Annotated in this window: 50 protein-coding genes (2 of these 50 only partly in view); 21 read left to right on the top strand and 29 right to left on the bottom strand. The window is 56.4% G+C overall.

All coding sequences use genetic code 11. The annotated features are described in order from the left end of the window. From WG219_04695 to WG219_04670, 6 genes are all read left to right on the top strand, one after another. A protein-coding gene (locus tag WG219_04695) for a zinc ribbon domain-containing protein YjdM (protein ID WXL26784.1) crosses the window boundary here: on the top strand, nt 1-87 show its final stretch. It extends 255 nt beyond the left edge of the window; 87 of the gene's 342 nt are visible here — the last part of the coding sequence; its start codon lies off the left edge, out of view; it ends in the stop codon at nt 85-87. A gap of 266 nt (nt 88-353) precedes the next feature. Continuing rightward, nucleotides 354-878: a molybdopterin-dependent oxidoreductase gene (locus WG219_04690; GenBank protein ID WXL26783.1), complete on the top strand. Its 525-nt coding sequence runs from the start codon at nt 354-356 to the stop codon at nt 876-878. Beyond that, nucleotides 859-2,451, top strand: coding sequence for a GGDEF domain-containing protein (locus tag WG219_04685; GenBank protein WXL26782.1), 1,593 nt, complete (start codon nt 859-861; stop codon nt 2,449-2,451). The genes WG219_04690 and WG219_04685 overlap by 20 nt, the downstream gene beginning before the upstream one ends. A 5-nt stretch (nt 2,452-2,456) precedes the next feature. Next, the gene (locus tag WG219_04680) at nt 2,457-2,819 is read left to right on the top strand and encodes a response regulator (GenBank protein ID WXL26781.1); all 363 of its coding nucleotides are present in this window, start codon (nt 2,457-2,459) and stop codon (nt 2,817-2,819) included. 1 nt (nt 2,820) lies between these two features. Next, a complete protein-coding gene (locus WG219_04675) occupies nt 2,821-3,423 on the top strand; it encodes a chemotaxis protein CheC (protein ID WXL26780.1) in 603 nt (200 codons plus the stop codon). Nucleotides 3,424-3,606: 183 nt separating this feature from the next. Next, nucleotides 3,607-4,314, top strand: coding sequence for a transporter substrate-binding domain-containing protein (locus tag WG219_04670; protein WXL26779.1), 708 nt, complete (start codon nt 3,607-3,609; stop codon nt 4,312-4,314). 20 nt (nt 4,315-4,334) lie between these two features. Here the strand turns inward: WG219_04670 and WG219_04665 are convergent, their stop codons facing one another. Then, nucleotides 4,335-5,060 carry a hypothetical protein gene (locus tag WG219_04665; protein ID WXL27936.1) on the bottom strand — a complete coding sequence of 242 codons (726 nt, stop codon included), beginning with the start codon at nt 5,058-5,060 and terminating at the stop codon, nt 4,335-4,337. A gap of 347 nt (nt 5,061-5,407) precedes the next feature. On the opposite strand from WG219_04665, the gene WG219_04660 reads away from it, so the two are divergent. Then, entirely contained in the window at nt 5,408-6,118 is a 711-nt protein-coding gene (locus tag WG219_04660) for an endonuclease (GenBank protein WXL26778.1), read from the top strand. Between the two features lie 70 nt (nt 6,119-6,188). On the opposite strand, the gene WG219_04655 is transcribed toward WG219_04660, so the two are convergent. The 4 genes from WG219_04655 to WG219_04640 form a co-directional block, all read right to left on the bottom strand. Beyond that, nucleotides 6,189-7,568: an efflux transporter outer membrane subunit gene (locus tag WG219_04655; GenBank protein WXL26777.1), complete on the bottom strand. Its 1,380-nt coding sequence runs from the start codon at nt 7,566-7,568 to the stop codon at nt 6,189-6,191. A 5-nt stretch (nt 7,569-7,573) separates the two neighbouring features. Next, on the bottom strand, nt 7,574-9,514 hold the full coding sequence (locus tag WG219_04650) for a MacB family efflux pump subunit (protein WXL26776.1): 1,941 nt from the start codon (nt 9,512-9,514) through the stop codon (nt 7,574-7,576). A 10-nt stretch (nt 9,515-9,524) separates the two neighbouring features. Then, on the bottom strand, nt 9,525-10,784 hold the full coding sequence (locus tag WG219_04645) for an efflux RND transporter periplasmic adaptor subunit (GenBank protein WXL26775.1): 1,260 nt from the start codon (nt 10,782-10,784) through the stop codon (nt 9,525-9,527). A 260-nt stretch (nt 10,785-11,044) separates the two neighbouring features. Then, a complete protein-coding gene (locus WG219_04640; GenBank protein ID WXL26774.1) occupies nt 11,045-11,434 on the bottom strand; it encodes a hypothetical protein in 390 nt (129 codons plus the stop codon). Nucleotides 11,435-11,684: 250 nt separating this feature from the next. On the opposite strand from WG219_04640, the gene WG219_04635 reads away from it, so the two are divergent. After that, nucleotides 11,685-12,941, top strand: coding sequence for a hypothetical protein (locus tag WG219_04635; GenBank protein WXL26773.1), 1,257 nt, complete (start codon nt 11,685-11,687; stop codon nt 12,939-12,941). A gap of 477 nt (nt 12,942-13,418) precedes the next feature. On the opposite strand, the gene WG219_04630 is transcribed toward WG219_04635, so the two are convergent. From WG219_04630 to WG219_04615, 4 genes are all read right to left on the bottom strand, one after another. Further along, nucleotides 13,419-14,201 carry a gamma-glutamyl-gamma-aminobutyrate hydrolase family protein gene (locus tag WG219_04630; protein ID WXL26772.1) on the bottom strand — a complete coding sequence of 261 codons (783 nt, stop codon included), beginning with the start codon at nt 14,199-14,201 and terminating at the stop codon, nt 13,419-13,421. A 388-nt stretch (nt 14,202-14,589) separates the two neighbouring features. Beyond that, nucleotides 14,590-16,086 (bottom strand): CoA-acylating methylmalonate-semialdehyde dehydrogenase, encoded by a 1,497-nt coding sequence (locus WG219_04625; GenBank protein ID WXL26771.1) that lies wholly within the window; start codon nt 16,084-16,086, stop codon nt 14,590-14,592. 55 nt (nt 16,087-16,141) lie between these two features. Next, nucleotides 16,142-16,429 (bottom strand): cupin domain-containing protein, encoded by a 288-nt coding sequence (locus WG219_04620; GenBank protein ID WXL26770.1) that lies wholly within the window; start codon nt 16,427-16,429, stop codon nt 16,142-16,144. After that, nucleotides 16,429-17,775 (bottom strand): aspartate aminotransferase family protein, encoded by a 1,347-nt coding sequence (locus tag WG219_04615; GenBank protein WXL26769.1) that lies wholly within the window; start codon nt 17,773-17,775, stop codon nt 16,429-16,431. Before WG219_04615 ends, WG219_04620 begins: the two co-directional genes overlap by 1 nt. Before the next feature lie 121 nt (nt 17,776-17,896). Between WG219_04615 and WG219_04610 the strand changes: the two genes are divergently transcribed. The 5 genes from WG219_04610 (at nt 17,897) to WG219_04590 (ending at nt 23,571) form a co-directional block, all read left to right on the top strand. Beyond that, a complete protein-coding gene (locus tag WG219_04610; GenBank protein WXL26768.1) occupies nt 17,897-18,808 on the top strand; it encodes a LysR family transcriptional regulator in 912 nt (303 codons plus the stop codon). 169 nt (nt 18,809-18,977) lie between these two features. Then, nucleotides 18,978-20,978: a methyl-accepting chemotaxis protein gene (locus tag WG219_04605; GenBank protein WXL26767.1), complete on the top strand. Its 2,001-nt coding sequence runs from the start codon at nt 18,978-18,980 to the stop codon at nt 20,976-20,978. 208 nt (nt 20,979-21,186) lie between these two features. Continuing rightward, nucleotides 21,187-21,867 (top strand): TetR/AcrR family transcriptional regulator, encoded by a 681-nt coding sequence (locus tag WG219_04600; GenBank protein WXL26766.1) that lies wholly within the window; start codon nt 21,187-21,189, stop codon nt 21,865-21,867. Beyond that, on the top strand, nt 21,848-22,432 hold the full coding sequence (locus tag WG219_04595) for a YigZ family protein (GenBank protein WXL26765.1): 585 nt from the start codon (nt 21,848-21,850) through the stop codon (nt 22,430-22,432). The genes WG219_04600 and WG219_04595 overlap by 20 nt, the downstream gene beginning before the upstream one ends. Before the next feature lie 191 nt (nt 22,433-22,623). Further along, nucleotides 22,624-23,571 carry an adenosine deaminase gene (locus WG219_04590; protein WXL26764.1) on the top strand — a complete coding sequence of 316 codons (948 nt, stop codon included), beginning with the start codon at nt 22,624-22,626 and terminating at the stop codon, nt 23,569-23,571. Nucleotides 23,572-23,707: 136 nt separating this feature from the next. Here WG219_04590 and WG219_04585 read toward each other — a convergent pair whose 3' ends face one another. The 4 genes from WG219_04585 to WG219_04570 form a co-directional block, all read right to left on the bottom strand. Next, on the bottom strand, nt 23,708-25,825 hold the full coding sequence (locus WG219_04585; protein ID WXL26763.1) for a TonB-dependent copper receptor: 2,118 nt from the start codon (nt 25,823-25,825) through the stop codon (nt 23,708-23,710). Between the two features lie 79 nt (nt 25,826-25,904). After that, a complete protein-coding gene (locus WG219_04580; protein ID WXL26762.1) occupies nt 25,905-26,270 on the bottom strand; it encodes a DUF2946 family protein in 366 nt (121 codons plus the stop codon). A 22-nt stretch (nt 26,271-26,292) separates the two neighbouring features. After that, a complete protein-coding gene (locus WG219_04575) occupies nt 26,293-26,778 on the bottom strand; it encodes a copper chaperone PCu(A)C (GenBank protein WXL26761.1) in 486 nt (161 codons plus the stop codon). A 151-nt stretch (nt 26,779-26,929) separates the two neighbouring features. Then, nucleotides 26,930-27,313: a DUF2946 domain-containing protein gene (locus WG219_04570; GenBank protein ID WXL26760.1), complete on the bottom strand. Its 384-nt coding sequence runs from the start codon at nt 27,311-27,313 to the stop codon at nt 26,930-26,932. A 298-nt stretch (nt 27,314-27,611) separates the two neighbouring features. Between WG219_04570 and WG219_04565 the strand changes: the two genes are divergently transcribed. Together WG219_04565 and WG219_04560 are read left to right on the top strand one after the other, a co-directional pair. Next, nucleotides 27,612-29,375, top strand: a complete 1,764-nt coding sequence (locus WG219_04565) for a PAS domain S-box protein (protein ID WXL26759.1) — start codon at nt 27,612-27,614, stop codon at nt 29,373-29,375. 126 nt (nt 29,376-29,501) lie between these two features. Beyond that, nucleotides 29,502-29,690, top strand: a complete 189-nt coding sequence (locus tag WG219_04560; protein ID WXL26758.1) for a hypothetical protein — start codon at nt 29,502-29,504, stop codon at nt 29,688-29,690. Here WG219_04560 and WG219_04555 read toward each other — a convergent pair. From WG219_04555 to WG219_04545, 3 genes are all read right to left on the bottom strand, one after another. Then, nucleotides 29,674-30,864, bottom strand: coding sequence for a Bcr/CflA family multidrug efflux MFS transporter (locus WG219_04555; GenBank protein WXL26757.1), 1,191 nt, complete (start codon nt 30,862-30,864; stop codon nt 29,674-29,676). The two genes, WG219_04560 and WG219_04555, sit on opposite strands and share 17 nt — an antisense overlap. A gap of 104 nt (nt 30,865-30,968) precedes the next feature. Beyond that, nucleotides 30,969-34,103 (bottom strand): efflux RND transporter permease subunit, encoded by a 3,135-nt coding sequence (locus tag WG219_04550; GenBank protein ID WXL26756.1) that lies wholly within the window; start codon nt 34,101-34,103, stop codon nt 30,969-30,971. A gap of 12 nt (nt 34,104-34,115) precedes the next feature. Next, a complete protein-coding gene (locus WG219_04545; GenBank protein WXL26755.1) occupies nt 34,116-35,255 on the bottom strand; it encodes an efflux RND transporter periplasmic adaptor subunit in 1,140 nt (379 codons plus the stop codon). 123 nt (nt 35,256-35,378) lie between these two features. On the opposite strand from WG219_04545, the gene WG219_04540 reads away from it, so the two are divergent. Beyond that, nucleotides 35,379-36,035, top strand: coding sequence for a TetR family transcriptional regulator (locus tag WG219_04540; GenBank protein WXL26754.1), 657 nt, complete (start codon nt 35,379-35,381; stop codon nt 36,033-36,035). Here WG219_04540 and WG219_04535 read toward each other — a convergent pair. Further along, the gene (locus tag WG219_04535) at nt 36,014-36,226 is read right to left on the bottom strand and encodes a cation transporter (GenBank protein WXL26753.1); all 213 of its coding nucleotides are present in this window, start codon (nt 36,224-36,226) and stop codon (nt 36,014-36,016) included. The two genes, WG219_04540 and WG219_04535, sit on opposite strands and share 22 nt — an antisense overlap. A gap of 142 nt (nt 36,227-36,368) precedes the next feature. Between WG219_04535 and WG219_04530 the strand changes: the two genes are divergently transcribed. Further along, the gene (locus tag WG219_04530) at nt 36,369-38,756 is read left to right on the top strand and encodes a heavy metal translocating P-type ATPase (GenBank protein ID WXL26752.1); all 2,388 of its coding nucleotides are present in this window, start codon (nt 36,369-36,371) and stop codon (nt 38,754-38,756) included. Between the two features lie 18 nt (nt 38,757-38,774). Beyond that, the gene (gene cueR / locus WG219_04525; protein ID WXL26751.1) at nt 38,775-39,176 is read left to right on the top strand and encodes a Cu(I)-responsive transcriptional regulator; all 402 of its coding nucleotides are present in this window, start codon (nt 38,775-38,777) and stop codon (nt 39,174-39,176) included. 3 nt (nt 39,177-39,179) lie between these two features. On the opposite strand, the gene WG219_04520 is transcribed toward cueR, so the two are convergent. Together WG219_04520 and tesB are read right to left on the bottom strand one after the other, a co-directional pair. Next, a complete protein-coding gene (locus WG219_04520) occupies nt 39,180-39,767 on the bottom strand; it encodes an HAD family hydrolase (protein ID WXL26750.1) in 588 nt (195 codons plus the stop codon). Continuing rightward, a complete protein-coding gene (tesB, locus tag WG219_04515; GenBank protein WXL26749.1) occupies nt 39,764-40,633 on the bottom strand; it encodes an acyl-CoA thioesterase II in 870 nt (289 codons plus the stop codon). Before tesB ends, WG219_04520 begins: the two co-directional genes overlap by 4 nt. Before the next feature lie 197 nt (nt 40,634-40,830). Here tesB and WG219_04510 point away from each other — a divergent pair, with 197 nt between their 5' ends. Further along, nucleotides 40,831-41,751, top strand: a complete 921-nt coding sequence (locus WG219_04510) for a histone deacetylase (GenBank protein ID WXL26748.1) — start codon at nt 40,831-40,833, stop codon at nt 41,749-41,751. Between the two features lie 8 nt (nt 41,752-41,759). Here the strand turns inward: WG219_04510 and WG219_04505 are convergent, their stop codons facing one another. From WG219_04505 to WG219_04460, 10 genes are all read right to left on the bottom strand, one after another. Further along, nucleotides 41,760-42,806, bottom strand: coding sequence for an oxidoreductase (locus tag WG219_04505; GenBank protein ID WXL26747.1), 1,047 nt, complete (start codon nt 42,804-42,806; stop codon nt 41,760-41,762). 50 nt (nt 42,807-42,856) lie between these two features. Continuing rightward, entirely contained in the window at nt 42,857-44,185 is a 1,329-nt protein-coding gene (locus tag WG219_04500; protein WXL26746.1) for a lycopene cyclase family protein, read from the bottom strand. Then, nucleotides 44,182-46,320, bottom strand: a complete 2,139-nt coding sequence (gene ccsA, locus WG219_04495) for a cytochrome c biogenesis protein CcsA (GenBank protein WXL26745.1) — start codon at nt 46,318-46,320, stop codon at nt 44,182-44,184. Before ccsA ends, WG219_04500 begins: the two co-directional genes overlap by 4 nt. After that, the gene (locus tag WG219_04490; GenBank protein WXL26744.1) at nt 46,317-46,982 is read right to left on the bottom strand and encodes a S8/S53 family peptidase; all 666 of its coding nucleotides are present in this window, start codon (nt 46,980-46,982) and stop codon (nt 46,317-46,319) included. The genes ccsA and WG219_04490 overlap by 4 nt, the downstream gene beginning before the upstream one ends. Next, nucleotides 46,979-48,709, bottom strand: coding sequence for an ABC transporter ATP-binding protein (locus tag WG219_04485; GenBank protein WXL26743.1), 1,731 nt, complete (start codon nt 48,707-48,709; stop codon nt 46,979-46,981). The genes WG219_04490 and WG219_04485 overlap by 4 nt, the downstream gene beginning before the upstream one ends. Before the next feature lie 10 nt (nt 48,710-48,719). After that, nucleotides 48,720-49,823, bottom strand: a complete 1,104-nt coding sequence (gene peaD / locus WG219_04480; protein ID WXL26742.1) for a quinohemoprotein amine dehydrogenase subunit beta — start codon at nt 49,821-49,823, stop codon at nt 48,720-48,722. Nucleotides 49,824-49,881: 58 nt separating this feature from the next. Beyond that, a complete protein-coding gene (gene qhpC, locus WG219_04475) occupies nt 49,882-50,199 on the bottom strand; it encodes a quinohemoprotein amine dehydrogenase subunit gamma (GenBank protein WXL26741.1) in 318 nt (105 codons plus the stop codon). Continuing rightward, entirely contained in the window at nt 50,196-51,629 is a 1,434-nt protein-coding gene (peaB, locus tag WG219_04470) for a quinohemoprotein amine dehydrogenase maturation protein (GenBank protein ID WXL26740.1), read from the bottom strand. The genes qhpC and peaB overlap by 4 nt, the downstream gene beginning before the upstream one ends. 19 nt (nt 51,630-51,648) lie before the next feature. Next, nucleotides 51,649-53,262 (bottom strand): quinohemoprotein amine dehydrogenase subunit alpha, encoded by a 1,614-nt coding sequence (gene peaA / locus WG219_04465; GenBank protein ID WXL26739.1) that lies wholly within the window; start codon nt 53,260-53,262, stop codon nt 51,649-51,651. Between the two features lie 465 nt (nt 53,263-53,727). Beyond that, complete coding sequence (locus WG219_04460) at nt 53,728-55,248, bottom strand: aldehyde dehydrogenase family protein (protein ID WXL26738.1); 1,521 nt, start codon at nt 55,246-55,248, stop codon at nt 53,728-53,730. Nucleotides 55,249-55,926: 678 nt separating this feature from the next. Between WG219_04460 and WG219_04455 the strand changes: the two genes are divergently transcribed. Both WG219_04455 and WG219_04450 read left to right on the top strand, forming a co-directional pair. After that, on the top strand, nt 55,927-56,637 hold the full coding sequence (locus tag WG219_04455; GenBank protein WXL26737.1) for a helix-turn-helix domain-containing protein: 711 nt from the start codon (nt 55,927-55,929) through the stop codon (nt 56,635-56,637). 530 nt (nt 56,638-57,167) lie between these two features. Continuing rightward, on the top strand, nt 57,168-57,671 hold the 5' portion of the coding sequence (locus WG219_04450; protein ID WXL26736.1) for a transporter substrate-binding domain-containing protein. 3,030 nt of this gene lie beyond the right edge of the window; 504 of the gene's 3,534 nt are visible here — the first part of the coding sequence; the start codon lies at nt 57,168-57,170; the stop codon falls past the right edge of the window.

Below are 57,671 nucleotides of genomic sequence, written 5' to 3'. Positions count from 1 at the left end.
CTGGTAGACGGTGACCACGACATTGATTGCAAAATTGACGGCATTGGCGCAATGAAACTCAAATCCGAGTTTGTGCGTAAGGTCTGATCCGCTTCAGTTCCTTAAACCCCGCTACGGCGGGGTTTTTTGTTCCATTACAAAAAGCTTCCAATATCCATTTGCCATTAAAAAATACTCAACAGACTTTACCCTCTGCCTGACTAGCGGCCATCTATTTCTGCGCTAACCTTCAAATGAAGTCTCTCGGAACGATGTATCCAAACACCGGTTACACCTGACCGGGAGGGACAATCTACATAAGAACATTCAGGTCCCTGCATGAACCGGCGCGACTATAAGAGGCAGCATCAACCATGAGCCCCTGTGCCCTTGCCCGCTTTTTGGGTATTTCAATTCTCCTAAGCCTGTTTAACACCACTTCAGCCACTGAAAGCCCTACAACCACAGCTCGCCCTAAAACACTGCTAACGCTGGTGTGGCACGACACCCAAGGCATCGTAAATAAAAACAAATTGGTTCTCTCGCAACTGGACGCGTTGCCACAAATAAAAAGAACACAGCAGCTGCCCTCCCCTTTGGGGATACCAGGCCGTCATGAATGGCAAGGTGTCAGCCTGCACGAGTTGCTGAAGCTCAGTGGAGGTACGGCCAAATCAATACGGGTCATGGCCTTAAATGGTTATTTCGCTTCGATACCACTCTCCGATGTACAGCAGTTCGATCCGCTACTGGCCTACCGGCGTGACGGACAAAACCTGACGATCAGAGACAAAGGTCCTTTCATTTTGGTTTACCCATTTGACGACTTTAACGAGCTGAACCAACAACTTTATATAAACAGGTCGGTCTGGCAGATACATGAAATCCATTTTGAATAAGTATCCGCCTCTACGCAGGCTTAAACGTGTCATTAGGGGGAGCTGGCTGGCAGAGGGCTTACTGCTGTCTGTCATTCTGATGATCGTCATCACGTTGGTAGCACTGCGCATTGCCCAGCTGGAGATGAATGCCCTCTCTCGCCCACACCAAAGCACGGATCGTTGGAAGATCACCAACATCGCCTTGGAGCTGCACCACCTCGACCACCTGGCCCTGGAGGCCGTAAAAGCCCCAACGACAGATGCATTGGATGAAATCACCATGCGCCTGGAGGTACTCAGCAGCCTGCTGATGGAAGAAGAGGCCGAAAAAAACGCCCCGCAAAGCCTGCTGTTCTCGCTGACAGAATCAAGAAGCGTACTGGAAAAGCTCAGGACCCAGATTGATCAATGGGGCTACATAATCGCCAATACAGCAGATACCCATGCAACAGTCAGGGAGATAGCAGAGAACGTCTGTGACTTGGCAGAAGAAATGCGCGCAGCTGTTATGGCTGTACACGTTGCCAGCTCAATGGAACAGGACAAAGTTCGAGTCAATCAGTACAACCGGCTGGCCATGCTGAACTGGATTCTGATCCTATTGTTGATCGGTATCGCAGCTCTAGTCATCAAGTTGATCTTGGACAGGCAAGCCGCGAAACGCATGTCCAACCACCTCGCATTAGTCAATAGACGTCTCGAATTCCGGGTCAATCGGCGCACTCGACAGCTGGCAGAAAGTAAAGAACTGCTACGTTTCATTCTCGATGCCAGCCCTAGTGAAGCGGCCTTAGTGAGTGCCGACACTGGTGAAGTGTTGTTTATCAACAAGACCTTGCTTGATCGAATGGACCTGAGCACGCCGCCGGAAAAGCTCTTTTTGAAATCCCTCTTGGTGGACCGCCTGCAAGGGCAACAGTTTATTGATGAACTGGAGCAATACGGGCGGGTGGACGATCTGCAAACCCAGATAATGCCAGGCAAACCGTACTGGAGTTCGCTGTCAGCGAAACTGGTGGAAATAGAAGGCAAACTGGCCCATTTGCTCTGGGCCTTTGATGTCACTGAACACCGTAAATTGCTGGAGATGCTCGAATCCCAGGCCAACACAGACTCCATGACACAACTCTACAACCGTCGAGCGTTCTATCGAGCGGGCGAGAAAATCATCGACAGCTGCAAACGCTATAACCACTCCTGCTGCTTGCTGATGTTGGATATCGACCACTTCAAACGGATCAATGACACCTACGGCCATGCTTCAGGTGATTTAGCCATTCGCGCCGTCAGCGACGTCTTACGTAGCAACCTACGCGATGCTGATGTGATCGGCCGCATAGGTGGAGAAGAGTTTGCCGTGCTGCTGCCCCATACCGACCCTCAGCAAGCTGAAGACAGTGCCGAACGTATTCGTGCGGCCATCAAGGCACAGGCGTTGGGCGACGGACCACGGCCTTTCAACATCACCATATCTATTGGTGTCGCCGTATTCGACCCGGTCGAGACTGAAACCCTTGAACTATTACTGATCAGGGCAGACAAGGCACTTTACAAAGCCAAGCAATCCGGCCGCAATCGCGTGGAGACCTAATCACCATGTCCAAGAACTTCCTAATCGTTGACGACAGCATGGTTTCTCGCATGATGACCAAGAGCATCATCAGCAACCTGCACCCGAGCTGGAAAATCTTTGAAGCGTCCAACGGCGAAGGCGCTATCGAGACCTGTCGGCAGCAAGCCATTGACCTCATCAGCATGGACTTGAACATGCCCGGCATCAGTGGCTTAGACGCAGCCACCACAATTTTGGAGGAAAATCCAAACGTCAAAATTGTGATGCTCACCGCCAACATTCAATCTGCCATTCAAACCAAAATACAAGAACGTGGGCTGACCTTCCTGGCTAAGCCCATCACTGCAGACAAGGGGCCAGCACTGCTGCGCGCACTGGGGCATTAAGATGCACAAACTATCGACACTACAGACGGACGTGCTCTGCGAGATGTTCAACATCGGCATCGGCCATGCCGCTGCTGTCATGAGTGAGATGCTGCAAGACGAAGTCCTGCTCAGCGTGCCTGAAATCCACTTTATTACCGTCAGTGAAGTGACTGACCATCTGGGCCGTAAAAGCAAATCCATGTATTGCATCCGCCAACCTTTTACTGGCCGTTTCTCCGGCAATGCCCTGCTGATATTCCCGGAGGACAAAAGCCTCGAAATGGTCAAAAGCATTATTGGAGAAATCCCCCCCGGCACCGAGCTGGAACAATTTCAGCGCGATGCCCTGATGGAGGTCGGTAATGTGGTCCTCAACGCCTGCCTGGCCTCATTGTCCGAAATCACCCGCACCCCATTTGAATGCAGCATGGCCTCAGTCGATTCCGGTGATACCCGAAAAGTGTTGGGCTCGCGCGTACAGAATCATGTGGTACTGCTGATTCATATCAGCTTCCATCTGACCAAACAGGACATCGAAGGCTTTGTCGTGTTCGTCATGAACTCCACGTCCTACGAAGACATGATCGGAGCGGTAGATCGCTTTATAGCCAACCTCGGCTAAGTAATACGCATGCAGCAAGTGGCTCCAACTGGTGCATGTTATGAGCCGGACAAAAAGCCATACCTTTGCCATTACACTCAACACTAAGGTGTGATAAAAAAGCGTAGCAACCCCTTCACGCGCCTCACCTTTTGCCTGCTCATTTCCTACTTTTTATCTAGGAGTTGTATGTGTAGAGCGGTATTGTTTCTACTGCTTTGGATTTCCTTCGGAGCCTGTGCCGAAGATTGGCGAATATTGGGGGATGAAAAATTCGCCCCCTACAGTTACTTAGGCCAAGACGGCCGCACCCCACAAGGCCACGACGTCGAACTGGTAAAAGCCGTACTAGACGAAGCCAACATTAACTACCAATTACAACTCTACCCCTGGCAACGACTCATCAGCTTGCTGAGTAAGGATGCCGCCACCGCCGCCTTTCCCTTTGTCGACAGCCCAGAACGGCGCAGCCAGTTCGAACTGGTCGGCCCCATCCGTTACGGGCGTACTGCGTTTATCGTCTCGTGCAATGTCAATTTGACCGACTGGAAGAGCTTTAATGACTTAGCACCCTTCACTATCGGCCAAGTTCGCGGTTACGCCTATGAAGGCAATTTCGACAAGGCGCCTCTGTCACGCAATACCCAAGCCAACAACCCACGCCAACTGGTTTCGATGTTATTGGCCGGACGTATTGACGTGATTGTGGGGGATCAAGCGCAGCTGATGTACTGGATCAAACTGGAAAACGCGCAGCATCAAGTACGGGTGTTACCCACACCGCTGGTGATCATGCCGCGCTATGTGGGCTTCAGTAAAAAAAACGCTGACAGCGCTCGAATTTTTGCCGAGGCTTTGGAGCGTCTGCGCCAAAACGGCACGCTTGAACAACTGCACATGGAATTGCAATAAGCCGTCGGGCGGTCACTGCCTCACTGCACCGGCAGGAAGTTCATAAACAGCAAACTCTGCGCATAGCTCACACCCAACCGGCGGTAACGCTCATCCAGTACATCGGTGAGCAGATCAAGCCGCGCTACAATCTTCCCGAACTCCACCGCATAACTCAGGTTACGCCCGTCCGCCGATATCTCGTTGGAGAGCAGCCAAGGCTTGCCTTCAGCGTCCGTACGCTGGGCCAACATCCAACTGGCTACTTCAATATTACGTGCGGCGTTGTGCACAAACTTCGGGTCAATGGTATCGCTCATGTAGTACTCAGTACGGCCACCGTGAGCGGTAATCAGCATACTGGCCAAGGAGTAAATAAAGGCCCCTACCCGGTCCCCTTGGTATTCGGCGCTCAAGGTATAGCTCAATGCTGCAATATCCTTGCGCCCGCCCAATTGCGGCAGGGGCTCATCATTTTCAATCGCCCGATGCACCGCAGCCTTGGCCGACTCGGCATCAGGCAAGCCGGTTTTACGCCACTCACGGGGGTTACGCAGATACAGCTTGTCCATCAGCCGATAAAGGCTGTTCAAGTTATTACGCATACCCAGTGTTGCCATACGGTCAGCATGCGATTGGAAGAACTCGCTGGCCTTGGCAGGGCTGCTATTGCTGACAATGGTTTTGTGATCCTGTCGCGTTGAGCAGCCGCTCAAGACCAGCAAAATCAAAACGCTAAGAAGGGAAAAACAGCGCCACTGCGCCATCCCGGTAGTGCCATTTGGCCTTCCGGTGCGATCTTTCGTCCGTTCAAATCGCTGCACAGTACTCATCAGTGGAGGTCATCCGCTGCGGTGTTGTGAGGTAAAGCTAGCAAAAAGAAAGCTACATTGACCAACTTTTAAACAAAAATATGTCAATAAATCCCAACAACTTACCGCCAACTGTTAAATCTCATTGGTAGATGGCAGACAGCAAGACGGCGCAAAAGTTGAAAAAAACCTTTCACCCAATAAGAACGAACTGAAAATAACTCCAATAGAAACAGACTCACACCCTATAAGTGAGCCCAATCACAGTATGATGGTCGGCCTTTTTCGTACCAGACAGCGCAATGCCCTCCGCACTACTCCTGACAACACTCCTGATCGGTCAAAACCTGCTGGCTGATCCTCCCCAAACGCTTACAACCGCCAAACAGATCGCCCGACAGATCTACGCTGCTCAGCCAACTACGTTTTATTGTGGCTGCCGTTTCAACGGAAACCGGGTTGATTTAGCCAGTTGCGGCTACCAACCACGCAAACAGGCCGAACGTGCCCGCCGCCTGGAATGGGAGCATGTGGTCCCGGCCTGGGTGATCGGCCACCAACGCAAGTGCTGGCAAAACGGCGGCCGCAATAATTGCTCGCGCAATGACACAACCTATCAGGCCGCAGAAGCCGATCTGCACAATTTAGTGCCCAGCATTGGCGAGGTGAACAGCGACCGTTCCAACTTTGCCCTCGGCATGCTCAGCCAAAAGCCTAGCCAATACGGTGCCTGCAAGATGGTGGTGGATTTCTCAGCGAAAACCGCCATGCCACCAGAACAGGCTCGCGGCCCGGCGGCACGCATCTATTTATATATGGCGGATCAGTATCGCCTGCGCCTGTCCAACCGCGACCGCCGCACCTACGAGGCGTGGAACCGCCAGTACCCGGTCAGTGAATGGGAGCGCTGGCGTAATCAGCAAGTTGGCTGCGTGATGGGCCACGGCAACCCCTATGTTGGCGAGGTGGATGCCGTACAGTGTTTGTTGCAGCGAGTGCTCAGCACACGCTAATTGCCGCGCCTCAGTCTTCGCGATTCAGGAAGGGGCTACCGCAAGGCAGCCCCCCATCTCCCACTCAGACTCAACCGCCGTAACCACCGCCCAGCACCTTGTACAGCTGCACCTGATTTTGCAGCTGCGAGGACTGGTTCTGCAGCAGGCTGTCACGGGCTGAGAAGAAGTTCTGCTGGGCGCTGAGCACGGTCAGGATATCGGCCGAACCCTGACGGTATTGCAGCTCGGCCAGACGGAACGCTTTCTCCGCATAGGCTACGACCTGCTGCTGGCTTTGGTATTGCAGTTGGCCTTCACGCAGGGCGATCAGCGCGTCTTCCACTTCCTGCAAAGCGGTAATCACGGTCTTGCGATAGCCGTCCGCCAGTTCAACATAGCGTTCTTGCGACAGCTCTACGGCACCACGCAGAGCACCGCCACGGAAGATCGGTTGCAGCACCGAAGCGCCGAGGCTGCTGGCCAGATTGGCGCCGTTAAACAGGTTGCTGAACACATCCGCACTGTAGCCGCTGGAGCCGGTCAGGCTGAGGCTGGGGAACAGCGCGGCACGGGCTGCGCCGATATCTGCATTGGCAGCCCGCAGGCGCGCTTCCTGCGCCTGAATATCCGGGCGACGCAGCAGCAATTCGGAAGGCAACCCTGCCACCGTGCTCTGGGGCAGCATCAGCTCACCGAGGCTGTCTGCTTTAACCTGTGCAGCAAAGCCCTGAGGCATTTCACCGATCAGGATAGCCAGCGCATTTTCAGCCGTCTGGCGTTGCTGGCGAATACCCGGAATGGAGGCGCGGCGCTGCTCCACCATGGTCTGCTGCTGGACCAAATCCAGCTCACTACTGGCGCCCAGACGGGTCTTGGCCTCGGCCACTTTCAGCACTTCTTCAGCGTTGGCCAGGTTATCCAGGGCGATGCGTTCGCGCTCGCGCAGCTCTAACACTTTGAGGTAACTGCTGGCGGTGGATGCAGCCACCGTTAAGGCTACCGTGTCGCGCTCAAAGGCAGTCGCTCGGGCACCTTGAAGGCTGCCTTCAAGGTTGTTGCGGTTCTTGCCCCAAACATCCAGCTCGTAACTGATCGACAAGCCTGCGGAGAACGACTCACGCACACCGCCACCGGCGTTGTCCGCCGCAAAATTACGGCTGCCGCCGACATTACCGCTCACCGATGGCAACAACGGCGCACCGGCGATGCGGGCCTGAATATCTGCCTGACGCACACGGCTCATGGCAGTGGACAAATCCAGGTTGCCGCTGGCCGCGCGCTCAACCAGGGTGGTCAGTTCATCACTGCCAAATACCCGCCACCATTGGGGATCAACCACCGTACTGCCCTGTCCTTGCTCGTATTGTTCCGGCAGCGGCAATTCAGGCGTTTCGTATACAGGCGCCAGATTGCAGCCCGCCAACATTAATGCGCACACCAGAGGCAGCGGTTTAAACATCGCTTTCATCACCATTAATCCGAAGCCAGAGCTTGAACAGGGTCGAGATGGGCCGCCTTGCGGGCAGGCATCAGACCGAAGATAAGACCGGTCGCAAAGGCACAACCGAATGCCAACAGCACCGGTGCCAGGGTGAACTCCACCGAGGTACCAAACATGCGCAGCAGCCACGCAACGCCCAGCCCCAGCAACACACCCAGCACCCCACCGATGGCAGACACCACCAGTGCTTCAGTGATGAATTGCTGAAGGATATTGCCCGTGCGCGCCCCCGTGGCCATGCGGATACCAATCTCGCGGGTACGCTCCGTGACGTTCACCAGCATGATGTTCATCACGCCGATGCCGCCCACCAGCAGCGAGATCGCCGCAATCGAACCGAGCAGAATAGTCAGGGTGTCCTGAGTCGCCGTCACTGCATCCAGTAGCGATGCAGTGTTACGAATCTGGAAGTCCTCCACACCGTTATGGCGCTTAAGCAACTCCTGCCGGATCACCTCTTCCGTTTCAGTAATGCGCTCAATGTCGTCGATGTAGGCCGTAATGCTCTGCACATAACGCTGACCAAACAGACGCAAGCTGCCGGTGGAGAACGGCACCAGGGCTACGTCATCCTGATCCTGCCCCCATGGTGTTGCGCCCTTGGCACTCATCACACCAATGACCTGGAACGGCACGTTCTGGATCAGCACGTACTGCCCCACCGGGTTTTGCTCCGGGAACAGGTTTTGCGCCACGGTCTGGCCCAGCACAGTGACCGTCGCGTAGGCACGCTCATCCGCCTCGCTGAAAAATGCCCCCTGAGCCACCGGCCACTCACGGACCTCCGTCATGCTCGCGTTGGTCGCAGTAATGCTGGTTTTGTAGTCGATATTGCCTGCACGCAGCGTCGCGCTGCCTTGCTGCTCACCCAGCGCATCCCGAACATTGGGCAGCTGCGCAATGGCTTTGCCATCCTCAGCGGTCAGCGTGGCCGTCACACCATCGGCTGAGCGCGGCATGTTCGGCGCGCCGGGGCGGATCGACAGGAGATTGGTCCCCATCGCACTGATGCGATCCACCACGCTCTGCCGCGCCCCGTTGCCCACCGCCAGCATCGCCACCACCGAGGCCACACCGATCACAATGCCAAGCAATGTCAGCACCGTGCGGAACAAATTAGCCTTAAGCGCACGGCCGGCCATGCGTACAGCCTCGCTAACATCCGCAGCGCCCGCACCGGCGGGTGTGGTGTTCAGAGCAAAGTCCACAGGTGCTGCGCCCTCAGACTTTTTCGCGCCACTGTCGGCCACGATCAAACCATCACGGATCTCGATCTGGCGGTCAGCGTGGGCAGCCACTTCGCGGTCGTGGGTGATGATGATCACCGTCTTACCCTGGGCCGACAGCTCCTTGAGCAGGGCCAACACTTCCTGCCCGGATTTACTGTCCAGCGCGCCGGTGGGCTCGTCCGCCAGAATCACCTCGGCATCGTTCATCAGCGCACGAGCAATCGACACCCGCTGCTGCTGGCCACCGGAAAGCTGGCTAGGGCGGTTGCGCAAACGCTCCCCCAGGCCCAGGCGCTTGAGTAAATCAGTCGCCCGCACATGCCGCTCGGCAGCGGGAGTGCCCGCGTAAATCGCTGGAATCTCGACGTTCTCCAGCGCATTGGCGGAAGAGATCAGGTTGTAGCTCTGGAACACAAAACCGAAGGCTTCACGGCGCAGCGCCGCCAACCCGTCGGTGTCCAGCTCCGCCACCGGATGCCCGGCAAACAGGTACTCGCCACCGCTGGGTTTATCCAGGCAGCCGAGGATGTTCATCAGGGTGCTTTTGCCTGAGCCGGATGCCCCCATGATGGCGACAAACTCACCGCGCGCGATCTCAAGGTCGATGCCGTGCAGCACCTTCACCTCGATTGCGCCCGTGTTGAAGCTGCGGGTGATGTTCCGCAAGGAGATTAATGCACTCATGATCTAAGCCTTAGAAACGTGGACCACCGCCCGGAGGGCCCATACGACGGCCGCCACCGGCGCCCTGACCTTCAGCCCCGGCCGGGCGTGGCGCCATAGCGGGTTGCGTAGCAGCCAACTGCTCACCCTCGACAATGCCCTCCAGCACCTGCGCATTAACCCGGTCACGCAGGCCGATCTTGACCATGCGCTCCACTGGCTTGCCCTTCTCCATCACCTGCAAGCGGTACACCGTCGCCCCATCCGGCAGCGGGCGGCCACGGCGGTTCTGCAACGCCGACACGGGAATGGTCAGCACGTTGTCTGCCTTGGCATTGATAAAAAACACCTGGGCGCTCATCTGCGTCATCAACTTGCGCTCGGGGTTATCCACATCGAACTGAGCGTTGTAGAGCACCACGTTATTGGTCACCGTCGGCGTCGGCAGAATCTGCCGAAGCGTGGCCTCCCAGCGCTGCTCACTGCCAAGGGTGGTGAAGTACACCGGCATGCCTTCCTTGAGCTTGCTGATATCGGCCTCGGACACTTGCGTGTCCACCGTCATACGCGACAGGTTGGCGATCTGCACAATCACCGGCGCCTGCTGGTTGGCGTTGAGGGTCTGGCCCTGTTTGGCCGATTGCGACACCACGGTGCCGTCCATGGGCGCGAAGATTTTGGTGTATTCGAGGTTGGTGCGATCTTCTTCCAGCCCCGCTTCAGTTTGGGCAATTTGCGCCTGCAAGGCTTCGATCTGCGCGGACTTCACCTTCACATCCGCCTGCGCGGTTTGCAGCAGTTCCTGGCTGGTTGCTTTCTCCGCAAACAACGCCTGCTGGCGCTTGAGTTGAATCTGCGCAAGCTCCAGCTGCGCCTGAGTCTGCTTAAGCTGAGCACGCTGATTGGTCAGCTGCGCCTGTGTCGCCACCACCTTGGCCTGCATCAGGCGCGGGTCGATCTCAGCCAGCAACTGCCCCTGCTTCACCTCATCCCCCAGTGCCACGTGCAGCTTCATCAACTGCCCGGAAACCTGCGCGCCCACATCCACATAATCCAGCGGCTGCAAGGTGCCCAACGCGGTGGTGGTGTCCTCGATATTGCCCTTGGTGGCGGTGATCAGCGGTGCCTTGGCGGCAGCGTTGGCGTCATCTTTCATAAACCACCAACCCGCACCTGTGGCGGCAACCAACGCGACAGCAATCAGCAAACTGCGGGGCGAAAAAAGGTTTGAGCGTAACGACATGGCGACTGCATCCAATTGATTAAGCGGTGTTTCCACAATGATGGCCATGCTAGCCAACACCCCCGACCAACGGAACGCAGTAAAGGGTAAAGGATGGGTAAAGCTGGGCTGACAAAGAGCTGAAATACAGATTTTCAGGGTGCTCGGACGCTGGGGCGAACCCTTTAACTCGCGCGCTGGAGGCTAAAAACACCAAACCCTAGGGTGGATGGACAAAGCCATCCACCATTGGCCAGTGCGGACACAGCCTAAACCGGAGTTGTAGTCGGGAATTTGGTGGATGAAAAAAGCGTCATCCACCCTACTTGCTAAGGCTTCAAATGCTTCAGCACTGGAAGAGCCACGGCAATCCATACGATTCCAAGAGCCAGCAGGCCAGAAGACCACCAAGCGCGAGCGCGCATACCGATCGGAACCATGGCCATCTCTTTCGGATCCAGTTCACCTCGTTTCACGTAATAACGCTCCAAGCAGATGGCCCCGCAGATCGCGTTCAACTGCATGTACCTGGCGATAAACCCTGCGCCTGACCACATCCCCAGCTGATTTCGTATAAACCGGCTGTTCGGGAACAAGCTGCGGACACGTTCGAGGTCGTGGTAAACCATATACACAGTTAAGGCCTGGCCGATTAGGACGATCACGAAAGGCGTGGCCATAACAATGAATGGCCACCACGAACCCCAGAACCAACTCATTGGATTACCTCGTAAAGCAGTTCGCCGGTGAAGGCGACGTCGTCGGGGGACTTCTTTGCGCTCGCGGTGGTCGAGGCGGCCAGGGACATTGAGTCTTGTACGCCACGGCAGATGCCGATAAATACGAACACTGCAATTAACCAGTAACCTGAAAACTTAGAACAAACCACACGTTGAACTTCTTGGATTTTGTCAAGCCTGCCTTTTTTCGTAGACTCATGCCAGAGCAAAGGTATACAGGGAGTTTTTCATGGCCACGGACAATAAGACGGGCTCATCGTACACATTTGATCAGGAATGGAATGCTGACTCTTCCTGGAAAACCGATGGCAGTGGTAATCGTGATTTAAGCTGGAAGCCAAGCCAAAGCTGGACCGAGACCGCCTCAAATAGGGTAAAGCCTGGAAACGGGGGAGCTTCGTTTGCAGCGTGGAATCCGCAGACACCGGCTACCGAGATGCTTGTATCCCCACAGGCAGAGCAAGTGCGAACACCAGCTCCACTTTCCCCAGGTTTTTACCTGATACCCCGCAGTATGAGTGGCGATCAGGTCCTAGCAATACTTTTTATAGAAAAGCCTGATGCAAATCTTGTCAGTCGCATTAAGTCCCTGAACCCTACATTTGATCAAGGCTTTAAGGCTGGCGAAATGTTTGTACTGGGCAACCTCGTTAATCCCACTGCTTGTTTGCGTGAGGAAGCGGATCTCATGAATGCCGCCGCTCAAGTGCGCACGGCTTTAGAGCCGTTGAGCGAGCCTGAAGCTGACTTCATGACTAAACATCAGGCAGAAATAGCCTTAATGCTCAGTGGCGGGAGTGATTCGTTAGGGGTATCCAAAGACGTCTTCGACAAAGGACTGAAGATTGTTGAGGGTACTTTGCATGATATTGAGTACCTCCATCAGCGTGAATTCGCTACGCACGGGCACCTACAAAGTCCCGAGTTCTTTCAAACGCGGAAGAAACTGTTGAGCCTCCTTGATAAGCAATTAAAGCTCACCCTTCTAGGTAAACAACTTGGTTTAGGCAGTTACCACACGTTACGTCGAGACTTAGGTATTTCTACACGCAGTGTTGTCCATCATTGGAGCCGAAGCGGAGCCCCGAACCAGATACCTGGTTATGCAACACACATGAGGGAGATAGCAAAAGCCGCAAAAATCCTCAAAGGCGGTGGACACATTGGAATGGCCCTCAGCGTTACCGCTTCAGGTGTAAAAATTAAGGAAGTATGTGAGGCGGGCAGTGCCACAGCATGCGAAAAGGTCAAATACACTGAGGCAGGCAGCTTGGCAGGAGGACTTGTTATCGGCACAGCATCTATGGCCATTGCAAGTTCATCCGCTGGCTCGCTTTGCGCCTTTATTGGTCTAGGTACTGGAGGTGTGGGAGGTGTGATCTGCGGCTTGGGAGTGATCGGAACCGTTTCATTTTTCGGCGGGAAAGTGGGAAGTGAAATTGGCGAGAATATCGGTGGAAGAATTTACGAGGAAATTCCCCAGTGAGTACCTGGATAAACGCATTGCCTCCGATTGCAGCCATTACGCTCTTGTTGCTGCCATTTGTTATCGCACTCGCAGGCATTTTGCTTTTTCTATACCAAGCCTATCGGGAGATGGATGTAATCCTTGCGACCTTTCCTAATAGCACCTATGTCAGAAACCGGTGTCGCTTGTGGGGCGGTAAAGGAATTGTCTCTCGCTTTATTCTAATCAGCAGCTTGGCGGCAGTTGCGCTCCGGCCCGGTGGGTATATACGCAGAGGCGAGCTTGACCCTACCGAATTGGAAAACTTGCCCCCCACAATCAGAATTCGTTTGCGAGTAGCGTGGTGGCTTTGTGTTATCGGCGTTGGGACTCTTGTCATTTTGTATGCCTTCATCTGATGTAATCAGTTGAAGGCAAATAGATACAACCTCCAGACATTCAAAGTAAAAACGCCCGCCAAATTGGCGGGCGCTTTTATCTAACTATCAACACCGATCAAGCCACTTCCACAGCCACCTTCTTCTGCTTCTTCTTAGCCTGATACTCACTGCACGCATCATGGAATGCTTGCAGCAGTGCGTTGTAGTCGCTCTTCTCCCAATAGCGATACTCAGGGTGCCATTGCACACCGACGGCGAAGTTTTTCGCGCCGATTACGCTGACGGCTTCGATCTGACCGTCTTCGGCGACGGCTTCAATTTGCAGGCCTTCGCCCAGGCGGTCGATGCCTTGGCCGTGGAGGGAGTTGACCTTCACGGTACGTTCGCCAATCAGGTTATGCAGCACGCCGCCTTCGGTGAGGGTGACGTCGTGCATGGGGCCGTAAGCGACGTCATCCGGGACTTCTTTGCGCTCGCGGTGGTCGAGGCGGCCGGGGACGTTGTGCACTTCGCGGTGCAGGGTGCCGCCGTGCAGGACGTTCAGCTCCTGTACACCACGGCAGATGCCGATAAAGGGGATGCCGCGATCAATGCAGGCGCGCATCAGGCGCAGCACGGTGGCGTCGCGGGGTTTGTCGGCAAGGCCGAGGCCGGGGTGGTCATCGCCATACCAGCTTGGGTGAACGTTCGACAGGGAGCCGCCGAACATGATGCCGTCTACATTGTCGAGCACGGTTTCCATGTCGAGATCATCCCCATAAGCGGGAATCATCAGGGGAAACGCACCATAACCGGTCACTGACTGTATGTACTTCTCGCCAACCAGATGAAACCAGCCGATATCTCGGTCGGTCAGCTGCCAGCGACACAGTGGAAGGCCAATCATTGGTTTACTCATTTCAAGGGTGTCCTCTTCTAAGAACCGTAGCGGTGGCCGGAGGCCTCCCGTGGCGGGTTCTGTTGATTGAAGTGGGCTGCCCTTGAGGGAGCGGTCTCATAAGCGTGACGGGCACACTAAGAGCCCGTTCCCGCAAGGGGTGCAGAGGCGTTTAGCCTCTGTACCAGCGCCGCGCCCGCGCGGCTGTTTTTGTTATCGGTGTTGCAAAATCTAAAGCAAAAAAAGGGCCGGTCGTGTGACCAGCCCTTTTGTTAAATCCTGTGTGCAAAGCGTTCCAGCGCAGCGAACGCGTTCGTACTCGTGCGCGCAGCCAGCAACCGGGCCGTGTGGCCCGATTGTGTGTGGCAGTGCTGAGCCGAAATGCGGTGCTGCATCTGGAACATAGGCCTTAACCGTTGCTCGGGAAGGCGAATTGCGCAGCCTCGTGGCTGGCGCGCTGCGGCCAACGCTGAGTGACGGCTTTTTTCTTGGTGTAGAAACGAACGCCGTCCGGACCGTAAGCGTGCAGGTCGCCGAACAGGGAGCGCTTCCAGCCGCCGAAGCTGTGGTAGCTAACCGGTACTGGCAACGGCACGTTAACGCCGACCATGCCCACTTCGATCTCGTCAACGAACAGGCGAGCCGCTTCACCGTCACGGGTGAAGATGCAGGTGCCGTTGCCGTATTCGTGATCGTTGATCAGCTTCATGGCTTGTTCCAAGCTGCCAACACGCACGATGCACAGAACCGGGCCGAAGATTTCGTCGGTGTAGATGGTCATTTCCGGGGTGACTTTGTCGAACAGCGTACCGCCGACGAAGAAGCCGTTTTCGTGACCGTCAACCACCAGGCTGCGGCCGTCTACAACCAGCTCAGCGCCCTGCTCTACACCAGCGTCGATGTAGCCTTTAACTTTGTCACGGGCAGCGGCAGTAACCAGCGGGCCCATGTCCAGACCGCAGGAAGTACCCGCACCCACTTTCAGCGCTTTGATCTGCGGAACCAGTTTCTGTACCAGTGCATCAGCGATCTGATCGCCTACGCATACCGCTACGGAGATGGCCATGCAGCGCTCGCCGCAGGAGCCGTAGGCAGCGCCCATCAGTGCGCTTACGGCGTTGTCCAGGTCGGCATCTGGCATCAGCACGGCGTGGTTTTTCGCGCCGCCCAGAGCCTGTACGCGCTTACCGCGCTTGGTGCCTTCGCTGTAGATGTATTCGGCAATCGGAGTCGAACCAACGAAGCTCAGGGCTTTGACTTCCGGGGCTTCGATCAGCGCGTCTACCGCTTCTTTGTCGCCGTTGATGACGGTCATTACGCCCTTCGGCAGACCGGCTTCCAGCAGCAGTTGAGCAATGAACAGGGTGGAGCTTGGGTCACGTTCAGACGGCTTGAGGATGAAGCAGTTACCGCAAACGATGGCCAGCGGGTACATCCACAGCGGCACCATCGCCGGGAAGTTGAACGGGGTGATACCCGCTACAACGCCAACCGGTTGCAGGTCAGTCCACGCGTCGATGTTCGGGCCGACGTTACGGCTGTAGTCGCCTTTGAGGATTTCCGGCGCGCCACAGGCGAACTCGACGTTTTCGATACCGCGCTTCAGCTCACCGGCAGCATCTTCGAGGGTTTTGCCGTGCTCTTCGCTGATCAGCTGGGAGATTTTGTCTTCGTTCTGCTCCAGCAGTTGCTTGAAGCGGTACATGATTTGCGCGCGCTTGGCAGGCGGAGTGTTACGCCAGGCCGGGAAGGCGGCCTTGGCCACGTCGATGGCCTGCTGGATGGTAGCGCGGTCGGCCAGTGCGACTTTCTTGGTCACAGCGCCGGTGGATGGGTTGTATACGTCAACGCTGCGGCCAGTACCCTGAACCACTTCGCCGTTAATCAAATGGCCAACAATGCTCATGCAAACCTCACTTACTTGTTCTTGAATCGGGCTGCCCGCTGGCAGCCCGTGAAGATCACTTGATCTCGGTTTCGACAAAGACCACTTCATGGTCGGTGTCGTTAATTACGTTGTGGCATACCCCGGCCTTGCGGAAGTAAGCCTGCCCGGCCACCAGCGGAGCGCGCTTGTCGCCCTCTGGGGTTTCCAGCAGCAGGGTGCCATTGGTCATCGGCACCACCACATAGTCATAACCGTGGCGGTGGTGGCCAGTTTCGGCCCCCGGTGCAAAGCGCCATTCGGTGACGATGACTTCGTCGTTGTCGACTTGTACGGTCGGTACTGCTTGTGGGCGCTGGCTCATTAGTCAAGCACCGCCAGTATGTCGCCCACGGCGTTGAACAGGGTGTCCAGCTGCTCAGGTGTGGTGTTGAAGGTTGGGCCAAACTGCAGGGTGTCGCCACCGAAGCGGACGTAGAAGCCTGCGTTCCACAGTTTGATACCGGCTTCGAACGGACGGATCACTGCATCGCCATCACGCGGGGCAATCTGAATTGCACCGGCCAGGCCACAGTTACGGATGTCGACGACGTTCTTGGTGCCTTTGAGCGAGTGCAGTTTCTCTTCGAATACCGGCGCCAGGGCAGCGGATTGTTCGATGAGGTTGTCGCGCTTGAGCAGCTCCAGAGTCGCCAGGCCTGCCGCCATGGCAACCGGGTGACCCGAATAGGTGTAACCGTGGCCGAACTCAACCATGTGCTCTGGGGTCGGCTGGTTCATAAAGGTGTTGTAGATCTCGCCGGTGGCGATCACAGCGCCCAGCGGAATCGCACCGTTGGTGACCTGCTTGGCGGTGTTCATGATGTCTGGGGTAACGCCGAAGTATTCAGCACCAGTCCACTTGCCCATACGGCCGTAAGCGGTGATCACTTCGTCGAAGATGAGCAGGATGTTGTGCTGGGTGCAGATTTCACGCAGACGTTGCAGGTAGCCAACCGGCGGCACGATGGCACCGGCAGAACCGGACATCGGCTCAACGATCACCGCAGCAATGTTGGAGGCGTCGTGCAGTTCGATCAGTTTCAGCAGCTCGTTAGCCAGTTCCACACCACCGGTTTGCGCCATGCCTTTGGTGAAGGCCATGTTCGGTTGCAGGGTGTGCGGCAGGTGGTCAGCGTCCATCATCTGGCCGAACATTTTGCGGTTACCGCCAATGCCGCCCAGGCTGGTACCGGCGATGTTCACGCCGTGGTAGCCGCGAGCACGGCCAATGAATTTAGTTTTGCTTGGCTGGCCTTTCAGGCGCCAGTAGGCACGGGCCATTTTCACCGAGGTGTCGGCACACTCGGAGCCTGAGCCGGTGTAGAACACGTGGTCCAGACCTGCTGGCATGATCTCAGCGATCTTCTCAGCCAGTTGGAAGGACAGCGGATGGCCGTACTGGAAGCCTGGAGCGTAATCCAGGGTGCTCAGTTGCTTGGCCACGGCTTGCTGGATTTCAGCGCGGTTGTGACCAGCGCCGCAGGTCCACAGACCGGACAGGCTGTCGAATACGCGACGGCCTTTGTCATCAATGAAGTAGTTGCCATCGGCAGCCACGATCATGCGCGGGTCACGCTTGAACTGACGATTAGCGGAGAACGGCATCCAGTGAGCGTCGAGATTCAACTCGCTGGTTACGGATGGCATAGCAGTCTGCGGCATGTTCATGTGTGGCCTCGCAAGGACAGACGGTGTTTTTGTAAGAGAAGCAGTTGCAGTCAAAGGTGCCAGAGGCTTAGAGTCAGGAAAACATGACTCTTTATATCTTTAGTTAAGCAGCCACTAAACTATGAGCACACGCCGCCCGGAACCTCTTGCCCAAGTCAGCGACTTTGACATCCGCCTGATCAAACTCTTTCGCACCGTGGTTGAGTGCGGCGGTTTCTCCGCCGCTGAAAGCGCGCTGGGGATTGGCCGCTCGGCCATCAGCCAACAGATGAGCGACTTGGAACAGCGCCTGGGCCTACGCTTGTGCCAGCGCGGCCGGGCAGGCTTTGCCCTGACGGAGGAAGGCCGCGAGGTGTACCAGAGTTCGATGCAACTGTTAGCGGCGCTTGAAAGCTTCCGTACGGAGGTAAACGGCCTGCACCAGCACTTGCGCGGCGAGCTGAACATCGGCCTGACCGATAACCTGGTGACCATCCCGCACATGCTGATCACCAACGCCCTCTCCCGCCTTAAGGAGCGTGGCCCGGATGTACGCATCAACATCCGTATGACGACACCGTCAGAGGTTGAGCAAGGGATTCTCGATGGCCGCCTGCACATTGGCGTAGTGCCGCAGGTGGGCGCGCTGTCTGGCTTGGAATACCAGAGCCTGTATGAAGAACGCTCACTGTTGTATTGCGCCGTGGGCCATCCGTTGTTTTATGTGGATGACAACCAGCTGGAAGATGAACGCCTCAACACGCAGGAAGCGATCGCGCCGACCTTCCGCCTGCCGCCAGATGTGCAGAGCCATTATCAGGTGCTCAACTGCACGGCCAGCGCCTCTGACCGTGAAGGTGTGGCCTTCCTGTTACTGACCGGGCGTTATATAGGTTACCTACCGGATCACTACGCGCAGGTCTGGGTGCGAGAGGGTCGATTGCGCGCACTCAAACCCGCCACTCGCTATTACGACATCAGCCTCGGAGCCGTGACCCGTAAAGGCCGCAGAGCACATTTAGTGCTGGAAAGCTTCTTGAACGAGCTGGCCTGAACGGCCTAGAGCGGCGCAAATTTTGTCAACGTCTCAACGGCAGTTAAATGACGGCAAGATTCTTGCTATCAAAACGCCACAAGACGAGGCAGCCCGATAACGCATCAACGAATGCCCCGTTCCTTAAGTAGCTTGCCGATAAAACTAAATAATTAGAGAGCGACGGACGATGCACTTCTTCACACCGGTTCTGGCCCTCATGAACCGCGCGCGTTATGCCCATAAGTTCATGCTGATTTTCGCCTTGTTCATGCTGCCCTACTGCGGCCTGTCAATCAGCAAACTTGCAGATTTGAATGCCGTACTTGAGCAATCGCGCTTAGAAATGCAGGGCCTCCAAGCTATTGAGAAGTATCTCCCGGTCTACCACCACGCCTACGAGCTAAGTGGCCTGCACGTTGTCAGTTATGCGCGTAACAAAGATGACGTCAGCAAAATGCTCAATGAGCACAGCCAAACCTTTACCCAAAACGCCAAGGCGTTGAATGAGCAGTTGCACGATCCGATCTTTGAGAACTTGCTAAGCCCAACCGAAGACCCGGGCCTTGAAGTCGACAAAAAGAAGCTGGGCACCCAAGGCCTCAGCGCGCAAATGATCGCCCATGGCCGCTATCTGTACACCTTTAGCGGCAATATCAGCGAGATTGCCGCCGCAACCAAACTGAGCCAGGACAGCGACCCGCGTATCTACCGCAACGTCAATCTGCTGCTCACACAACTGATGCCGCTGTACGAGGTGATGAATAACACCCGCACCTTCTCGGCTTATCTGTCGGCCTATGGCTATCTCGAATCCACCACGCGCCCAACTATCGTCAATCAACTGCCTGCGCTAGAGCTGTACGCGAACAGAACCGCCAGTAAAGGCAACCCAGATGCCATCAACCTGATGACTGAAGCAGCCAAACAAGCCGCTGAGGCGTACAAACGCAACGTCGTCGATGTGTACACCAAAAGCGGCTATTTCGATCTGGAAGGTCAGGAGCGCTGGAAGACCCGCTACGACGATGCGTTGCCGCAGGTCGACATGCTCAACCAAGCTAAAGACATTCTACTCAGCGAAACCTCCAGCCTGTTGCAGGCGCGCATCAACGAAAACCTACGCGCGCTGGTGTTTTGGGCCGTGACACTGGGGTTGGTTGTCCTGTTGCTGGTGTACTTGTTTATCGGTTTTTATCTGTCCGTGCGCCAAGCCATCCGTGACATCACCACGGCAACCCGGCGCATGGCCGAAGGCGATCTGATGCAGTCCCTGCGCACTCAGGCCCGAGATGAGTTGGGCGATCTGGCCAATGACTTCAACGAGATGCAAAGTCGCGTCAGCCAACTGATCCGCGAAGTGGCCACCTTCTCTGAGTCGACCCGCAGCAAGGCGCAGAACGTCAGCGATATATCCTCCACCAGCCAAAACAGCATCCAACAGCAAGCCCGCGAACTGGAGCTGATTGCCACCTCCATGAGCGAACTGGTGAGCAACGTGCAGGAAGTAAGCCGTAACTCCCACGTAACCGCCGAGAAAGCCAATATGGCTGGCGACAAATGCCGCGAGGGACGCACGCAGGTTGGGCACGCTGTTCAGCGCATCAACCAGCTCTTCTCTGAGATGGACGACTCCATCCGTGCGATTACCTCGGTAGAGCTTGAAAGCCAAGAGATCGCCAAAGCCGTTGACCTGATCAAAAGCGTTGCCGAACAAACCAACCTGTTGGCCCTGAATGCAGCTATTGAAGCGGCTCGCGCAGGCGAACAGGGGCGCGGTTTTGCGGTGGTGGCAGATGAGGTCCGCAGCCTCGCCATCCGCTCACATCAGCTGACAGGAGAGATTGACCAGACCATCGAGCGCTTGCGCGTGCAGGTCAGCGATGCAGTGAAAACCATCCGCGGCAGCCACCACAGTGCGGCGCAGAGCGTGGAACAGATCAACCTGACAGCCAGCATCTTTGAACAGATTACCGGCAGCATGGACCAGATCATTGACCACAACATTCAGATCGCCTCGGCCGCTGAACAGCAAGCCACAGTGGTACAGGGTGTTGAGCAGAACACGCTGGAAATCAAAAAGCTCAGCGACAGCAATGCCATTGAGGCGCAAAGCACCGTGAACATCAGTGACGAACTGGCCGGCATGACCCGCGACCTGCACAAGCTGATCGCGGCCTTCAAAGTCTGAGCATCAGGCGGCGCCAACGTTGTTGGCGCCGCTTTTTACTGCCGTATTGCACCAACAGCGTGCAAGCCCCCCATAACTCGCACCACACGCATGCCTAACTACCTGAAACTTGTGAACTTTCAATATCGTCAGGCACTAAACCTTGTCATTCATGTGGTACTGGGGTATCAGTGCACCTATTCAGCCCTAATAGCCTCTAACAACTACTATGAACGCTGCCGCACCAACCCCTATTTCTGTTGAAAAACCTGTTGGCCGAATCCGACAGAAAAATAAAGAAGCCATTATCAAGGCCGCCGAAGAGGAATTCGCGCGCCATGGCTTCAAGGGCACCAGCATGAATACCATTGCCCAGAATGTCGGCTTGCCCAAGGCAAATCTGCATTACTACTTTGGCAACAAGCTGGACCTGTACAAAGCTGTCTTGCTCAACATCCTTAAGCTGTGGGACACCTCCTTCGACAGCGTCACCGCTGAGGATGACCCGTACGAAGCGCTCTCCACCTACATTTGCGCAAAAATGGAACACGCCCGCCGTCACCCCAAAGCCTCGCGTATCTATGCGATGGAAGTGATCAGCGGCGGCGAAATCCTCGCCACCATGCTAGGCCAGGATTACCGCAACTGGTTCCAAGGCCGGGTTGCAGTGTTCGAAGCCTGGCAAAAAGCCGGAAAGATGGACCCGATCGACCCGACCCATCTTATTTTCATGCTGTGGAGCAGCACCCAGCACTACGCAGACTTCGCCTCACAGATCGGCCGTGTAACCGGTCACGCCCGTATGACCAAAGCGAACTTCGAGCAGGCATCTGATAATCTGGTGCACATCATTCTTAAAGGCTGTGGCATTAAGCTGCCTGAACATACCGATGCCCTTCACCCTGCTTGAACCCTGCGAATACCGCGAAGAAATCCGTAAAAGCCGCTTTATCGCTCTCGCCGCCCCAGCCACCAGTGCGGAGGCGGCCATGGCGTTTATTGCAGCCAACAGTGACCCAGCTGCCACCCACAATTGCTGGGCCTGGAAAGTCGGTAATCAATACCGTTTCAATGACGACGGCGAACCCGGCGGCACCGCTGGGCGCCCAATTCTGGCTGCCATCGAAGGGCAGGATTGCGACCAGGTCGCTGTACTGGTGATCCGCTGGTACGGCGGCATTCAACTCGGCACCGGCGGCCTCGCTCGCGCCTACGGCGGCAGTGCCAATAAATGCCTACAAGCGGCGCAACGCCAAGAGTTGGTTGCCCGTACCCACTACCGCTGCCACTGCCTGTTCGCTGAACTGCCGGTATTAAAAGCCCGCCTTGGCGATCTCGACTGTCTGCTGGTCAGCGAAACCTACGACGCCAGCGGCGCTGAGCTGGAACTCGCCCTGCCCCCGCAGCGCACCGAAGCCCTGCAACGCGTGCTGGCTGATATCAGCCGCGGGCGCAGCCTGTTGAAACCGCTGTAGAACACCTGTCGTCCACTTTCCCTCAGTACTCGGCTACGCCACGCTAACCTTGAAGTTGTTCTCCTGCTTGTCTAAAGCGATCAGGATGCTGATCACCGCCCTGAATAATCAGACCGACACCCGCAGGAAAGACAGGAAAAACCTGACCAAGCGGTTAGAATATCCGGCTTTTCTTATGATTTGAGGTTGCCATGTACGACTGGCTCAACGCCTTGCCCAAGGCTGAACTCCATTTGCATCTGGAAGGTTCTCTTGAGCCTGAACTGCTGTTTGCCTTGGCCGAGCGCAATAGAATCGCCCTACCCTGGAATGATGTCGAAAGCTTGCGTGCCGCGTATGCCTTCAACAATTTGCAGGAGTTTCTCGATCTTTATTACCAGGGCGCCAACGTGCTGCGCACCGAACAGGACTTTTACGACCTGACCTGGGCTTACCTGCTCAAATGCAAAGAGCAGAACGTGATTCACACCGAACCGTTCTTCGATCCGCAAACCCACACCGACCGTGGCATTCCTTTTGAAGTGGTGGTGCGCGGGATTACTCAGGCGCTGAAAGATGGCGAGCAACAGTTAGGCATTACTCACGGCCTGATCCTCAGCTTCCTGCGTCACCTCAGCGAAGAAGAAGCCTTCAAAACCTTGGAACAGGCCATGCCGTTCCGCGACGCCTTTGTCGCCGTTGGTTTGGACAGCTCAGAGCTAGGCCATCCGCCCAGCAAGTTTGAGCGCGTATTTGCCAAAGCCCGCAGTGAGGGGCTGGTCGCGGTGGCCCACGCTGGTGAGGAAGGCCCGCCCGAGTACATCTGGGAAGCGCTGGATCTGCTCAAGATCAAACGCATCGACCACGGCGTACGCGCCATCGAAGACGAGCGCCTGATGCAGCGCATCATCGACGAACAAATCCCGCTGACCGTATGCCCGCTTTCCAACACCAAGCTCTGCGTTTTCGACGACATGAGCCAGCACAACATCCTGCAAATGCTGGAACGCGGTGTGAAAGTCACGGTGAACTCAGATGACCCGGCCTACTTCGGCGGCTACGTAGGCGAAAACTTCGCCGCGCTGTACGACAGCCTGAACATGACCAAAGAGCAAGCCCAACGCCTGGCACAGAACAGCCTGGATGCACGGTTAGTCTGATCCCCAGATACCGAAGTATGGGTAAATCACTGCAAGGCTTTACCCACCCTCCATAACGTTTATTCGCGACTGAAGCTGTTCCTACAGCGCATTCTTGTAGGGGCGGCTTCAGCCGCGAAGTGTTATCGCACGCAGATCAGAAGCTGAAATCAACCTTAGTCCACAGGGTGCGCCCTGGCTCATTGAAGCCTTGCGGGTCATCCTGAATAAAGCCAAAACCAGCATTACCTGCAAGGTTCAGGTGCTCGCTGTATGTCTTGTCGAAGAGGTTATCCACCCCGGCGCTGACTTTGACTTCCGGGCTAATGCGGTAGGCAGCATTAAGTGAGAACACGCCGAAACCGCTGCTCTTTTCCAGGTCTTTGCCGACAACGTTGCCCTTGTTGATATCGACCCTATTCTGGCTGTCGACTACTCGCCACAGCGCTGCCGCACTCCAGCTTTCGCGTTCATAGCCCAGACCAAAGCGCGCCTCCAGCGGTGGGGTTTGTGACAGTGGCCGGCCATCCGAGCTGTTCTTACCCCAGGCGTAGGCGATACTGGCATCGGCCTTCCAGTTGTCTGTCAGGCGATAGCTGGCGCCCATTTCGCCACCCATGATGCGGGCATCAACATTGCTGGCTTCGGAACGGGTGTGGCCCGGCATCATGCCGGGTGAATAACTGAACAGGATGTAATCGCGCACCTGCCCGGCGTAGGCAGAAACCCAGGCTTCCAGTTTCTCGGTCTTATAGTTGAGGCCGAGATCCAGCTGGGTGGTTTTCTCCGGCTTCAGGCTTTCCATCGGCTGCACGAACCCCACCGGGCCGGGGCTGGCGGAGAACAGCTCCCAGTAATCCGGGAAGCGCTGGGTGTGACCAAGCCCCGCGTACCAAGTGGCCGGTATGGCTTGCAGATCTTGCTCGTAACGAACGAAGCCGCTGGGCAGCGTGTCGCTGCGGGTGTCATCGTAGGTCGGGTTGTCACGCAGGGTCATGCCGCTGCCAATGGTTTTGCGGAAGTCTTTAACGGAAGCCCGGTCTACCCTTGCCCCAGCGATCCAGCGCTGATCGCTGCTGAGGTGCCAAGTCAGCTCGCCAAACACACCGTAGTTATGGAATTCAGCATCCTTATCCCAGGGCTGCTCATCAAAGTCATGGTAGGTGCGGGTCATCATGTCGTAGCTGGAGCCGCGTTTGCGGTGTTCGTTGCGCTGGGCATCCACACCGCCTTTAAGCTCAAAGTCGTCCCATGCCCAGGTGCCGACCAGACGTGCGCCCAAGGTACGACGGTCGACATTACTGGCCATCGGATTCCCCATCATGCCGGTGCCGCTGGGCGTGCGCAGGCTGAAGTTATCCATCACATGATCGGCATAGTTGTAATACACACGCCCTTCCAGACTACGAAATACGTCGCCCAAGTTATCCAGTCGCACCTTAAGACCGAGGGTTTCACGCAAGAACTGGCTGCCGTCCATGCCACGACCGGCATAGCGGGCTTCACCGTCACCGCGACCGGCGCTCAGCTCGATCAGGGTGTCTTCATTGGGCGTCCAACCAAGCAGCACATCGCTGTTCCACTTTTCCCAACGCGACGGCACGGTGTCGCCATTGCCATCTTCGTAGTCATCTGCCTGGGCAGAGTTGGCCAGCAGGCGGATGTAGCCTTCGCTGCCACCGACTGCTGCATCCAGGCGGCGGTCAAAGCGGCCGTTGGAGCCGGCCAACACACTGCCATTCACGCGCCCGCCGAGTTCTTGAAAACGCTCAGTGTCGCGCTCGAAGAGGACCGTCGCGGCAGATCCGCCCGGCCCCCACAGCACGGTTTGAGGGCCTTTAATGACGGTGAGCTGATCGAAGTTTTCAGGGGACAAGTATGAAGTCGGCGCGTCCATGCGGTTCGGGCAAGCGCCGAGCAGTTGACCGCCATCGGTGAGGATATTCAAACGTGAGCCGAACTGGCCACGAAACACCGGGTCACCATTACTGCCGCCACTGCGAATCGCGCTGAAACCCGGAATAGTCTTCAGATAATCCGCCCCATCGGCTGCCGGGACTGGCTGGCGCGGCTGTTTGGGGTCAGTCACCACCGTTACCGGCGATTGTTGGGCCACGCCTGTCACTACCACAGGAGCCAGATGGATATGGGCATCCGCAGCAGTTTCAGCAGCCGTGGCCTGATTGGCAGACAGCAGGCCGAGACACAGCGGCGCCAACGTAAAAGGGATCCCATAGGATGAAACGGTGCGGCAGACTTTCTTATAAGCAGACATAAACATTCCCAAATCGAAATAAAAGTACGCCTTCCGCACACGTGACAGCGGTGCGGAGTAAGCGGCAATCAGTGATCGTTCAGGCGTGTTTTGGAGGGGCGCGGCTTCGTGCGCCGGGGAAAATCGCCGTACTGCTCAGCCCCAACGCCAGTGGGGCTGCTAATTGTTGAGGAGCCGCTGGCGGAAGGCTGAGTCGTGGCGTTGCGGCACCAGTGGCTGGGCTATGAAGCAACAACGTGCAATAGCCGCATTTGGCCCACAGTTCGTTATGGCCCTTATGCTCGCTGTGCTGGGAGGGATGCTCCCCGCAGGCCATTTCACTCACCCACGCAGGCTCGGCTGGCTGTAACAGCTGTGAGACCAACGGCCCCAGGCTGATCAGCAGCATGGCCAACAGCCCCAAGCAGAGGCTGCTGTAGACAGGTGAAAGGCGTTTAGCCTGCACGGGGTTTACTCAACAGGCCACGTTAGTGCCCATTGTGCTGGTGGCTGTGGTCGTCCCCTTCAGAAGGCGCCTCATCTTGTACAGCCACCTCCACGTCCACCTTTCCAGCCTTCTCGAAAACCAACGTCAGCGGGAATTTTTCCCCGGATGCCGCCTGTTTTTTCAGACCGAACAACATGACGTGATAGCCCATGGGCCCGAACTTAACCTCCCCTCCAGCAGGTAATGACACATCCTGCACCTGCTGCATTTTCATAACGCCACCGGCGTGAACATGCTCATGCAATTCTGCTTTGGCAGCAACCGGAGTGCTGGCGCCGATCAGCCGATCGGCCTGATCCCCCTTGTTATGGATAACAAAATAGGCGGCAGCAGTAGATGCAACCGGTGGCATGGCCCGCGACCAGGGATGGTCAATATGCAAGGTACCCGCGTCATACTCGTGGGCTTGAACAAACAGGCTCGGCATCAGTAATGCCACGATTAACAGGGTCTTTTTCAACAACATGACGGCTCTCCTTGAGAAGATCATCTGGACAAACAGCATTTGTCGCGCGGGACAACATCAAAGCGCTGCACACCGCCGCATAGGCTTGATGCAACAACCGCTTAAATATTTAAGACAGACGTATTCGTAGGGTGATTGCCTACGACATCGACTAAGACAGGGCGGGTGAAGCCCGGGGGTTGGCCGAGGGCCAGAGATAGCGCACCGCTGTTAGCGGGCTAAGCCAGTGGCTAAGACGGGGGGAGCGGGCTCGTGGGAGCAATCCCAGCAAGCCAAACAAGCTAATCAGCAGTACGGCTGAGAAACTGGAGCTCAGTGCGCAACCGGAACCCGCCAAGTCAGCAGCCATGCCGGGGCCACTCAGGTCAGCCCCAGCACCGACATTGCTGTCAGTGGAGCAGTATTGGCCGTCAAGCCCGCTCAGTTGCAAGCCAGCCATTTGACCATGACCTAAGCTACAGACAAGCGCACTGAACAGGACGCTGAAGTACAGCATCCAGGCGAGTAGCCGACGGTCAGACTGACGTAGTTTCATGGGAGCGAACTCTATCACCTCTTACTGTTTAGCTTAGCTACTGAATGGCTGTGGTGTATTGACGCAACCCAAGTAAAAACGCCAATGGCGACGTGCTCATTAATCTGCACCTGTGACAATATCAATTTGGCATAATCGTGCACCTATACTGAACAGCAAACCCTGTGTTCAGCAATTGGGTAACTATCGCCCCTATTTCTCGGCATTTAGGCTTATGCACTCAGATCTTCGAGGCGCGCTCCGCCTAGCGGGCGTCTACATCCTGCTTAGCTCATTCTGGATATATGGCAGCGATCGAGTGCTGTCTTTACTTGTCAATGACGCAGACGTGTTGCAACAACTGCAAACGCTCAAAGGCCTCGTCTTCGCTCTGGCCAGTGCAGCGCTGGTCTTTTTCACCTGCTACAAAGGACTTAATTCCCGTCGTCGCCAATTACATCGGCTTGGACAAAGTGAGCAGATGCTCTACCTGGTGCAAAGTCACTGCACAATGGGCACCTGGGAGTACCGGGAAGATTTTTTCTGGAACCCTGCTGCATTGAAGATTCTCGGTCGCGACAGCAATGACGAGCAAGCGAGTCTTGCCCACCTGCTGACGTGGTTACATCCCTCAGAGCGCGGAGCCGTTCAGCGGGCCGTACAGGCACTTATAGACAGCCAGATCGAGCTGAATGTTTGTGCACGATTATCCCAACCAGCACAACAGCAACCGGTGTGGATTCTGCTGCATGGCGAAGTCAGCGCCGACGGAAGAATTCTTGGCACAGTGCAAGACATTAGCGAACAAAAACATGCCGAAAGTGCGCTGCACGAAAGTGAAATGCGCTTTCGCCAATTGTTCGAACAAACGCCCCGTATTGCCGTTCAAGGTTACGACCGGGACAACCGGGTGATTTTCTGGAACGAGGCCAGCGCTCAGTTGTATGGCTACAACATCAACGAAGTACTGGGCCGCCGTATGGAAGAGCTGATAATCCCTCCTTTGCAACGCAGCAAAATGAGCTCAGCCAGCCACTTGTGGCAGCGCAACGGCTCGGCTGTCAGCACCGGTGAAATCCAACTACAGCGCAAGGACGGCAGCATGGTTTGGGTCCACTCCAGCCAACTGGTTATCCGCAACCGTCTGGACCAGTTGGAGAAATATCACATTGATATCGACCTGACCGAACAGAAGAAAATGCATCAGGAGCTTCTAGTCAGCGAAAGCCGTTATCGCGCTCTGGTGAATCACCTAGCAGATGCAATCTTCATCATCGACAGCAACAACCATTTGAGCTTCCTCAACCCTGCGTGGGAGCAAATCAGCGGTCACAATATCAATGAGAGTCTAGGCAGCCCGCTGCACCGCTTTATTCCAGAGCTGGGCCATATGCCATTAATCCAGCACTTAGATGATCTGCGTAACGGTGTGCAAAGCAACCTGCGCCTGGAGTGTCAGATGCTGACGGATAAGGGCCAGGTCCGCCGTGTAGAACTTCAGCTTAACCGCAGTGAGCCAGATGGCTGCTTGCACGGTAGCCTGCGTGATGTACAAGAGCGATACCAAACCCAACACTTACAGCAAGCCCGCAACGCTGTGCTGGACAAACTCCTTGGGCACAAGTCTCTCGAAGACATTCTGGATGTCATCACCCGCAGCCTGGAGGCTATACAGCCGGATATGCGTGTGTCGATCATGCTGCTCGACAGCCAACACTGCCTTTACATCGGCTCAGCGCCTAGCCTGCCGCAAAACTACTGTCAGGCGATTGATGGCATACAAGCTAATCCGGGCGTAGGCTCTTGTGGCCATGCAGCCTACACGGGAGAGCTGGTCATCGCTGAGGACATCAGCACCCACCCCAACTGGCAGGGTTACCAAGACTTAGCACTGAGTTCAGGCCTGCAGGCCTGTTGGTCGCTGCCCTTCAAGGACGACTGCGGAAATGTGCTGGGGACGTTTGGCGTCTACTACCCACGCCCAGCCAGTCCAAGCCAAGCGGATATTACTCTGGTAACCGAATTTACCCGTCTGGCCGGACTGGCAGTGCAAAGCTGTGGCCGTCAGGAGCAGGCCAACTAATGGCCGCCCGTTGAACAACATGCATCGGGCCCGGTAACACATCAGTACTTGCCGGGCCTGTCTCATGTCAATTTTCATTGGCGCAAATGGGTCTAGACTGAACACTTCTGAACAGGAGTGCAGCCCATGAAAATTGCAATCCAGCCTCAAAGAACCGTCAGCGGTCAGAACTGGCAAGTCATGCTGGATCATAGCTGCGTGACGTTTCACACAGAAACAGAAGCCCGGGAATTTTTCAGCACTTTACAGCGCCGGATCAGGGCGCCACACGCCCTGCCGGCACTGCCACAGATGCACGCTAGGCGGCAGGCTTGAGCTGACGCTGCTCAGCCCAACGGGTAAAGAGTGAGAAAAACACAGCCAGCACACCGCAGCTGAAGATCAGTACGGCCACCGGCCATGCTGTGCCATCGTGCAGCACGCCAACCAGGCTCGCGGTGCTGGCGGATATAACGAACTGCAAGCTCCCCATCAATGCAGACGCACTTCCTGCATGGCTACCTTGCCCGGCCATAGCGCAGGCTGATGCATTAGGCATCAATATCCCTAAGCAGGCGATGCAGCCGAACAGAGGGATCAACAAGGGCCACAAGGCAACAGGCTTAGCCAGAGCCACAAGCAATAACGCTAAACCACAGAGCAGATAAATCCATACCGCGATATTCAGCCAGTGGGCCGGTCCGTGGCGTGACACCAACCAAGCGTTGACTTGAGCAACCAGAACAAAGCCCAGCGCATTACTGCCGAACAGTAGACCGTAATGCTTGGGATCAACGCCATACAACTCAATAAAGATGAAAGGAGAACCCGCCACATAGGCAAACATCCCCGCCATGGCAAAACCGCCGCTCAGGGTATACCCCATAAACGGCAAGTCATCAAAAAGACGTCGATACTCGCGCAAAGCACCACTCAGGGGAGCGGGAGGTGCATCCTTGTCTAGGGTTTCTGGCAACCACAGAGCAATAGCCAGTAAGCAAAGGCCGCTGAAAATAGCCAGGCAGTAGAAAATTGATGACCAACCAAAGGCGCTCAGTAACAACCCACCGAACAGTGGCGCAAGGATTGGTGCCAGCCCCATTACCAACATCATCTGCGAGAACACTTTCGCTGAGTTGATCGGGTCACACAAATCGCGCACCACGGCCCGCGACACCACCATGCCAGCACAGCCCCCGAGCGCCTGAACAAATCGGGCCGCGATCAGCCACTCCAAGCTGGGGGCGAATGCGCACATCACCGATGCCAGGCAGAACAGGGTTACTCCAAGCAACAGCGGTTTGCGCCTGCCGAAACGATCAGCCATTGGCCCATACAGCAGCTGGCCAATCGCTAGACCAACAAAGTAAGACGCCAGCGACAGCTGAACATGTTCAACATCCGTCGAAAACTGCTCAGCTAGGGCAGGAAAACTTGGCAGGTAGAAATCCACGGCTAAAGGGCCGAAGGCGCTTAGCGCGCCCAGAATCAAGAGAAGGCGTAATGTCATAACAATCCAATCGCTTAGGCGCACCGCTGTAACTGCAGGGGACTACTGCGCCAATGGCCACTCAGAGAGGTATAAGAACGGGCAACTCCCTGCCCGTTCCCTTTTTATAGGTGCTGCTCGTCGACGGCTTTAGCGGTGCCTCTGCTTAGCTTTGCAGCCATCGATTCGACCAGTAAGTAGAACATTGGAATCAGGAAAATTGCCAGCAATGTTGCCGCCAGCATCCCTCCAATCACCCCGGTGCCAATGGAGTGACGGCTCGCAGAACCGGCGCCAGAGCTGATGGCCAGGGGCACAACACCCAGAATAAAAGCCAGCGAGGTCATGATTATCGGGCGGAAGCGCAAACGAGCAGCCTCCAACGCGGATTCAAAAATGCCCATGCCCTGTTCACGGTTAAGCACCGCAAATTCAACGATCAAAATCGCATTCTTCGCGGCCAGACCGATCAGTGTCACTAACCCGACCTGAAAATACAGGTCGTTTTCAATCCCGCGCAACCACACCGCCAGAATTGCACCGAAGACTGCAAACGGTACGGCGGTGACTACCGCCAGCGGCAATGTCCAGCGCTCATACTGGGCCGCCAGAATCAGAAACACCATGATCAGACCGAATACAAACGCGCTGCTACCTGAACCCTGGGTTTCCAACTCCTGATAGGCCGAGCCAGTCCAACCGATGGTGTAGTCGCTGCCCAGCACCTCATCGGCTACCTCCTGTATGGCATTGAGCGCTTGCCCCGAGCTATAGCCCGGCGCAGGGCCGCCGAGAATCTTCGCAGCCGGATAAACGTTGAAACGGGCAAACGTATCCGGCCCAAGAATGCGCTCAACCCTAACCAGCGTGGACAGTGACACCAACTCACCGCTGGCCGCCCGCACATATACCTGGGACAAGTCTTCCGGCTTGCGACGGAAGTCCGACTCAGCCTGCAGGCTGACCTGGAAGGTGCGTCCATATAAAGTGAAGTCATTCACGTAGTAGCTACCGAACGTGGACTGCATGGCCGTAAACACCTCATTCACCGGCACACCTAGGGCTCTTGCCTTGGTGCGATCGAGATGAATGTAGTACTGCGGCACATCCGCACTGAATGTGCTCTGCACACCGGCCAGTTCAGGGCGCTTGGCCGCAGCAGCAACGAATGCCTTGATCTTACCGGCCAACTGCTCCACCGAGCCGCCAGTACGGTCCTGAATAAAGCCTTCAAATCCTCCGGTGGTGCTCATACCGGTAATGGGTGGCGGATTGAAACTCAGCACCACACCATCCTTCTGTGCGGCGCCCATCGCCATAAAGGTCTGAGTAAGGTTGCGCGCGTCCAACTCTGGCGTTGTCCGTTCACTCCAATCCTTAAGGGGGACGAAAGACACCCCAGCGTTGCTGCGTGTACCGAATGTAAGGATGTCAAACCCGGCAAAGGTCACTACGTTTTCCACCGCAGGATGATCCATGAGCTGCTTAGTGACTTCGCCAGTCAGTTCAGAAGTTCGGCTCAGGGATGCAGCAGGTGGCAGGTAATAGGCATTCAACACGTACCCCTGATCCTCACTGGGCACCAAAGAGCTGGGCACCCGACTGAACAGCAGCAGCATCAGCGCGATCATCCCGCCAAAAAGCAGCAGGCCGATAAAGGCCCGTTTGAGGAAGAAACGCACACCCGCGGCATAACCATGGGTGATCCGCTCAAACACCCGGTTAAACGCCCGAAACGGCGCCGCAGGTTCATGCTGCCCTGGTTTAAGCAGCAAGGCGCACAGCGCCGGGCTCAATGTCAGCGCTACGATCCCGGAGATCACCACCGACACCGCAATGGTGATCGCAAACTGTTTATACATCTCCCCGGCCAATCCACCGAGAAATCCCACCGGGACAAACACCGCGCACAGCACCAGCACAATGGCGATGATCGGCCCGGTCACCTCCTCCATGGCCTTGATGGTCGCCTCGCGGGGGCCAATCTTATCTGTGGCCATCACCCGCTCGACGTTTTCGATCACCACAATGGCGTCATCCACCACGATACCGATGGCTAACACCATGCCGAACAAGGTCAGCAAGTTGATGGAAAAGTCCAGTGCGTACATACCGGCGAACGTGCCGACCAACGACACTGGAATCGCCAACACAGGGATCAGCGTTGCCCGCCAGTTCTGCAAGAACACGAAGACCACCAGTACCACCAGCACCAGCGCTTCAAAGAAGGTGTGGATCACCTCCTCAATCGACACTTCCACAAATTTGGTGGTGTCGTAGGGCACCTTGTAGCTCATGCCCTGCGGAAAGTTCTGAGCCAGACGCTCAAGGGCCTTATTGACGGCTTCAGCCGTATCCAGCGCATTCGCACCCGGCTGCAAGTACACCCCAAACGCCGCGTTCTGCTGGCCGTTTAGCGAAGTTTTGAGGGAGTAGTCTTGGGCGCCTAACTCAATCCGAGCCACATCCTTGAGCAGCAGACTGGCTCCGGTATCGTCGCTGCGCAGAATCACCTGCTCGAATTCTTCTGGCTTGGTAAAGCGGCCTTGTGTCGTCACCGTGTAAGTAAAGGCCTGATCCTGTTTCAGCGGCTGCTGACCAAACGAACCTGCCGCAAACTGAGAGTTCTGCTCACGAATGGCGTTGACCACATCGGTCGGCGTCAGGTTGTACTGAGCCAGCTTGTCCGGTCGCAACCAGATGCGCATGGAATAATCTTTAGAACCAAACTGGGCAACATCCCCCACACCGGGCAGGCGCTTGAGTTCGTCGATCACATTGATCAGTGCGTAATTACTGATATAGACCGGGTCCAGCGAATCATCAGGCGAGAACAGGGTGACGACCTGAAGAATGTCCGACGACTTTTTCTCTACTTTCACCCCCTGGCGCCGCACCTCTTCAGGGAGTTTGGCCAAAGCGGCCTGAACCCGGTTGTTGACGTCGATGGTGGCCTGGTCGGGATCAACACCGACTTTGAAGTACACCGACAGGCTCATCACATCACCGCCGGAGTTGGACTGCTGGTAAATCATGCCCTCCACGCCGTTGATGGACTGTTCCAGCGGTGCCGCAACGGTTTCAGCAATCACTTGGGCGCTGGCGCCAGAATAGGTCGCGGTAACCGAGACCTCAGGCGGGAGAATCTGCGGATACTGCGCCACCGGCAGCGAACGCATGGCCATCAAACCGGCCAGCACGATGATGATGGAGATAACGGCAGCGAAAACCGGGCGGTCGATGAAGAAGCGTGAGATCACGGTAGACGCTCCTTAAGACTGGCGGGCAGGTGTATCAACCACCTTCACGGGCACATCCGGGCGAACTTTGAGAACGCCCTCGACAATCACGCGATCTCCCTGCGCCACTCCCGAGAGAATCACCCAACGCCCCTTGACCGTTGGCCCGGTGCTGACGATCCGCATGCGGGCCGTGTTGCTTTCATCCACAACATACACAAACGTTCCCGCCGGACCTTGGGAAACGGCTTGTTCCGGAACCGTTATGGCATTGGGCTGAGTCAGACCATGGACTTGGACCCGCACAAACTGCCCTGGCAGCAGTGACTGTTCAGGGTTTGGCACTACCGCCCGAATACTCACGGCCCCCGTACTGCGATCGACCAGGCTGTCAGTAAAGTTCACCGTGCCTTCTTGGGGATAGACCGTGCCATCACCATACATCACCTTGACCATCAGCTTGCCGTCCTCGGGCATGATCAAAGTGCCGTTGTGCAAGCCGTTACGGACGCTTTCCATGTCCGTATCCGGTACGGCAAAGTTGACGTAAATCGGGTCAAGCTGAGTGATATTACTCAGCAAGCTGGCGTTAGGGTCACCCGCTACCATCAGACTACCTTCAGATACCGTTTCCTTACTGGTAATCCCAGAAATCGGGGCTTTAACAGTGGTGTATTCGAGGTCAATCTGACGCGCTTTAACTTCGGCCTCAGCAGCCTGAATATTGGCCTTGCTCTGCTCAAAATTGGAAATGGCGTTATCCAGCTCGCTTTCGCTGGCAAAGCCTTTTTTCTGCAACTCACGAATTCGTCCCAGATTCCGCTCGGCTTGGCGATAACGCGCCTGCTCTTGCGCCAACGCCCCTTTGGCCCGGCTTAGCGCAGCCTCATAGGTGCGGGGATCAATCCGGAACATGACCTGCCCTTTGCTGACCCGGCTGCCCTCAAGGTAAGTACGCTCTTGCAAAATGCCGCTGACTTGAGCCCGAAGCTGGACTTCACGGTATCCAGCGGTACGTGCGGAATATTCGTATTCCAATGGCAAAAGTGAACTGCGTACCATTTCTACGACGACTTCCGGCGGTGGCGGTGCATCGGCCGCATAGGATGGGATTGGCTGTGCAATCAGTAACAGCGCACCGGCAACAGCCGCTCCTGGGCAAAAAAAGCGCATGTATGTCTCCATATGATGCGAGGCAATCCACTCCATTTACATACAAACTTGTCTGTAAATGGCTTATTATCAGTTTTCAACCATTATTCAGAACTGAGACTAGCCAGTTATTCCAAGCTCGCCATGCGCAGAACCAAAGAAGACGCCGAAAAAACCCGCATCACTATTCTGGAAGCAGCCGAAGCGCTATTTCTGGAAAAAGGTGTTGCGCATACCAGCCTGGAGCATATTGCCCGGCATGCTGGCGTAACACGGGGCGCGGTTTACTGGCACTTTGCGAATAAGGCAGACCTGTTCAACGCAATGCTCAATCAGGTGTGCCTGCCCCCTGAGCAATTGGTTGAGCGGGTACGCGGCTGCCCAGAGCGTGACCCACTGCACACATTGCGCTTACTGTGTATTGATGCCGTAGCCGGCCTGGCTCGCGACCACAAGAAACAGCGCATCTTCACCATTCTGCTGCGTCGCTGTGAGTTCACTGAAGAACTGCGCCCAGCCGAAGAGCAGCACGAAGCCTTCATCAATTTGTTCATCGAGTTGTGTGAACAACAGTTCAGCACCCCGGCCGTACTGCCACGCCTCTACCCGGACGTCACCCCGCGTCTGGCAGCGCGTGCGGTACACGCAGTCATCGTCGGTATGTTTGAGGACTGGCTGCGTGACCCGGGGATTTTCGACTTGGAGCACGACACGGCAACCATCATCGACGCCTGTTTCAGGGGCCTGGTGCGCGACTGGATGTGTTGCACAGCTTATGATCAGACCAAACCAGCACCATAGCCTGCCTCAGCAATGGCGATGATCAGCGCATCATCGGACTGGTCGCTGGTGATCTGCACAACCCCACTATTCAACTGCACCTTAACCTCCGCAGAAGCATCGACGGCTTTAACAGCCTCAGTAACGGCTTTGACGCAATGCTGGCAGGTCATGCCTTCGACCTGAAACGTGTGAACGGTTGTTGCTGACATAATGATCTCCTGATCTGTAATGTTAAGACGGCGTACAGTCTGCACCTTGCCATGTGGTTAAGGTCAAGCCGCCTCTATCAGACTTGACCTTAACCACATGGCAAGGATGATCCTCTAGGGCGAGATCAAAAGGAGTGCAGCCATGCCCCGTCCAAGCACCTTTACCCTTCCCGTCAGCGGAATGACCTGCGCCAGTTGTGCCGGCCGTGTAGAACGGGCACTCAATAAGATTCCCGAAGTAAGCCTCGTCAGCGTCAACCTGGCCAATGAACAAGCCCGCGTGGAAGCACCCGCAGGTAGCCTGGCCATATTGGTGAACAGCATCGACAAAGCAGGCTACAGCGTACCTACTGAGACACTTGAGCTGAGCATTCAAGGCATGACCTGCTCAAGCTGCTCAGGGCGCATCGAGCGGGCACTCAATAAACATTCGGCGGTACTCGATGCCAGCGTCAACCTGGCCAATGAGCGCGCCACCGTTCGCGTTCTCGCTGGGACACGCAGCGACGAACTGATCGCGACTATCAAAAAAGCCGGCTACAACGCCAACCTGGTCAGTCCAGCTGCGCCAGCGCTAAACAACGCAGAACGCAGCCTGCAACGCGAACGCCTGATGTTGATCCTGGCCATCGTCCTAACCGCCCCTCTGGTGCTACCCATGCTGCTTGAGCCCTTCGGCCTGCACTGGATGTTGCCTGCCTGGGTACAGTTCGCCCTGGCGACTCCCGTCCAGTTCATCTTCGGCGCCCGGTTTTATCGCGCCGCCTGGAGCGCACTGCGTAATGGCGCAGGCAATATGGATCAATTGGTCGCCATCGGTACCAGTTCAGCCTATGGCCTGAGCCTTTATCAATGGGCCAACAGTACACACGGGGAGATGCCTCACCTGTACTTCGAGGCCTCGGCCGTAATCATTACCTTGATCCTGCTCGGGAAGTATCTGGAAAGCCGCGCCAAACGCCAAACCACCAGCGCCATCCGCGCGCTACAGGCGCTGCGACCCGAGCAAGCACTGCGCCTGCGTGACGGCCTTGAGCAGTGGGTGTCCCTCAGTGAGCTGCGTTTGGGTGACCAGATTGTGGTGAAGCCGGGCGAACGCTTCCCTGTGGATGGCCGCGTGCTTGAAGGCCAGAGCCATGCGGACGAATCCCTGATCAGCGGCGAAAGCCTGCCTATTCCCAAACAGACGGGCGACAGTATCACTGCAGGCGCCATCAATGGTGAGGGGCGGCTGCTGGTCGAGACCACTGCCCTGGGCGCCGAAACTGTACTCTCTCGCATCATCCGCTTGGTGGAGGACGCCCAAGCGAAGAAAGCGCCGATTCAAAAACTGGTGGATAAGGTCAGCCAGATTTTCGTACCTGCGGTTTTGCTGATCGCTTTGGCCACACTGGGAATCTGGCTGCTGCTCGGCGCCGGACTTGAAACGGCCTTGCTCAACGCCATCGCCGTACTTGTAATCGCTTGCCCGTGCGCACTGGGGCTGGCGACGCCGACTGCAATCATGGCAGGCACGGGTGTTGCAGCCCGCCACGGCATCCTCATCAAGGATGCTGAAGCACTGGAAGTTGCCCATTCGGTGAATACCGTGGCCTTCGACAAGACCGGCACACTGACGTCAGGCACGCCGCGCATTGCTCACCTGCTTGCAGCAGATGGCAATGACGAGCAACTGCTGCAACTGGCCGGGGCACTGCAACGTGGCAGCGAGCACCCACTGGCCAAAGCGGTGCTGGAGGCGTGTATTGAACGCGAGCTGTCCTTGCCCGCCCTGAGCAATAGCCAGACGCTACCGGGACGCGGTATCCAAGGCGAGATCGGTGAGCGCCAGCTGGCACTGGGCAACCGTCGCCTGCTGAACGAACAAGGTCTGGACCAAGGTGACCTCGCTGCTAGCGCACTGGCGTGGGAGAACGAAGGCCGCACCCTGTCGTGGTTACTGGAGCTGTCACCACAGCCCCACGTGATTGGCCTGTTTGCCTTTGGTGACACGCTTAAAGAGGGTGCAGCACAGGGCATCGCCGCACTTAGCGCACAAGGTATCGCCAGCCATTTAATCAGTGGCGACAACTCCGGCAGCGTCAGAGCCGTATCCAGTGCCCTGGGCATTACCCAGGCCCACGCTGAAGTCCTGCCCGCAAACAAAGCCGAGATCATCAGCAACCTGCGCAAAGAGGGGGTTGTGGCCATGGTCGGTGACGGCATCAACGATGCCCCAGCCTTGGCCGCAGCAGATGTGGGCATTGCCATGGGCAGCGGCACCGACGTGGCCATGCATGCCGCAGGGATTACCCTGATGCGCGGCGACCCACGCCTGGTGGCTGATGCGCTGGAGATCAGCCGCCGCACGTACAACAAAATCCGCCAGAACCTGTTCTGGGCCTTTGTTTACAACATGGTAGGCATTCCACTGGCAGCCTGCGGCCTGCTTGACCCCATGCTGGCAGGTGCGGCCATGGCCCTGAGCAGCGTCAGTGTGGTCAGTAACGCTCTGCTGCTGAAACTGTGGAAACCCCAACACCATGCTTAAGCGAGCGAGGAATGAGTCATGAATATCGGTCAGGCGGCAAAACGCTCCGGCCTTAGTGCCAAGATGATTCGCTATTACGAAAGCATCGACCTGCTGCCCGCGGCCCAGCGTACTGACAGCGGCTACCGCGTCTACACGGTGCAAGACTTGCACCGTCTGGCCTTTATCAAACGTTCGCGGGACCTGGGCTTTTCGTTGGCGGATGTCGCCCAGTTGCTGGCCTTATGGGAAGACCGCCAGCGCGCCAGTGCCGATGTAAAGGCACTGGCGCAAGGGCATATTGATGAGTTGGAGCGCAAGATCAGCGAGCTGAGCAGCCTGCGCGACACGCTCAAGGATCTGATTCAACACTGCCAGGGCAACGACCGCCCTGATTGCCCAATTCTTAAAGATTTGGAATCAGGGGGCTGCTGTCATTAATCGTCAGAGCGATTGATGCAGTGCGGAGCAATCCACAGCGAAGTAGTCAGTCAGTTCCGGCCATGGGTTTTCCGGCAGATTGACCAGCACACTACGTGCTCCCGCAGCCCGAGCGCACTCCAGATCAAAGCGGTAATCACCGACCATCACCAGATTTTCCGGGCTGATCTGCCAAGCCTTAGCCAACAGCAGCAAGCCTGCGGGGTCTGGCTTGGGCGCGGCTTCATCTCGGCCGATCACATCGGCACGCTCAAAACATTCGGCGATGCCAATCGCCTCTAGGGTCACCCAGGCCAGCTCGTACGCATTACGGGTCAGAATGCCCAAGCGACATCCGCGAGCGTGCAGACTACGTACCAGCTCAACCGCTCCCGGAGCGGCAACAGAATTAACAGCCAGCTCCCGCTCATGCTCCATCAGCCAAGCGTGTTTGGCGGCTGCAAGCTCACTGGGCAAGGCTGCCAGATGCCCCAGAATATCGTCCTCTAAAGGGATATCCAGCGCCCGTTTGATGGCATCAAAGTCGTGGACGGCACGGGTCAACGTGCCGTCCATATCAAACACCCAATGCCGGGCAGCACTCAGGCTCACTTCCAGTCCTCACGCACACGGGTCAGGCCTTCCTGCGCAACAGAGGCCACCAGCTCGCCTTTGCGGTTGAAAATGCTGCCACGGGAGAAGCCACGGGCATTGCCAGCCCATGGACTGTCCATGCTGTACAGCAACCAATCATCCATGCGCAGGTTGTTGTGGAACCACAGTGAATGATCCAGGCTCGCCACCTGCATGAACTTCTGGAACACCGACACGCCATGGGGCTGCATGGACGTGGTCAGCAAATTAAAGTCACTGGCATAAGCCAGCAGCAACTTGTGCAGTTGAGGCTCGTCCGGGAGCGCACCTGCGGCCTTGAACCATACATGTTTAACCGGCTCGCACGGCTTGGGCGCGAACGGGTTGATAAAGGTAACCGGGCGAATCTCGATGGGTTTATCGCTGATAGCGCGCTCACGCATACGCTCAGGTATCAATTGCTGCACCATGCGCGCCAGCTCGGTTTCGGACTTAAACTCCTCCGGCCCCGGAACGTCTGGCATGCTGTTCTGGTGATGAAAGCCTTCTTCATCAATCTGGAACGAGGCGCTACAGGTAAAGATCGGCTGCCCCTTCTGGATAGCGGTCACACGACGCGTGCTGAAAGTACCGCCATCACGGACCCGATCCACTTGGTACACCACCGGCAAGGTCGCGTCCCCAGGGCGCAGGAAGTAGCCATGCATCGAATGCACATGGCGCTCAGATGCTACGGTCTGGCTGGCGGCTGAGACACATTGGCCAAGTACCTGGCCGCCAAACAGCTGGCGAAAGCCCAGATCCTGACTTACCCCACGAAAGAGATTTTCTTCAATGGTTTCCAGAGTCAACAACGCGACCAACTCATCTAACACCTGACTCATGCATGCTCTCCGGTTACACATTTGTACGAAGGTGAAATGTTAAAGACTTCAAAGGCTCTTGTCGGCCATTTGCGCCAATTAAAGCCGACAATTTCCAAGCTATTACGGCCAGATGCTGGCGCAAATCCCCCTGCGCTAGGTTGAGACTCCGCCAAACCGCCCGCATACTCACACCATCTCCCTGCGATCTGCATGATATGGCTTTACCACTGGTCTACCACGACGACTACAGCCCGCCCTTTCCGGTCGGACATCGTTTCCCTATGGAAAAGTTCCGCTTACTGCGGGACCACCTTGTCGCCAGTGGCTTGTGCAGCGACGCCGATCTGCATCGACCGCAACCCTGTCCTGATGACGTACTGGCGCTGGCCCATTGCCCGAATTACATCCAGCGCTACAACAGCGGCGAGCTCAGCTACGAGGAACAACGTCGACTCGGCCTGCCCTGGAGCCCTGAGCTGGCCTTGCGCACGGTGCGAGCAGTGGGCGGCTCGTTACTGGCCACGGACCTTGCCTTAAAACACGGGCTTGCCTGCCACCTGGCTGGCGGCACCCATCATGCCCATTACGACCAGCCTGCGGGTTTCTGCATCTTCAATGACCTTGCTGTGATCAGCCACTACCTGCTGCAAAGTGGTAAAGCGCAGCGGGTTTTGATCTATGACTGCGATGTTCACCAAGGCGACGGTACTGCCCGACTGCTCGAACACGTTCCTGATGCGGTCACCGTGTCACTGCACTGCGCCACTAACTACCCAGCCAGAAAAGCCCGCAGCGACTGGGACATTGAACTGACTAAAGGTACCGGCGACGCGGAATACCTGAGGGTTGTCAACGACAGCCTCAGCTATCTGCTGGCGTTGTATCAGCCTGACATCGTGCTGTACGACGCTGGTGTAGACGTTCACGAGCACGATGCGCTGGGCTATCTCAACCTGAGCGATGCTGGGATCGCAGCCCGCGACTACGCCGTGATCAATCACTGTTTAGACCGGGATATACCGGTCGTGGGAGTCATTGGCGGCGGTTACGACAAAGACCGCAATGCCCTGGCCCGCCGCCACGGTATTTTGCACCACACAGCCGCACGGATATGGCAGGAGCGAGGGCTGCGTTAGTCAGGCGCTTAGGTATGTGCCAGTTTGATGATGCGGCCTTGCTGATAACTGGTAATCCCTGCCTCAATCAATTGCATCACCACCAGAGCCTCCTCGGCAGGCACTGGATTTGCTGCGCCGTTACGAATTGCATCGGCTATTGCTGAGTAGTACAGGCGATAGTCGCCCGCATTACTGGGCACACTGCGCTCCTGCACAGAGTCACCCTGCCCGAGATAAAGTCGCCCCTGCTCAGGGTCATGCCCCCAGGCAATATCGGTGGGCCTCAGACCAGCCTTGAGAGCATCCTCCTGAGTATCCAAACCATATTTGATAAAGCTGCCTGTTGTGCCGTGGACAGCAAAACGCGGCGTCGGCCCGGCGACCAGTCCGCTGGCATGCAAAATGACCCGCACCTCGTCATAACTCAGCACTGCATGGAACCAGTCATCCGCAAGTGCGGCATCGCGCTGCCGAGCCTGATCCAACCAGATGGTATGTGGCCGACCAAACAGCTGCACGGCCTGATCCAACAGATGAGGCCCCAAGTCATACCAAAGCCCCGCACCAGCAGCTGAGGACTCCCGCCAGCGCTGGCGTACCACCGGCCTATAGCGATCAAAGTGCGACTCAAAATGCACCACCCGTCCCAGCTCCCCACTGTTCAAACGCGCCTTTAACGTGAGGAAGTCAGCGTCCCAGCGACGGTTGTGGAACACCGATAGCAGGCGTTTATTTCGATCAGCCAGCTCGATCAGCTCCTGGCCCTCAGCCACCGTCACGGTAAAGGGCTTATCAACCACTACATGCTTGCCCGCCTCAAGCGCTTGGGCAGCCAAAGAGAAGTGGGTGTCGTTGGGTGTGGCAATGACCACCAGCTCAATATCATCCCGGGCGAACAAGCCTTGCGGAGTTGGCTCAGTAGCCACACCTGGCCAGTCTTGAGTCACCGCCGCAGCGTTGCGGGTTGCAACGGCTGTCAGCTCCAAATCAGCAACCATGCTAATCAGCGGAGCATGGAAGGTTTTTCCGGCATAGCCATAACCGACAATACCGCTTTTCATCCGTGGGCCCATGGCTTCATCGTCCTGTGCGAAGTGGGGCTGCCAGCAAAGCGTAGATTCGCCTACAAGGCAACTCCGGGTATTTGTCTGAGCCAGCCCAAAGCTGCTGCTACACGCTCTGGATGTGCTTGCAGAAGCTGAGCCAACTGCCCAACTGACGGCTCGTCAGAAAGTTTACGCCGCGTCTCCAGCAGTTGCACCACATCGACCCCGGCGACAAAACGCACGCCGCGGGGATGATCAGCACATACCAGCACCTTACTCTCCACGATGAAGCCATCTTCAACCACGGCGGTAGACTCCACCCGACTCCCGGCCTGTTCCCCGGCATGACTGACGACAGTTGTAGTCTGGTTGCGCCGGTTAGCCCAGAACGGCTGCTCCAGCCAACGGGGCTCATTCTGATAAAACTCGACAGCGGTATTGAAACGTTGATGAAACAGGGTTTGCGCCCGCTCACGGTAGAATCGGCTGGGCAGTTCCGTGTGTTCCGGACGGCGTAGCAAGGTGTTGATCGTCGGTGCGGCGGCAAAGGCAGCCGACACCGCCTCATACATGCCATGCCCGGAAAGCGGATCACATGAATAAGCTGCATCCCCCACCCGCAACTGGCTGCTATCGACCAGATTGGCACGCAAGGTCGGCTGAATACCTCTTGAACTGATCTCGCCCTCAGCCAGCAAATCACCCAACCGTTCAGGGATCAGCTGCAAGCGCTGATACAACTGTGCATGCAAAGCGGCCAGTGACTTGCTGCCTTGCAGCCCAGGGTGAGCGTGATCGACGACCAGCTGCACACTGCATCGTCCCTGTGTATCAGCAGTAGCCCAAGCCCAGCCTTGATCGAAAGGCTCGGTTACCGTCAGTGACTGCTCAAACGGGCGCCCTTTAAAGTAGCCAGTCATTGCAACCCCCATTGGGCCACTGAACACATCCGGAGCGGACTTGGGCGCCGCCCGCCCCCGAGCCTCAACCAGAAACTGAGCTTCGTGCTCAACCGGCTCACCACTGCTCAACTCAGCAAGGACACGCCAGCCTTCAGGGGACTTATGCACTTGCATAACCCGGCCATCAACAAAAGAAACGCCGGCATCAAGCAAATCTTCCAGCAATGCTGCATCCAGTTGGCGCCGGTCAATCACATATTCACCGTTGATCTCCCGGTACTCCCCGGCCCAGGACGCCACCCGCTGCCAGCGCTGCCCGAGCAGCGCTAACGCGTGACGGCATTGCAGGCGATTCAGCCCTTCGATAACCCGGGGGGACGCTCCTTCCATTGCTGAATGACGACGGATTCGCCCGATAACCTGAACCTCATGCCCCATACGCTTAAGCAACATGGCACTGACCAACGCTGCCGGACCGGCTCCCAGCACGAGAATAGCGGTCATGTTCTTTTCTCCCGCGACCAGCCAGGCAGCAGAAGTGTGCCCAGCAACATCGCTACAAAGCCGATCCACAGCAACGACACTAAGGGATAACGGCGCACCACGATCAGGGTTTCCCGCTCACTGGCCACAGTCGCGCCGGATGCCATCAAACGTGGTGACGCAGGCACCCACACCTGAGTGTCTTCCAGCCAGTTGCGGATAATGAACGGATTGAGGATGTAACCAGGATCGCCCTTATGCCTGGCGTAGCGGTAATCGAGGATTTCACAGAGCTGACGTACCGGCCCCTGATAGCCGGGCGGCAACTCGCGACCATCCTTGAACAAGGCCTGCCCCTGAATTACCTGTTGACCATGCTGCACCTCAACTCGGGCGACGGCCTGGTAGCCTGAATAATCCGTCACGCTGCTGGCTGGAACCACCCTGACCTGCATGCCATCTGTGATGCCGCGCCATTGCGCAAGGTCGTCATCGGCTTGCAAAAGAATCGGCATATAGCTGTTGAGTGCTGTGGCCGCAAAGCCCCCCACCAGTACCAGCACCGCACCGCCATGGATCAACGCCAGGCTACCGGTATGACGCAGCGTACCAAGCTTGCGGCTGCGCCAGACACTGCGCAGGCACCACAAGCTGCAGGCCAGCAGTAGAAACAGGGCTGCCAACAGCGTCGCATCCAACCACGGCAGTACCGCCACTACATGCTGAGACAGCACACCACTACCGGCATAACGCTCACTAAGCCAGCCACCATGCCAAGCCAACAAAAGGCATACCACACCTGTCAGTCCTGTAGCTGCGACAGCTGCTGCACGAGGCAGTGCCTTGCGCATAAAACTGAAACCGCCCACCAGCCCCAGTAACAGAACGAAAGGCAGCAGCCAGTAAACCAGGCTGTAACCATCTACATCCCAGCGTGCAAACACCTGACGCAATTGCAAGCTTTCGCTGGAGTCTGCCCACAATGCAACGGTCTCGAAAAACGGTTTCTGCTCGCTCGTTTTGGCCACGCCCAGCCATTGCCGGGCATGGGCCAGCAACAGTGCACCGGCCGCCAGCACAGCCATGAGGGCAAACCCGAGTACCGATATCCAGATAGTCCAGTCAGCCGGACGCCGGGTGCTTTGCGCATGACGCCAATGAGCACGCAACAACAGCCCGGCAAGGGCGATAAGTAATATGCCAGCCAATAACAAATGGCTCAGCCAGGAGGTGGTACCGATATAACGGTGGGAGCTCACCAGGACTTCACTGCGGGTCACCGCCATAGCCATACAAGTTGCTACAGCCACCAGCAGGCTGAGCAGAGGCAGCAGGCGGGCAAAACTACCGCCCCCCCGCCAATGACGTACGCCGTGCAATACCGCTCCGAGCAACGCCCAGATAATAAATGCACTGGTCTGTACAGGGTCCCAGTGCCAGAGCTGGCCGAAGGTGAAGTCCTCCAGCGCCCAGATCATGCCAAAGCCAATTCCTGCGCTCAGCACCAGCCAGGCGCGTCGCCCGTATTGGGCAGCTTGCCCGGCATAATCTGAGTCTTTGCCGCTCAGCGCTTGTATGGCTGAGCCAACCGGCGTCAGTGCCCAGGCGTAAGCAGCGAGAATCAGCGGAGCATGCAGCAGCATCCATATAGTCTGCAGATGAGCATTCATCCCCTGACTGTTTTGAGCAGTCAGCCACTCTTGCGGAGTTGCTGTAAAAGGCCCGAGCCAGGCAGCAGTGGCCGCGTACCAGGCGCCGATCAACGCACTGCTGCAACCTTCCAGACCGCCCCGCCTTGCATAGCGAAAGGCTGGCGGCATAAACAACGCAGTCAGCAGCAGAATCGTGCCCTCATCTCCGCCCCAGAGATTGGCCAATTTCAGGTACACCGGCAGGGCTTCGCTGCTATAGAGCCAGACATACCGAATGTCGAAACGATTCCACAGCAGCGCCAGCATCAGTGCGATACAAAGTCCCAGCAGCAGACTGAACGCAATCCGCCAGACACGCTGGCGTAAGCTGGTTTTCCAGGCCCCCAATACCAACAATCCGGACACACCCCAAAGTGCCGGGTTGCCAAGGGCTGGCAACTGATAAACCAGCACAGCAATGAGTGCACCAAACGCTACATAGCCACCCCATCCGGCCTTTGTCATGCCCGTAACACCTCTGCCCCGATATAACGGGCACTGCAACGCAGAGGTTCACACAGATGCGAAGGCAGGTAGCCTTCGTGGGCCATGATCCGTGCAGCCATGCCTGTGACTCTGGCGCAGGCAAAACTGGAGCCGCCGCCATGTTCGGGCTGCCCTAGCTGAATCATCGGGCAGGCGCCCAACTCCGCATGGGCTAGCCCAAGCCAGGCCAGTTCATTGGGCGCACAGCGTGCATCACCGGTGACTGCCAGACATTCAGGCAATGCTGCGGGATAAACCGCACCGCCACAGGACGGCGATGAAGCCACCAGCAGAACGCCCCGACTCGCTGCGTGTTTGCAGGCTTCGGCAAGTTGCTCGGATGGCGAGGACAGACCAAAACTCATGTTGATGATTTGCGCCCCCTGCGCCACCAGCCACTCAAGCGCGGCGGCGATGCGCGACACCGGAGAACGGTTATCACCATGGAATACCTGCGCCACCAGCAATTCAGCCTCGGGGCACTGCTGCAGGATAAGCCGCGCCAACTGATCGCCATGGCCGATACTGTCCGGCTGGGCAGGATCATCCCCCGGCAGTTCGCTAAAGCGCCGCGACTGCACGACATAACTGAACAAGCTTTCGCTCACGCCACTGTCGATAATGCCGACACGGGGCCTCATGACACTTCCTCCAACTGCGGAATATCAAGATCAATCACGACATCGAACACCTCGTCGCTCAGCGGACGATGGCTGATAAAAATGCGTGTCTGCCCGGCAAACAGGCGATCCACTTCGCGGTGGATCCGAGCCTCCTGCCGTGTATCAACACCCGAGGTGCTTTCGTCCATCACCAGCACTCGCGGCCTCATCAATAGAACGCGGGCCAGCGCCACGCGCTGACGCTGACCACCGGAAAGCAAGGTGCCGCGCTGACCGAGGCGGGTCTGGTAACCCTCCTCCAGACTCCCTGCGAACTCATCCACACCAGCTGCGCGTGCGGCCTTCATCACCTCCTCATCACTGGCTTCAGGTCGGCCGTAGCGAATGTTGTCGAGCAAGCTGGCGGCAAACAGCTGGGTATCCTGGGAGACCACCGCTACCATGCGCCGCAACTGATCCAGGTCATGGCGGCGTAAATCCTCACCATCGAGGATGATGCGCCCCTCACTCGGGTCGAAATGCCGTTGCAGCAGGTCAACCAGAGTTGACTTGCCGCGGCCGGAAGCGCCGCGCAGAGCCACCCGGCTGCCAGCCGGAATATGCTGCTCAAGCTTACAGAGAATGTTTTGCGTTGCTCCCGGATAGCGGAAGGAAACCCCTTGCAACACTAGTTCACCAGGGCCGCATACCACTATACGGTCAGCCTTCTCGGGCGGCTGCACGGCAGGCTGTCGGGTAGACAGCTCGCGCACCCGCCCCAGGCTGACACGTGCTCGCTGGTACGCCACATACAGCCCCATCAACGATTGCGCCGGACCACTGGCACGCTGCATGTAAGTGACAAAGGCAATCAGCGTGCCGAGGGTCATGCTGCCTTCTGCGATGCGATACCCGCCCAACAGAAACACCCCGGCAATGCTCACTGACATCACTAGCGCGGGCACGGCTCCGGCGACATAGCCAAGTACCTGCAAGCGCAGGGTCGTTTCGCGCAGGTCGTAGTGCAGACCATTCAATTTTTGCACTTCCCGCTTCTGGCCATTGAACATCTGCACACATTTGACCAGCCCCAGGGTTTCGACAAAAAAGGCCGCCAGATCCGAACCGCGTTCACGCACCTGTCGGTTCAGAGTTTCCAGTCGCGGGCGTACGCATTTCAGAAACAGGCTGTTGAGTAACAGCACAACAAGCAGAAGTACGAGTAGTTCGCTGCTCATCCAGCCCAGCATCAACACCGAGCCGATCAACATGAAACCGTTGTTCACCAGACTCAGCAGCGAGTCCACCATAAAGCGCTGCAACTCCCCCATGTCACCATCAAGACGGGCATGTATGTCGCCCTGGCGGGTGCGGGCATAGAAGTCAGGAGACAACGTCAGCAGATGCGCCAGCATGGATTCACGCATTGCATGTAACACGCGCGCTGAGGCATTCACGTAGATATAACGGGTGATGCCACCAAACAACGAGGAAAGCAGAGCAAGGCCAACCAGGCAGGCCACACTCAAGATGACTTGATCGAAACGCCCGGCAAGAATGCCGTCATCAATCAGGACCTTGGTCAGATAAGGTTGCGCCAGACCGGCACCGGCAACTGCAAGGGAGAGTAGCAGTACCAATGCAAACAGGGGCCAGTGTGGCCGGGCAAAACTCAGGGCCCAGTACCACATGCCCCTGTCGGCATGCCGGGAAGGCATACCTTGCGGCATGCCCTCCCGCGCCCCATGAGTAGCATCAGCGCTCATGGGTTATTCCTCAACGCTGCACCATACGCATTGAGCTCAGCACCTGATCCCCTTCACTGATGACGATTGTGGCTTTCTTCTCCAACGTTTCGCTGTCATAGACCGCGATCTCGTTGATAGTGCCGCCGATATACAGCTCCTTACCGTCAGTCGAGACGTTGACGGTATAGAAGGTGTGATCCAGATCGACCCGTTTGATCAGCTTGCCCGTATCAATATCGGTCTTGGTCAGCTGGGTGTAGGCGGTGTAGGCCTCGTTGCGGCGAACCGGGTTGATCACCGTGGAGAACGGCATCACCAGATCACCCTCGAACTCGGAGAAACGCACCGTGTCCTTGGCCAGATCCAGCGACCAGACCCCGGCCTTGGTCACAGTCTTACCGTCTTTGCCGGTGTAGTTGATGAAGTACGGCGTGGCGAACTCGTTGGCCTGCTCAAACTGCGGAGAAACCGACAGCGTGTCCGGCTCAGCGAAGCCTTCACGCTTCCAGCTGCGCCACGGGTGCTTGCCGATCTGCTTGCCGGTTTTCGGGTCCAGCACCAGCATGTCCCAGCTGAAGGTGTACAGACGCTTGTAGTCCGGTGAGTAGGCCAGCGTGGTGGTGCGACGCGGTGCGTCCAGTTTGCGCAGCGGCTGGGCACCGATTCCGGCACTGGTGTCGTAGATGGCGATATACGGGTCCAGCACCTTGTATTCACCCAGCTTCAGCTCAGTTGGGCTGACATGAACAGCCAGCTCCTTACCATCCGGGCTGACGTCAATGGCGAAGTGCGCTTTACCGCGAATACCCGGAGAAGACAGTTCCGCGCGGAACACTTCCTTGCCGGTATCCAGATCGATCCCGGAAACGCTCTCCCAGCGGTTATGCACCACGTAGGCCACTTTTCCATCACGGGATACAGCCAGGCCAGCCACGCTGTTGCCCTGACCGGCATTCGGAATGGTGAAGGTATTCACCACCTTGCGCTCAGCGGCGTCCACCACCACAACTTTATCCGGGCGAGCAGCGGTCACCAGATAGTCTTTCGCCAGAGCCATCTGGCTCATCAGGCCCAGAGTAATAGCGCCAAGGGCAAAGACGTTGCGCAGCGTTGTATGTTTTTTATTGTTCATATGACTTCCTCTGACCTGTGTAGCGATCGCTACACAGGTCCGAATGCATTGACGTGATTTATTTAGGGAAGACCGACTGCAATTCCGCCCAGTCTTTGACTGCAGCGTCTTTGCCGTTACCCCAGTCAGTGTGGTTGTGCAGCGTGTCCGGGACCTGTGCAGGCCACCAGCATGGGTCAGCGCAACCATAGAGATCCGCTTCCATCGGCTGGCACAGGCCTGCCACACCGAGAAACGGGTCTACTTCCCAGCCCGGGTCGAAGGTGGTGGCGCAGCCCACCACGGCCGCCATGGCGACTACTTCTTCTGTCTCGCCCTTCTCCATCGCGACTTCAACTTGATGGGCCTTCATGTTCATGGCTTTCATATGTTTCATAGCTGGACACTCCGAGTGCTCAGATGTTGTTTGAAGAAGAGCGGGGTCTTCTGCAGGATTTCGGTGTAGATCTCGATACCGAAATCCACCCACTCTCTCATCAGATCGCAGTAGTGATAGGTCGGTGATAACGGGTCGCCGAAGTGCGCGTAGGACTCGTGATAGCAGCCCCCGGCACACAGGTTGCGGATACGGCAGGTCGAACAACCCTTGTTGGCGCGGCTGGTGGCGCCTTCAAGGAATGCCCCCAACTCCTCCTTGGCAATCCCTTCGTTAACGTTGCCGAAACGCGGCATGTCGGAGCCGGTAAAGCGGTGACACAGGTTCAGATCGCCCTTGTGATCCACCGCCAGCAAGCCCACGCCTGCGCCGCAGGGCAGCGCCTTCTTGCGGCCTTCATAGAGATCGCTCATCAACTGATGCATGTTGGAGAAGCCGTTATTGCGCCCCTCCAGCGCGGCGTCACGGTAGGCACGCCCCAGTTCCATCATGCTGTCGAAGACCTGACGCAGCTCTTCGTTGCTCAGGTTGAACACCGTCACCGGACCCGACGTGGCAGGCGCAAAGCCCACCTCAAAGAAGCCCAGATCGTTCTTCAGGTGCTCATGAATGGCGATCACATCGGTAAAGCCCGCCGTCAGCGTCACACGCACACCGACCGGTTTAGAGCGATAGCGCTCAAGCAGCATTCGCGCCTTGGCCGCAACCACCGCATAAGTGCCCTGCCCGCTGACTGTGATGCGTCGGCGGTCGTGCACGGCCTGCGGCCCATCCATGCTGATGGAGATACCGAAGCGGTGGCTGTCGAGGTAATCGACAATCTCTTCAGTCAGCATGGTGGCGTTTGTGGTCATGGAGAAGTCGACCTTCTTGCCCAGTTCCGCACAACGCTGCTCCGTGTACTCCACCACCTGCTTGATCAACGGCAGGTTGGTCAGCGGTTCCCCGCCGAAGAAGATCACGTTGATGCGTTCGTGTGCGGCACCTTCAGCCAGTAGCAACTCAATGCTCTTGCGGGCTGTTTCGAAGTCCATACGCACGCCCTTAGTCGGGACAGCGAGGTCTTCCTTGTAGCAATAAGTGCAACTCAGATTGCAGCCGGTATTAACGTTCAGAACCACGGTGCTGATCGGGAACTGACGAATTTCCACCTGCATCCCGGCATCCGGCGTAGCCGGTTCATCACCGAGGATAGACAGCTCGCGGAAGCTCTCCAGAGTCTGCGCCAGATCGGCCGGGGCAACCCGCCCATCAAAACGCTGACGCATGGCATCGGCAGAAACCTGCTCGTTTTCCTTGAGGAAATCGATCAGCGAGCCGCCCAATTCATCCAGCTCAAATAATCCGCTGGATGGGATATGGAACAGCATTCGCCGACCGTCCACCTGCACGTCATGGAAGCTGTAACGGTTTACATAAAGCGCGCTCATGGCATCGCTCCTTGATGGGTCAGCGAATAGACGGGTCGTTCCAGCGCTGCACGGTCACCACCAGCGGCTTGCTGGCTTCAACCTTGCGCCCGGCGTCATCGACTACAGCTGTCACCTTCAACTCACCTGCGTTGTTGGTGCCGTATTTGCGTTTCGGGTTCGGACCTGCGTCGCCCGGAATAAACAGGCCATTTTCTTGCAGCGTGCCGGCGAACTCCTTATCGCGCAGTTGCGCGGCGTATTCGTTGAGATCGTCCACCGACCAGGTAGCCGGGAAGTAACCCAGGCGGATGTCGTCAGCAGTGCCCGCCTTGCCGTCAGCGCCGTAGGCATAACCAACACTCTCGAACTGAACCGGAACTTTCGGACGGGAACCACCGTTGCCACCGATGTGGGCCATGGCATAACCCGGTTCGATGTTGATGAAGTCGACCTTCTGATACAGCGCCAGACCTTTATCCAGCTGGCTGTTGCCGACAGCCACATTACGCGCGCCATCTTTGGCACCGGCTGCAGCACGAGCCTCGACAACCACTTTGCCCGGTGTGTTTTCGAGAACCTTGACGACCTCAACACCCTCACCCAGCTGCACATCACCGCTCAGGTTATTACCGTAAAGGGCTACGCGCTGAGTCGTACCGGCCTTGATGTAACTCGGCTCAACTGCCAGCAGTTGTGCCGGTGCATCTTTACCTGCACGCACGGCCTGCAGACGACCGCCGATGGAGTCCACACCTTGCTGATACCAACGACCGGACAGGGTCTTGCCATCGGGTGACAAGGTGAACACCTGGCGCACATCCAGATCCCCCTGTTTCAGGGTCGCGCGCCACTCATAACCGGTGTACATCACCGCCTTGCCTTCTGCGGTTTCCTGCTTGCCGTTAGCGTAGTTGTAGGTGACTTTGATGCTGTAGTTGTCATCACCGGTGCTGGCGATAGTCGCTACACCTTCATAGGTGCCCCATCCCGGACGATGGCCAACCAGTCGCCACTCACCGGCGGCGCTGACATGCGCCTGCTGAACCCATTTGCGCCAGGCATCGGACTCGTGGCCATACATTTTACCCAGACGCTTCGGCACCTCACCTGAAGCAATATCCCACCAGTCACGATCACGACCGCTTGCCTGGATCTCGATCACCGGATACTGACCAACATGGAAGTGCACCATCTTGCGCCAGTCATCCTCAGTACGGCGCTGCAACGCAATACGGCCGTAAGAGTGGCAACGGGCGCACGTGTCGGCAACCAGCTGATCGTCAGGTTTCTCCACCAGAGTAAAGTCACGCTCCAGCAGATAACGACGGCCCTCAACCTCTTCAGGCGCCAGGCCATGAGTATCAGCTAGGTACTTGACCAGCGTCTGACGTTCCTCAGTGGTGATCTTCAGGCCATGGGCCTGCATCATGCGGACAATGGTCATATCCCAGCCTTCCGGCGTGCGACGTGACTCATCGATACGGTTCAACCCTTCACCCTCGGTGGGCAAGTGGCAGGTCATGCATTTACTGTTGAGCAGAGCTTTGGCCGCATCGGCTGTTTCAGCCTGGGCAAGGAAAGGAACGACCGAAATCGCCATGGATAGCAGCAGCGGCCGCAGGGGAATTACACTGGCACTTTGCGCGCGCATTGTTGGCACCCTTATTCTTGTTTATGGGATGACACATGCTGACCGCGGTTACAGATGATCTTGTTAAGGCCCGATCAGCACTGGTGACAAGGCTACGAACTGCCAGCTCCGACCGGTATCGTGTTTTGGCAACACAGGCCTGCACGGCTATCAGGAATCGGCAAGGTTTTCCGCATCGGGTCAGCTGGGATAGCTACCGGAGAACGCAGGCCACCCCGAAAAATCCCGGCACAAAAGCGTTGAGGCCTAGCCGAGCAACGTGCTCTCAGAGAGCTTTCAGCACTCATAACTAAACGCATCGTTCACGGACCAAATTGAAGTAAGAGCCCGACCAGCGCAGCCAGAAATACAAGCGCACCGCACAACGCCAGGCCCACAGCAAAAAAACAGGCAAACGAACGCCAACTGATCTCATTCATTACAGCTCCTGATGACGCCCCTTACGGGGCGCTCAAGTAACAGAAATCAGAAGAAACCCAGTGGGTTGATGTCGTAGCTGATCAGCAGGTTTTTGGTTTGCTGATAGTGGTCGAGCATCATCTTGTGGGTTTCGCGGCCTACGCCAGATTTCTTGTAACCACCGAACGCAGCGTGCGCCGGGTACAGGTGGTAGCAGTTGGTCCATACACGACCGGCCTTGATGCCACGGCCCATGCGGTACGCGCGGTTGATGTCGCGGGTCCACACGCCAGCGCCCAGACCAAACTCGGTGTCGTTAGCGATTGCCAGGGCTTCAGCTTCGTCCTTAAAGGTGGCAACACTGACCACCGGGCCGAAGATTTCTTCCTGGAAGATACGCATTTTGTTGTGGCCTTTGAGCAGGGTCGGCTGGATGTAGTAACCCGTTGCCAGGCTGCCTTCCAGTTTCTCTGCGCCACCACCGGTGAGCAGCTCGGCACCTTCCTGCTGAGCGATCTCGAAGTAGGACATGATCTTGTCGAACTGCTGCTGGCTCGCCTGTGCGCCGACCATAGTGTCGGTGTCCAGCGGGTTGCCGCGCTTAATCTGTTTGATCTTCTTCATCACTTCGTTCATGAACGGTTCGAAGATCGATTCTTGAACCAGTGCACGGGACGGGCAGGTGCAGATTTCACCTTGGTTGAAGAAGGCCAGAACCAGACCCTCAGCTGCTTTCTCGATGAAGGCAGGCTCAGCTTTCATGATGTCTTCGAAGAAGATGTTCGGCGACTTGCCGCCCAGCTCTACAGTCGACGGAATGATGTTCTCAGCAGCGCACTTCATGATGTGCGAGCCAACCGGCGTGGAACCGGTGAAGGCGATTTTGGCGATACGCTTGCTGGTGGCCAGCGCTTCACCGGCTTCGCGGCCGAAGCCTTGCACCACGTTCAGTACGCCTTTGGGCAGCAGGTCACCGATCAGCTCCATCAGTACAGTGATGCCCAGCGGAGTTTGCTCAGCAGGCTTGAGCACGATGGCGTTACCGGCAGCCAGGGCCGGAGCCAGTTTCCAAGCGCCCATCAGCAGCGGGAAGTTCCACGGAATGATCTGGCCAACAACGCCCAGAGGCTCGTGGAAGTGGTAGGCCGCAGTGGTGTCGTTGATTTCGGCAGTGGAGCCTTCTTGAGCGCGCAGGCAGCCAGCGAAATAACGGAAGTGGTCAGCCGCCAGCGGGATGTCGGCGTTAAGGGTTTCGCGAACCGGCTTACCGTTGTCCCAGGTTTCAGTAACAGCTAGCAGCTCCAGGTTCTGCTCAATGCGGTCAGCGATTTTCAGCAGGATGTGGGAACGCTCCTGAACCGAAGTACGGCCCCAGGCGTCTGCCGCGGCGTGAGCAGCATCCAGCGCCCGCTCGATATCGTCACGGTCGGAACGCGGGAATTCACCGATGACCGAACCATCAACCGGGCTGGTGTTGGTGAAGTAGACACCGTTTACCGGAGCGACGAATTCGCCATTGATGTAGTTGCCATAGCGCGGTTTAAGTTGAAGGACAGAGCCTGGCTGGTTCGGGTTTACGTAAATCATCGGGTATTCCTCTGTATTTGTTATGACCGGCACACGCCCCTGCCATACCAAGCATTTGCAAATGCCTTGTCAGGCAGAAGATGAAGTGACGATATTCAGGCTGCAGAATTCTTCTGCGCCGCCTATGGGCAGTGTATGAACTGAGCGACAAAGCCTTTATCGAGGAATGGCATAACCCAGCTTTTGACTATCAAAAATCGGCAACCTCTGATTGCATAGCTGCCGTGATGCTTGCCAAGCAGGTACATGTTACTAATGATTACAAAAGGTAAATATGTGCCAACCAAGAGTCATCCCGGACACAGCCCATTAATCACGCTTTCGCTGTCAGCGACATAATAACAATGAGGTCATCTTGAATGACCGGTGAGGCAAGCCGATGAGCATCCCAACTGGCAACACTCCGTTGTCGGACAACAGTCAACTGCCTGTAGCGGCATCTCTTGTCCAACTCGAAACCAATGACGTTTTCCTGCAAGCATGGGCGCTACCAAAATGGAAGCAAGATTACGTACAAATTGGCAAAGGTAACTTTCAGGGGCACCTCAGTGATATCTCACTAGGTCCAATCCAGCTATTTCGTGAAACCATGAATAAAGCTGTAGACCAACACGGCCAACCTTGGGCCAATAGCGTAGCACTGGGGGTTCCGATAACCGTAAACGGAGAGGGTTTCTGGTGTGGAGACAGGCTAGAGAAGGACTCGTTTTTTTTCTCAAGCCAAACTCTGAGCTAAAGTTCAAAACACCGGAAATATCGGACATCTTCGTTGCCGCAATTGATCAAGAACTGATCCGTAGTTACGCCGACACAATCGAAGAGGTCAACATTGGTCAAGTCTGTCAAATCAGCGGAGTTGAGCCAACCTCACACCAACTATCCGAATACCTGCGACAGAGTTTTCTCCGGTTTTTTGAAGGTATAAGCCATAATCCCGCTGCTCTGAGAGATGCCAGCGCCATTCAAAATCTGCATGACGATCTGCTGAGTACTCTATTCAGCGGTTTGTGCAAACTAGGTAAAATCAAACCACACAATACTGGACAATTTGTCCACCGCCATATTGTTGAAAAAGCCAGGGAGTACATCCTCTCACGCAGGAGTAACCCACCTACAGTACTAGAAATATGTCATGAACTTCGCATTAGCCGACGAACATTGCACTACGCTTTCCAGAAAGTTTTAAACATCAATCCTGTTACATTCCTACGCTACATAAGACTGCATGGCGCTCATCGCGAGTTACTGACATCTACACCTGGTGAACTGCTAATCAGCGAAATTGCTGCACATTGGGGATTCTGGCACTTGGGAATGTTCAGTGCGTATTACAAGGATCTGTTCGGTGAAACCCCATCAACAACTGTGCGCCGAATTAACTCCAACTAAATTCGCCCTGCAATGTTAGAAATTCACTCGTTTAGCCAGGCTCAAGCATCGAAAAATCTCTATAAATCACCTTAGCGCGAGCCTGCGTCTTTTTTACGAAAACACGCCAGTGTTTATTATCTGAATGATAAAAAACACATGTAACAAATACGCATAAGAATCTCGAAAGCTCAGAACAACACAGCATATACTTACCCCCAACACACCCCCACACCATTTCACTAGTCCCTTAGGACCAATCCTCCCACCCCACAGTAATCATAGGATTATTCTTAATCCGCCTCCCGAAATCCCCCTTATAATACCCCACTAATATTTATACAAATTTCCAGAAAATCATTATGTATTTTTAACACCCCGACTCCAATTAGCATTCACAAATCCAAACCTTAAAATTACCACATCTAAAAATGGTCATAAAAAAAATCAAATATCCATACATATTATTTATCCTTATCACTCTGTCTTTAACCGCTTCTGCTGCTCAACCTACGTATCTTTATAGCACAGCACATATTCAACACCAGGATATGAAGATCACCGTCGAAGATTGGAACTGGTTACGCCAAAAGAGAACGCTGACAATTGGCATCATTAAAGATGAACAACCGCCCTATCAGGTTCATTACGAGGATGAGAAATACGAAGGTTTATCTGCTGATATAATTGGCATGATCGCCCAGCTATTAGGCATGAACATTCAGGTGACGGCTTTTGCCAACCGTCAACAGCTCTACAACGCTTTGCAGGAGGGCACCGTAGATCTGCTCAGCAGTCACAGCAGCGCACTCGACAACGAAGCAGTTTTAACCAGTCATCCGTTCCTCAAGGAGCGACTGGTGGTATTCAAGCGGGATGATCGTCTTGAACCAATCCCGTCTGACCTGTCTGGCCTGCGCGCCGCTGTCGTACGTGAGCATGCCGACACCCTGAAGATGTTCTTCCCGAATACCCGCTTCATCACCTACGACACCCATGACAATGCCATCGCTGCGGTATCGTTCGGGCACGTCGATGTTTACATCGATGACGTG

It is taken from the genome of Pseudomonas mendocina, assembly GCA_037482215.1.
Lineage (GTDB): Bacteria > Pseudomonadota > Gammaproteobacteria > Pseudomonadales > Pseudomonadaceae > Aquipseudomonas > Aquipseudomonas mendocina_E.
This window is presented reverse-complemented; position numbering and strand designations above follow the sequence as displayed.

Excerpts from the sequence above, each read along its gene's own strand:
- WG219_04690 (WXL26783.1), top strand. The coding sequence starts at position 354 with ATGAGCCCCTGTGCCCTTGCCCGCTTTTTGGGTATTTCAATTCTCCTA.
- WG219_04685 (WXL26782.1), top strand. The coding sequence starts at position 859 with ATGAAATCCATTTTGAATAAGTATCCGCCTCTACGCAGGCTTAAACGT.
- WG219_04680 (WXL26781.1), top strand. The coding sequence starts at position 2,457 with ATGTCCAAGAACTTCCTAATCGTTGACGACAGCATGGTTTCTCGCATG.
- WG219_04675 (WXL26780.1), top strand. The coding sequence starts at position 2,821 with ATGCACAAACTATCGACACTACAGACGGACGTGCTCTGCGAGATGTTC.
- WG219_04665 (WXL27936.1), bottom strand. The coding sequence starts at position 5,060 with ATGGCGCAGTGGCGCTGTTTTTCCCTTCTTAGCGTTTTGATTTTGCTG.
- WG219_04660 (WXL26778.1), top strand. The coding sequence starts at position 5,408 with ATGCCCTCCGCACTACTCCTGACAACACTCCTGATCGGTCAAAACCTG.
- WG219_04655 (WXL26777.1), bottom strand. The coding sequence starts at position 7,568 with ATGAAAGCGATGTTTAAACCGCTGCCTCTGGTGTGCGCATTAATGTTG.
- WG219_04650 (WXL26776.1), bottom strand. The coding sequence starts at position 9,514 with ATGAGTGCATTAATCTCCTTGCGGAACATCACCCGCAGCTTCAACACG.
- WG219_04645 (WXL26775.1), bottom strand. The coding sequence starts at position 10,784 with ATGGCCATCATTGTGGAAACACCGCTTAATCAATTGGATGCAGTCGCC.
- WG219_04640 (WXL26774.1), bottom strand. The coding sequence starts at position 11,434 with ATGAGTTGGTTCTGGGGTTCGTGGTGGCCATTCATTGTTATGGCCACG.
- WG219_04635 (WXL26773.1), top strand. The coding sequence starts at position 11,685 with ATGGCCACGGACAATAAGACGGGCTCATCGTACACATTTGATCAGGAA.
- WG219_04630 (WXL26772.1), bottom strand. The coding sequence starts at position 14,201 with ATGAGTAAACCAATGATTGGCCTTCCACTGTGTCGCTGGCAGCTGACC.
- WG219_04625 (WXL26771.1), bottom strand. The coding sequence starts at position 16,086 with ATGAGCATTGTTGGCCATTTGATTAACGGCGAAGTGGTTCAGGGTACT.
- WG219_04620 (WXL26770.1), bottom strand. The coding sequence starts at position 16,429 with ATGAGCCAGCGCCCACAAGCAGTACCGACCGTACAAGTCGACAACGAC.
- WG219_04615 (WXL26769.1), bottom strand. The coding sequence starts at position 17,775 with ATGAACATGCCGCAGACTGCTATGCCATCCGTAACCAGCGAGTTGAAT.
- WG219_04610 (WXL26768.1), top strand. The coding sequence starts at position 17,897 with ATGAGCACACGCCGCCCGGAACCTCTTGCCCAAGTCAGCGACTTTGAC.
- WG219_04605 (WXL26767.1), top strand. The coding sequence starts at position 18,978 with ATGCACTTCTTCACACCGGTTCTGGCCCTCATGAACCGCGCGCGTTAT.
- WG219_04600 (WXL26766.1), top strand. The coding sequence starts at position 21,187 with ATGAACGCTGCCGCACCAACCCCTATTTCTGTTGAAAAACCTGTTGGC.
- WG219_04595 (WXL26765.1), top strand. The coding sequence starts at position 21,848 with ATGCCCTTCACCCTGCTTGAACCCTGCGAATACCGCGAAGAAATCCGT.
- WG219_04590 (WXL26764.1), top strand. The coding sequence starts at position 22,624 with ATGTACGACTGGCTCAACGCCTTGCCCAAGGCTGAACTCCATTTGCAT.
- WG219_04585 (WXL26763.1), bottom strand. The coding sequence starts at position 25,825 with ATGTCTGCTTATAAGAAAGTCTGCCGCACCGTTTCATCCTATGGGATC.
- WG219_04575 (WXL26761.1), bottom strand. The coding sequence starts at position 26,778 with ATGTTGTTGAAAAAGACCCTGTTAATCGTGGCATTACTGATGCCGAGC.
- WG219_04570 (WXL26760.1), bottom strand. The coding sequence starts at position 27,313 with ATGAAACTACGTCAGTCTGACCGTCGGCTACTCGCCTGGATGCTGTAC.
- WG219_04560 (WXL26758.1), top strand. The coding sequence starts at position 29,502 with ATGAAAATTGCAATCCAGCCTCAAAGAACCGTCAGCGGTCAGAACTGG.
- WG219_04555 (WXL26757.1), bottom strand. The coding sequence starts at position 30,864 with ATGACATTACGCCTTCTCTTGATTCTGGGCGCGCTAAGCGCCTTCGGC.
- WG219_04545 (WXL26755.1), bottom strand. The coding sequence starts at position 35,255 with ATGCGCTTTTTTTGCCCAGGAGCGGCTGTTGCCGGTGCGCTGTTACTG.
- WG219_04540 (WXL26754.1), top strand. The coding sequence starts at position 35,379 with ATGCGCAGAACCAAAGAAGACGCCGAAAAAACCCGCATCACTATTCTG.
- WG219_04535 (WXL26753.1), bottom strand. The coding sequence starts at position 36,226 with ATGTCAGCAACAACCGTTCACACGTTTCAGGTCGAAGGCATGACCTGC.
- WG219_04530 (WXL26752.1), top strand. The coding sequence starts at position 36,369 with ATGCCCCGTCCAAGCACCTTTACCCTTCCCGTCAGCGGAATGACCTGC.
- cueR (WXL26751.1), top strand. The coding sequence starts at position 38,775 with ATGAATATCGGTCAGGCGGCAAAACGCTCCGGCCTTAGTGCCAAGATG.
- tesB (WXL26749.1), bottom strand. The coding sequence starts at position 40,633 with ATGAGTCAGGTGTTAGATGAGTTGGTCGCGTTGTTGACTCTGGAAACC.
- WG219_04510 (WXL26748.1), top strand. The coding sequence starts at position 40,831 with ATGGCTTTACCACTGGTCTACCACGACGACTACAGCCCGCCCTTTCCG.
- WG219_04505 (WXL26747.1), bottom strand. The coding sequence starts at position 42,806 with ATGGGCCCACGGATGAAAAGCGGTATTGTCGGTTATGGCTATGCCGGA.
- WG219_04500 (WXL26746.1), bottom strand. The coding sequence starts at position 44,185 with ATGACCGCTATTCTCGTGCTGGGAGCCGGTCCGGCAGCGTTGGTCAGT.
- ccsA (WXL26745.1), bottom strand. The coding sequence starts at position 46,320 with ATGACAAAGGCCGGATGGGGTGGCTATGTAGCGTTTGGTGCACTCATT.
- WG219_04490 (WXL26744.1), bottom strand. The coding sequence starts at position 46,982 with ATGAGGCCCCGTGTCGGCATTATCGACAGTGGCGTGAGCGAAAGCTTG.
- WG219_04485 (WXL26743.1), bottom strand. The coding sequence starts at position 48,709 with ATGAGCGCTGATGCTACTCATGGGGCGCGGGAGGGCATGCCGCAAGGT.
- peaD (WXL26742.1), bottom strand. The coding sequence starts at position 49,823 with ATGAACAATAAAAAACATACAACGCTGCGCAACGTCTTTGCCCTTGGC.
- qhpC (WXL26741.1), bottom strand. The coding sequence starts at position 50,199 with ATGAAACATATGAAAGCCATGAACATGAAGGCCCATCAAGTTGAAGTC.
- peaB (WXL26740.1), bottom strand. The coding sequence starts at position 51,629 with ATGAGCGCGCTTTATGTAAACCGTTACAGCTTCCATGACGTGCAGGTG.
- peaA (WXL26739.1), bottom strand. The coding sequence starts at position 53,262 with ATGCGCGCGCAAAGTGCCAGTGTAATTCCCCTGCGGCCGCTGCTGCTA.
- WG219_04460 (WXL26738.1), bottom strand. The coding sequence starts at position 55,248 with ATGATTTACGTAAACCCGAACCAGCCAGGCTCTGTCCTTCAACTTAAA.